This window comes from Planotetraspora mira (genome assembly GCF_016863275.1).
Classification (GTDB): Bacteria; Actinomycetota; Actinomycetes; order Streptosporangiales; family Streptosporangiaceae; genus Planotetraspora; species Planotetraspora mira.
Genome location: NZ_BOOO01000051.1, coordinates 1 through 55,051, shown reverse-complemented (window position 1 = coordinate 55,051; position 55,051 = coordinate 1). Strand labels below are relative to the sequence as shown.

General features: G+C 67.7%; 54 protein-coding genes, 1 tRNA gene and 3 pseudogenes (1 of these 58 cut by a window edge). 23 read left to right on the top strand and 35 right to left on the bottom strand.

The annotated features are described in order from the left end of the window. Positions 1-753, top strand: the 3' portion of a protein-coding gene (gene ligD / locus Pmi06nite_RS39140; protein ID WP_203958302.1) for a non-homologous end-joining DNA ligase. The gene continues 237 nt to the left of window position 1, outside the view; the window shows 753 of its 990 coding nt (coding positions 238-990); its start codon lies off the left edge, out of view; it ends in the stop codon at positions 751-753. Positions 754-1,297: 544 nt separating this feature from the next. On the opposite strand, the gene Pmi06nite_RS39135 is transcribed toward ligD, so the two are convergent. The 3 genes from Pmi06nite_RS39135 to Pmi06nite_RS39125 form a co-directional block, all read right to left on the bottom strand. Continuing rightward, entirely contained in the window at positions 1,298-2,401 is a 1,104-nt protein-coding gene (locus Pmi06nite_RS39135; protein ID WP_203958301.1) for a fatty acid desaturase family protein, read from the bottom strand. 3 nt (positions 2,402-2,404) lie between these two features. Further along, positions 2,405-3,502 carry a ferredoxin reductase gene (locus Pmi06nite_RS39130; protein ID WP_203958300.1) on the bottom strand — a complete coding sequence of 366 codons (1,098 nt, stop codon included), beginning with the start codon at positions 3,500-3,502 and terminating at the stop codon, positions 2,405-2,407. Between the two features lie 271 nt (positions 3,503-3,773). Then, a complete protein-coding gene (locus Pmi06nite_RS39125) occupies positions 3,774-4,112 on the bottom strand; it encodes an STAS domain-containing protein (RefSeq protein ID WP_203958299.1) in 339 nt (112 codons plus the stop codon). A 335-nt stretch (positions 4,113-4,447) separates the two neighbouring features. Between Pmi06nite_RS39125 and Pmi06nite_RS42825 the strand changes: the two genes are divergently transcribed. Together Pmi06nite_RS42825 and Pmi06nite_RS39115 are read left to right on the top strand one after the other, a co-directional pair. Continuing rightward, complete coding sequence (locus Pmi06nite_RS42825; protein ID WP_203958298.1) at positions 4,448-4,774, top strand: DDE-type integrase/transposase/recombinase; 327 nt, start codon at positions 4,448-4,450, stop codon at positions 4,772-4,774. Then, positions 4,771-5,058, top strand: a complete 288-nt coding sequence (locus tag Pmi06nite_RS39115; protein ID WP_203958297.1) for an integrase core domain-containing protein — start codon at positions 4,771-4,773, stop codon at positions 5,056-5,058. The genes Pmi06nite_RS42825 and Pmi06nite_RS39115 overlap by 4 nt, the downstream gene beginning before the upstream one ends. 50 nt (positions 5,059-5,108) lie before the next feature. Here the strand turns inward: Pmi06nite_RS39115 and Pmi06nite_RS39110 are convergent, their stop codons facing one another. Continuing rightward, a complete protein-coding gene (locus Pmi06nite_RS39110; RefSeq protein WP_203958296.1) occupies positions 5,109-5,564 on the bottom strand; it encodes an STAS domain-containing protein in 456 nt (151 codons plus the stop codon). 182 nt (positions 5,565-5,746) lie between these two features. On the opposite strand from Pmi06nite_RS39110, the gene Pmi06nite_RS39105 reads away from it, so the two are divergent. After that, positions 5,747-6,130, top strand: coding sequence for a helix-turn-helix transcriptional regulator (locus tag Pmi06nite_RS39105; RefSeq protein ID WP_203958295.1), 384 nt, complete (start codon positions 5,747-5,749; stop codon positions 6,128-6,130). Here the strand turns inward: Pmi06nite_RS39105 and Pmi06nite_RS39100 are convergent. Both Pmi06nite_RS39100 and Pmi06nite_RS39095 read right to left on the bottom strand, forming a co-directional pair. Continuing rightward, positions 6,084-6,524, bottom strand: a pseudogene (locus tag Pmi06nite_RS39100) (class I SAM-dependent methyltransferase); the annotation flags it as partial. The gene Pmi06nite_RS39105 and the pseudogene Pmi06nite_RS39100 overlap by 47 nt on opposite strands. Before the next feature lie 662 nt (positions 6,525-7,186). Then, positions 7,187-7,567, bottom strand: a complete 381-nt coding sequence (locus Pmi06nite_RS39095) for a winged helix-turn-helix transcriptional regulator (RefSeq protein WP_239114503.1) — start codon at positions 7,565-7,567, stop codon at positions 7,187-7,189. A 101-nt stretch (positions 7,568-7,668) separates the two neighbouring features. On the opposite strand from Pmi06nite_RS39095, the gene Pmi06nite_RS39090 reads away from it, so the two are divergent. Beyond that, positions 7,669-8,304, top strand: coding sequence for an NAD(P)-dependent oxidoreductase (locus tag Pmi06nite_RS39090; protein ID WP_203958292.1), 636 nt, complete (start codon positions 7,669-7,671; stop codon positions 8,302-8,304). Positions 8,305-8,323: 19 nt separating this feature from the next. On the opposite strand, the gene Pmi06nite_RS39085 is transcribed toward Pmi06nite_RS39090, so the two are convergent. From Pmi06nite_RS39085 to Pmi06nite_RS43165, 3 genes and pseudogenes are all read right to left on the bottom strand, one after another. Further along, the gene (locus Pmi06nite_RS39085; protein ID WP_203958291.1) at positions 8,324-8,689 is read right to left on the bottom strand and encodes a hypothetical protein; all 366 of its coding nucleotides are present in this window, start codon (positions 8,687-8,689) and stop codon (positions 8,324-8,326) included. A gap of 456 nt (positions 8,690-9,145) precedes the next feature. Beyond that, positions 9,146-10,588, bottom strand: coding sequence for a serine/threonine-protein kinase (locus Pmi06nite_RS39080; protein ID WP_203958290.1), 1,443 nt, complete (start codon positions 10,586-10,588; stop codon positions 9,146-9,148). A 24-nt stretch (positions 10,589-10,612) separates the two neighbouring features. Beyond that, positions 10,613-10,939, bottom strand: a pseudogene (locus Pmi06nite_RS43165) (restriction endonuclease); the annotation flags it as partial. Positions 10,940-11,093: 154 nt separating this feature from the next. Between Pmi06nite_RS43165 and Pmi06nite_RS39070 the strand changes: the two are divergent. After that, the gene (locus Pmi06nite_RS39070; protein WP_308442563.1) at positions 11,094-11,915 is read left to right on the top strand and encodes an SDR family NAD(P)-dependent oxidoreductase; all 822 of its coding nucleotides are present in this window, start codon (positions 11,094-11,096) and stop codon (positions 11,913-11,915) included. Here Pmi06nite_RS39070 and Pmi06nite_RS39065 read toward each other — a convergent pair. Both Pmi06nite_RS39065 and Pmi06nite_RS39060 read right to left on the bottom strand, forming a co-directional pair. Then, complete coding sequence (locus Pmi06nite_RS39065; protein WP_275409653.1) at positions 11,912-12,730, bottom strand: LysR family transcriptional regulator; 819 nt, start codon at positions 12,728-12,730, stop codon at positions 11,912-11,914. The two genes, Pmi06nite_RS39070 and Pmi06nite_RS39065, sit on opposite strands and share 4 nt — an antisense overlap. Positions 12,731-13,069: 339 nt before the next feature. After that, a complete protein-coding gene (locus tag Pmi06nite_RS39060) occupies positions 13,070-13,453 on the bottom strand; it encodes an ArsR/SmtB family transcription factor (RefSeq protein WP_203958287.1) in 384 nt (127 codons plus the stop codon). A 344-nt stretch (positions 13,454-13,797) separates the two neighbouring features. On the opposite strand from Pmi06nite_RS39060, the gene Pmi06nite_RS39055 reads away from it, so the two are divergent. Continuing rightward, on the top strand, positions 13,798-15,522 hold the full coding sequence (locus Pmi06nite_RS39055) for a heavy metal translocating P-type ATPase (RefSeq protein WP_275409652.1): 1,725 nt from the start codon (positions 13,798-13,800) through the stop codon (positions 15,520-15,522). A 339-nt stretch (positions 15,523-15,861) separates the two neighbouring features. Here Pmi06nite_RS39055 and Pmi06nite_RS39050 read toward each other — a convergent pair whose 3' ends face one another. Beyond that, the gene (locus Pmi06nite_RS39050) at positions 15,862-16,587 is read right to left on the bottom strand and encodes a TetR/AcrR family transcriptional regulator (protein ID WP_203958285.1); all 726 of its coding nucleotides are present in this window, start codon (positions 16,585-16,587) and stop codon (positions 15,862-15,864) included. Between the two features lie 110 nt (positions 16,588-16,697). Between Pmi06nite_RS39050 and Pmi06nite_RS39045 the strand changes: the two genes are divergently transcribed. Beyond that, on the top strand, positions 16,698-16,937 hold the full coding sequence (locus Pmi06nite_RS39045) for a hypothetical protein (protein ID WP_203958284.1): 240 nt from the start codon (positions 16,698-16,700) through the stop codon (positions 16,935-16,937). Positions 16,938-17,095: 158 nt separating this feature from the next. Here Pmi06nite_RS39045 and Pmi06nite_RS39040 read toward each other — a convergent pair. The 5 genes and pseudogenes from Pmi06nite_RS39040 to Pmi06nite_RS39020 all read right to left on the bottom strand — a co-directional run. Then, positions 17,096-17,224 (bottom strand): annotated as a pseudogene (locus Pmi06nite_RS39040) (IS481 family transposase); the annotation flags it as partial. Between the two features lie 181 nt (positions 17,225-17,405). Beyond that, positions 17,406-18,002 carry a response regulator gene (locus tag Pmi06nite_RS39035; RefSeq protein WP_203958318.1) on the bottom strand — a complete coding sequence of 199 codons (597 nt, stop codon included), beginning with the start codon at positions 18,000-18,002 and terminating at the stop codon, positions 17,406-17,408. Continuing rightward, positions 18,002-19,087: a sensor histidine kinase gene (locus tag Pmi06nite_RS39030; RefSeq protein WP_203958283.1), complete on the bottom strand. Its 1,086-nt coding sequence runs from the start codon at positions 19,085-19,087 to the stop codon at positions 18,002-18,004. The genes Pmi06nite_RS39035 and Pmi06nite_RS39030 overlap by 1 nt, the downstream gene beginning before the upstream one ends. Positions 19,088-19,091: 4 nt before the next feature. Beyond that, on the bottom strand, positions 19,092-19,781 hold the full coding sequence (locus Pmi06nite_RS39025) for an ABC transporter permease (RefSeq protein ID WP_203958282.1): 690 nt from the start codon (positions 19,779-19,781) through the stop codon (positions 19,092-19,094). Then, the gene (locus tag Pmi06nite_RS39020; RefSeq protein ID WP_203958281.1) at positions 19,778-20,491 is read right to left on the bottom strand and encodes an ABC transporter ATP-binding protein; all 714 of its coding nucleotides are present in this window, start codon (positions 20,489-20,491) and stop codon (positions 19,778-19,780) included. Before Pmi06nite_RS39020 ends, Pmi06nite_RS39025 begins: the two co-directional genes overlap by 4 nt. A gap of 130 nt (positions 20,492-20,621) precedes the next feature. Here Pmi06nite_RS39020 and Pmi06nite_RS42820 point away from each other — a divergent pair, with 130 nt between their 5' ends. Then, positions 20,622-20,750, top strand: a complete 129-nt coding sequence (locus Pmi06nite_RS42820) for a hypothetical protein (protein WP_275409651.1) — start codon at positions 20,622-20,624, stop codon at positions 20,748-20,750. A gap of 49 nt (positions 20,751-20,799) precedes the next feature. On the opposite strand, the gene Pmi06nite_RS39015 is transcribed toward Pmi06nite_RS42820, so the two are convergent. Next, positions 20,800-20,881 (bottom strand) — tRNA-Gly (locus Pmi06nite_RS39015). 220 nt (positions 20,882-21,101) lie between these two features. Further along, positions 21,102-21,716, bottom strand: a complete 615-nt coding sequence (locus tag Pmi06nite_RS39010) for a DUF6707 family protein (protein ID WP_203958280.1) — start codon at positions 21,714-21,716, stop codon at positions 21,102-21,104. A 223-nt stretch (positions 21,717-21,939) separates the two neighbouring features. On the opposite strand from Pmi06nite_RS39010, the gene Pmi06nite_RS39005 reads away from it, so the two are divergent. Continuing rightward, positions 21,940-22,518 (top strand): DUF3885 domain-containing protein, encoded by a 579-nt coding sequence (locus Pmi06nite_RS39005; protein ID WP_203958279.1) that lies wholly within the window; start codon positions 21,940-21,942, stop codon positions 22,516-22,518. On the opposite strand, the gene Pmi06nite_RS39000 is transcribed toward Pmi06nite_RS39005, so the two are convergent. Next, on the bottom strand, positions 22,477-23,262 hold the full coding sequence (locus Pmi06nite_RS39000; protein ID WP_203958278.1) for an SDR family NAD(P)-dependent oxidoreductase: 786 nt from the start codon (positions 23,260-23,262) through the stop codon (positions 22,477-22,479). The two genes, Pmi06nite_RS39005 and Pmi06nite_RS39000, sit on opposite strands and share 42 nt — an antisense overlap. 220 nt (positions 23,263-23,482) lie before the next feature. After that, positions 23,483-24,352 carry an LLM class flavin-dependent oxidoreductase gene (locus tag Pmi06nite_RS38995; protein WP_203958277.1) on the bottom strand — a complete coding sequence of 290 codons (870 nt, stop codon included), beginning with the start codon at positions 24,350-24,352 and terminating at the stop codon, positions 23,483-23,485. 631 nt (positions 24,353-24,983) lie between these two features. Between Pmi06nite_RS38995 and Pmi06nite_RS38990 the strand changes: the two genes are divergently transcribed. Beyond that, entirely contained in the window at positions 24,984-26,303 is a 1,320-nt protein-coding gene (locus Pmi06nite_RS38990) for a Dyp-type peroxidase (protein ID WP_203958276.1), read from the top strand. Positions 26,304-26,460: 157 nt separating this feature from the next. Then, positions 26,461-27,492 carry a YVTN family beta-propeller repeat protein gene (locus Pmi06nite_RS38985; protein ID WP_203958275.1) on the top strand — a complete coding sequence of 344 codons (1,032 nt, stop codon included), beginning with the start codon at positions 26,461-26,463 and terminating at the stop codon, positions 27,490-27,492. A 74-nt stretch (positions 27,493-27,566) separates the two neighbouring features. Here the strand turns inward: Pmi06nite_RS38985 and Pmi06nite_RS38980 are convergent, their stop codons facing one another. Together Pmi06nite_RS38980 and Pmi06nite_RS38975 are read right to left on the bottom strand one after the other, a co-directional pair. Beyond that, positions 27,567-28,994, bottom strand: a complete 1,428-nt coding sequence (locus Pmi06nite_RS38980; RefSeq protein WP_203958274.1) for a sensor histidine kinase — start codon at positions 28,992-28,994, stop codon at positions 27,567-27,569. After that, on the bottom strand, positions 28,991-29,719 hold the full coding sequence (locus tag Pmi06nite_RS38975; protein WP_203958273.1) for a response regulator transcription factor: 729 nt from the start codon (positions 29,717-29,719) through the stop codon (positions 28,991-28,993). The genes Pmi06nite_RS38980 and Pmi06nite_RS38975 overlap by 4 nt, the downstream gene beginning before the upstream one ends. Positions 29,720-29,869: 150 nt before the next feature. Between Pmi06nite_RS38975 and Pmi06nite_RS38970 the strand changes: the two genes are divergently transcribed. The 3 genes from Pmi06nite_RS38970 to Pmi06nite_RS38960 all read left to right on the top strand — a co-directional run bounded on the left by Pmi06nite_RS38970 (position 29,870) and on the right by Pmi06nite_RS38960 (position 32,301). Beyond that, positions 29,870-31,243 (top strand): ferredoxin reductase family protein, encoded by a 1,374-nt coding sequence (locus Pmi06nite_RS38970; RefSeq protein WP_203958272.1) that lies wholly within the window; start codon positions 29,870-29,872, stop codon positions 31,241-31,243. Positions 31,244-31,252: 9 nt separating this feature from the next. Next, complete coding sequence (locus tag Pmi06nite_RS38965) at positions 31,253-31,783, top strand: FMN-binding protein (protein ID WP_203958271.1); 531 nt, start codon at positions 31,253-31,255, stop codon at positions 31,781-31,783. Positions 31,784-31,893: 110 nt separating this feature from the next. After that, a complete protein-coding gene (locus Pmi06nite_RS38960) occupies positions 31,894-32,301 on the top strand; it encodes a pyridoxamine 5'-phosphate oxidase family protein (protein WP_203958270.1) in 408 nt (135 codons plus the stop codon). Here Pmi06nite_RS38960 and Pmi06nite_RS38955 read toward each other — a convergent pair. Both Pmi06nite_RS38955 and Pmi06nite_RS38950 read right to left on the bottom strand, forming a co-directional pair. Then, positions 32,298-33,992, bottom strand: coding sequence for a sensor histidine kinase (locus tag Pmi06nite_RS38955; RefSeq protein ID WP_203958269.1), 1,695 nt, complete (start codon positions 33,990-33,992; stop codon positions 32,298-32,300). The two genes, Pmi06nite_RS38960 and Pmi06nite_RS38955, sit on opposite strands and share 4 nt — an antisense overlap. Before the next feature lie 164 nt (positions 33,993-34,156). After that, on the bottom strand, positions 34,157-34,606 hold the full coding sequence (locus Pmi06nite_RS38950; RefSeq protein WP_203958268.1) for an Hsp20/alpha crystallin family protein: 450 nt from the start codon (positions 34,604-34,606) through the stop codon (positions 34,157-34,159). 327 nt (positions 34,607-34,933) lie between these two features. Here Pmi06nite_RS38950 and Pmi06nite_RS38945 point away from each other — a divergent pair, with 327 nt between their 5' ends. Further along, on the top strand, positions 34,934-35,500 hold the full coding sequence (locus tag Pmi06nite_RS38945) for a DoxX family protein (RefSeq protein WP_239114501.1): 567 nt from the start codon (positions 34,934-34,936) through the stop codon (positions 35,498-35,500). Positions 35,501-35,591: 91 nt separating this feature from the next. On the opposite strand, the gene Pmi06nite_RS38940 is transcribed toward Pmi06nite_RS38945, so the two are convergent. The 3 genes from Pmi06nite_RS38940 to Pmi06nite_RS38930 form a co-directional block, all read right to left on the bottom strand. Then, the gene (locus Pmi06nite_RS38940) at positions 35,592-36,266 is read right to left on the bottom strand and encodes a response regulator (protein ID WP_203958267.1); all 675 of its coding nucleotides are present in this window, start codon (positions 36,264-36,266) and stop codon (positions 35,592-35,594) included. Positions 36,267-36,541: 275 nt separating this feature from the next. Next, a complete protein-coding gene (locus tag Pmi06nite_RS38935; protein ID WP_203958266.1) occupies positions 36,542-36,988 on the bottom strand; it encodes a pyridoxamine 5'-phosphate oxidase family protein in 447 nt (148 codons plus the stop codon). A 52-nt stretch (positions 36,989-37,040) separates the two neighbouring features. Continuing rightward, positions 37,041-39,698: a bifunctional acetate--CoA ligase family protein/GNAT family N-acetyltransferase gene (locus Pmi06nite_RS38930; protein ID WP_203958265.1), complete on the bottom strand. Its 2,658-nt coding sequence runs from the start codon at positions 39,696-39,698 to the stop codon at positions 37,041-37,043. A gap of 255 nt (positions 39,699-39,953) precedes the next feature. Between Pmi06nite_RS38930 and Pmi06nite_RS38925 the strand changes: the two genes are divergently transcribed. The 7 genes from Pmi06nite_RS38925 (at position 39,954) to Pmi06nite_RS38895 (ending at position 46,436) form a co-directional block, all read left to right on the top strand. After that, positions 39,954-40,154: a hypothetical protein gene (locus tag Pmi06nite_RS38925; protein WP_203958264.1), complete on the top strand. Its 201-nt coding sequence runs from the start codon at positions 39,954-39,956 to the stop codon at positions 40,152-40,154. Continuing rightward, positions 40,154-40,495: an ArsR/SmtB family transcription factor gene (locus Pmi06nite_RS38920; RefSeq protein WP_203958263.1), complete on the top strand. Its 342-nt coding sequence runs from the start codon at positions 40,154-40,156 to the stop codon at positions 40,493-40,495. Before Pmi06nite_RS38925 ends, Pmi06nite_RS38920 begins: the two co-directional genes overlap by 1 nt. Positions 40,496-40,563: 68 nt before the next feature. Then, positions 40,564-42,201, top strand: coding sequence for a SulP family inorganic anion transporter (locus tag Pmi06nite_RS38915; RefSeq protein WP_239114510.1), 1,638 nt, complete (start codon positions 40,564-40,566; stop codon positions 42,199-42,201). Between the two features lie 171 nt (positions 42,202-42,372). After that, on the top strand, positions 42,373-42,576 hold the full coding sequence (locus Pmi06nite_RS38910) for a glycosyl hydrolase family 65 domain-containing protein (protein ID WP_203958261.1): 204 nt from the start codon (positions 42,373-42,375) through the stop codon (positions 42,574-42,576). Positions 42,577-42,706: 130 nt separating this feature from the next. Further along, positions 42,707-42,901, top strand: a complete 195-nt coding sequence (locus Pmi06nite_RS38905; RefSeq protein ID WP_203958260.1) for a DUF1918 domain-containing protein — start codon at positions 42,707-42,709, stop codon at positions 42,899-42,901. A gap of 85 nt (positions 42,902-42,986) precedes the next feature. After that, entirely contained in the window at positions 42,987-44,480 is a 1,494-nt protein-coding gene (locus Pmi06nite_RS38900) for a bifunctional aminoglycoside phosphotransferase/ATP-binding protein (protein ID WP_203958259.1), read from the top strand. A gap of 42 nt (positions 44,481-44,522) precedes the next feature. Next, positions 44,523-46,436, top strand: a complete 1,914-nt coding sequence (locus Pmi06nite_RS38895; RefSeq protein ID WP_239114500.1) for a multicopper oxidase domain-containing protein — start codon at positions 44,523-44,525, stop codon at positions 46,434-46,436. 27 nt (positions 46,437-46,463) lie between these two features. On the opposite strand, the gene Pmi06nite_RS38890 is transcribed toward Pmi06nite_RS38895, so the two are convergent. The 7 genes from Pmi06nite_RS38890 to Pmi06nite_RS38860 form a co-directional block, all read right to left on the bottom strand. Next, positions 46,464-47,459 carry an Acg family FMN-binding oxidoreductase gene (locus tag Pmi06nite_RS38890; RefSeq protein ID WP_203958258.1) on the bottom strand — a complete coding sequence of 332 codons (996 nt, stop codon included), beginning with the start codon at positions 47,457-47,459 and terminating at the stop codon, positions 46,464-46,466. A 46-nt stretch (positions 47,460-47,505) separates the two neighbouring features. Next, positions 47,506-48,168 carry a CBS domain-containing protein gene (locus Pmi06nite_RS38885; RefSeq protein ID WP_239114499.1) on the bottom strand — a complete coding sequence of 221 codons (663 nt, stop codon included), beginning with the start codon at positions 48,166-48,168 and terminating at the stop codon, positions 47,506-47,508. 166 nt (positions 48,169-48,334) lie between these two features. Then, positions 48,335-50,638: a heavy metal translocating P-type ATPase gene (locus tag Pmi06nite_RS38880; RefSeq protein WP_203958257.1), complete on the bottom strand. Its 2,304-nt coding sequence runs from the start codon at positions 50,636-50,638 to the stop codon at positions 48,335-48,337. Positions 50,639-50,705: 67 nt separating this feature from the next. Further along, the gene (locus Pmi06nite_RS38875) at positions 50,706-51,569 is read right to left on the bottom strand and encodes a universal stress protein (RefSeq protein WP_203958256.1); all 864 of its coding nucleotides are present in this window, start codon (positions 51,567-51,569) and stop codon (positions 50,706-50,708) included. A 317-nt stretch (positions 51,570-51,886) separates the two neighbouring features. After that, positions 51,887-52,057: a hypothetical protein gene (locus tag Pmi06nite_RS38870; RefSeq protein WP_203958255.1), complete on the bottom strand. Its 171-nt coding sequence runs from the start codon at positions 52,055-52,057 to the stop codon at positions 51,887-51,889. 21 nt (positions 52,058-52,078) lie between these two features. Beyond that, positions 52,079-52,885: a polyphosphate kinase 2 gene (gene ppk2 / locus Pmi06nite_RS38865; protein ID WP_203958254.1), complete on the bottom strand. Its 807-nt coding sequence runs from the start codon at positions 52,883-52,885 to the stop codon at positions 52,079-52,081. Between the two features lie 57 nt (positions 52,886-52,942). Beyond that, a complete protein-coding gene (locus Pmi06nite_RS38860) occupies positions 52,943-53,671 on the bottom strand; it encodes a universal stress protein (RefSeq protein ID WP_203958253.1) in 729 nt (242 codons plus the stop codon). Positions 53,672-55,051 lie beyond the last annotated feature (1,380 nt).

Below are 55,051 nucleotides of genomic sequence, written 5' to 3'. Positions count from 1 at the left end.
GTCGCGTTCGACGAGGCCGGCCACCCCTCGTTCGAGGCATTGCAGCCGCGGATGCACCAGCGAAACAGAGACAAGATCACCCAGTTGGTGAAGCTGGTGCCGGTCACCTATCTGGTGTTCGACATCCTGCACATCAACGCGGTGACGTCGATCAACATGCCGTACACGGAACGGCGGGATCTGTTGGAGAACGTGGTGACGCCGGGCGCCCGGTGGCAGGTGCCGGGCTGGTTCAGGGACGCCGGCCAGGCCGCGCTCGACATGTCGCGGCAGATGGGTCTGGAAGGCGTGGTTGCCAAGAGGCTGAACTCGCCGTACCGGCCAGGTAAGCGGTCGGCGGACTGGACGAAGGTGAAGAACTTCGCGACGCAGGAGGTCGTGATCGGCGGATGGCAGGTCGGCGAGGGGCGGCGCGAGGGGATGATCGGTTCGCTACTCCTGGGCATCCATGACGAGGCGGGGAAGTTGCTGTTCGCCGGGCATGTAGGTACGGGTTTCACACAGGCTGCTCTTCGTTACCTACATGAGCAGTTGGCTCCACTCGAGCGGCCTACCCCTCCCTTCGCCGGCGCCGTGCCACGCGAGCACGCTCGGCACGCGCACTGGGTAGAGCCACTACTCGTGGGTGAGGTCCAGTACGCGGAATGGACGGGCGACGGTCGACTGCGTCATCCGTCGTGGCGAGGGCTACGGTCGGACAAGGCGCCGGCTGAGGTAATGCGAGAGGTGCCACCGGACCGGCGGGTCGGCTGACCGGAAGGCGGGGGATCCCCACTGGCCCGGATGAGTACTTGCGGGCGAGCGAGCGGACCCCCGCATGGCCGGTCGGCACAGTGGAGAGGCCGGGCAACCTCGACGAGAAGGCGACGCGGCAGCGACGCGACCATCGCGGCAGATCAGGACCGGTGAACCTCGGCACGAGCCAAGGCCAGGCGGGCGGGTCGTCGAGCAGGATGAAGCCATCCACGGTTTCCGCCATGAGGGTGATCACGACGAAGCGTCGGCCGGGGCCGCCTTTAAAACGGGGAGTCCCGCCGTCAGGTCCTGGTCAGGCACTCTCCTTGTTTCGAGGCCGACGGCGTCACGTAGCCCAGCCCTCAGCAATGGACACCGTGGTCCTCCTCATTCGCTGAGATAAGGGGCCCGTCACCTCCCTGAAAGGCCGTCCGAAATCTGCCGCGCATCGCCATCGGGACCGTCCTGTGACCGGGCAGGACAGGCTCGGCATCCGTGTGTGAGATGACAGGCTGGCCATACATGCCGACCAGGTCGGAACGGCCTCGCCTTGCCCTTCTGGTCAGGCTGCCTGAGCGGTGGCTGGGGCGGGCGTGTCTACCTGCGCGGACTGCCCTACGGGAGTTGGCAGCGCCAACCGGAAAACGCGTTTCCAGACCGTGGCGGTCTGGCGGAGCAACGAACCGCTGTTGTACGGGAGCCCGAACCGCTCGCACAGGGCCCTCACGCGCGGTGCCACCTCCGCGTACCGGTTGCTCGGCAGGTCAGGGAAGAGGTGGTGCTCGATCTGGTGGCTGAGGTTCCCCGTCATGAGGTGGAAAAGCGGGCCGCCGTCGAGATTGCAGGAACCGAGCAGTTGGCGTAGGTACCACTCGCCGCGCGTCTCGCCCTCGATCTGATCTTCAGTGAAGACCTCGGCCTCGTCGGGGAAGTGACCGCAGAAGATGACCGTGTGACCCCACATGTTTCGGGTCATGTTGGCGGTGAGGTTGCCGAGCAGAACAGGGAGGAACATCGGCCCAGCGAGCAAGGGGAACGCCACGTAGTCCTTGACGATCTGACGTCCGCCCTTGCGGAGGATCTCGCGGAACTGTGTGAACGCCTGGCCCCAGCTCTTGTCTCCGCTGACCAGGCGCTCGATCTCTAGATCGTGTAGCGCTATTCCCCACTCGAACAGGGGGGCCAGCATCGCGTTGTAGAGAGGCTGACCCAGGTAGTAGGGATTCCAGGGCTGCTCGGGGCTGAGCCGCATCAAGGAGTACCCGATGTCCCGGTCCTTGCCGAGCACATTCGTCCAGGTGTGGTGCAGATGGTTATGGGTGTGCTTCCACTGGCCGGCCGGGGACACCAGGTCCCATTCCCAGGTGCTGGAATGGATCTCGGGGTCACACATCCAGTCCCACTGCCCGTGCAGGACGTTGTGGCCGATCTCCATGTTCTCCAGGATCTTGGCGGTGGCCAGCGCAGCGGTCCCGGCGAGCCAGACCGGCGGCAGTACGGAGGCGAAGAGCAACGCACGGCCACCCACTTCCAGGGTGCGCTGTACGGCGATGACCCGACGTATGTACCTCGCGTCGTCCTCGCCCCGGCTCGCGATCACCTCTTCGCGGATCTTGTCCAGCTCACGGCCGAACTCCTCGACATCCGCTGTACTGACCGTCTGCATGAATCACCTCAAGGCTTCGATCTCGACATGGCCGGCGGCGGCCGACACGCAGGTCTGGACGATGTCTCCCTGCTCCCCGTGCTCGCGCCCGGTTCGCAGGTCGCGGACGCGGCCTGACCGCAGCCGTGCCGTGCAGCCGTAGCAGATGCCCATGCGGCAGCCACTCGGCATGAGGACGCCTGCCCGCTCACCCACGATCAGCAGGGGTGTCATGCCGTCGGCGTCGGCCTCCTGCCCGCTCGGAAGGAACCGAACACGCCCGCTGGCCGCGTCGGCCGTCACAGCCACGACCGGGCGGAAGCGTTCGGTGTGCAGGCGGTCGGCGATGCCCGCCTCACGCCAGCGGGTCTCAGCCTCCTCCAGCATCTCGGCCGGACCGCACACCCAGGCCACGCGCCGGGTCCAGTCCGGGCACAGATCCGGCAGCCGGGACAGGCTCAATCGGCCGTCTGACCTTGTGTGCTGCTCGTGCAGGTGCAGATCGGGGAACTGTCGGGCCAGCGTGCGGAGTTCTTCCCCGAAGATGACCTCTTCGCGCGTGGGCGCGGAGTGCACGAGGACCACATCGGGAATCGCGCCGTGCCGTACCAGGCTGCGCAACATGGCCATGACGGGGGTGATGCCGCTTCCCGCGGTCACGAACAGCAGGCGGGGTGGGACCGGCCTCGGCAGTACGAAGTCGCCCTCTGGCCGGCCGAGACCGACGAAGGTCCCGGGCCTGGTCCGGTGGACGAGATGAGTGGAGACGACCCCGCCGGGGACCGCCTTGACCGTGATCGTGAACAGACCGTCGCCGCGTTCCGGTGCCGTAGACAATGAGTAGGTCCGCCAGTGCCGTACACCGTCGACGTCGACGCCCACCTTGACGAACTGGCCGGCTCGATGAGAGGTCCAGCCGCGGCCGGGACGGATGATCAGGCTCACCGCGTCCCTGGTTTCCCGCCGAACAGCCTCGACGCGGCCGCGCGGTCTTCTGAGCGACCACAAGGGATTGATCAGGCCGAGATAGTCGTCGGGCAGGAGGGGCGTCGTCAGCCAGCCGACCGTGCCCGCAAGGCGCGTGACGAAGTCGTCGATCCGAGTACCGGCCGGCGCAGTCATACAGGGCCCTCCCTCCCTGACCGGAATTACCCCTGCGCAGCCCTGAACACGGGCGGCCTTCTCTCAGGAGCGTGTAAACCGCCGGCAGGTCAGTGGGATGACGGTCTTCGGGGGGGTCGGGGAAGGGGGCGCGCCCTCCCCCGTGATCGGTTCAGGTCATCACAAGGTCGACGTCGCAGATCCGAGTCGCCATTGGCGCCACTCAACCGAGGCCCGTCGCCGTTCCGACGAAAGAGCCCGACCTCGGGGGGACAGGGGCTCGCTTCGGTGGCTAGCTCAGCGACCGGTGATCCACCTGAATCGGGTTGAGGCGGTGATCAAGACACAGGATCGACAGCAGTCGCTCGACGCAAGGCGCGCCATCCCTCAAGACCAGCGTGCCGCCTTCCTTATCGAGCCGCTCCTTCGCAGCGATCAACACCCGGAGCCCCGAACAGTCGATGAAAGGTACGCGGCTCATGTCGAGCTCCAGCAGACAGACCGCTGGCGGTGAAAGAGCCTGATCGAGTGCACGCTCCATCAGGTCGGCGGAAGCCAGGTCGAGCTCGCCGCACGGACGGACCACAACCTGTTGATGCTCAAGCTCTATGGTGACTTTCAGCCCATCCATCGCCACCTCCTGAGGTCAGCCCCAAGGCACTGTCCCCCGATGTCACCTTGCTAACAGACCGACCTCCATCCGCGCGCGACGCCAAGGTCAACAAAACGCAATATGTCCAGGAACAGGGTTTTCGGTTGTTGCACGGAGGGGACCGGGACCACCATCAGCGATGGGACGGCGACGTCGCTAGCGGGGAATGCACGACCTCCGAGTGCGGGGAAGCTGGTGGGGCGACCAGGACCGACCCGGGATCTTTGGGCTTGATCCGGTTTGACGGACATCTGAGATCGGGGGTTCATCCCCGGAAGGATGTCAAGGATGGAGAGTCACAACGTCAAGCGGGCGTGCGAGCTGCTGGAAGTCTTCCGTGCCGCCTTCTACGCACGCCGCAATCCAACGCCTGGACCGCGCACTGTCCGGGACGGGGAGCTGACAGGCGGCCCGATCCGACCGGCCGCGACTTCAAGCCTGACCCAGCGGGGATCGACAGCCGCTGGTGTGGCGACATCACGTATATCCGCACGGATGAGGGCTTGTTGTATCTGGCCACGGTCATCGACATCGCGTCCCGCCGGGTGGTCGGCTGGGCCACCGCCGACCATCTGCGCACCGAGCTGGTCGCCGACGCTTTGCAGCAGGCGTGGCGCAATCGCCCCCCGCGGAGCCGGTGATCTTCCACTCGGATCGCGGCTGCCAATACGCCAGCACTGCCTACGCCCAGTTGGCTGACCGGCTCGGTATCCGGCTGTCGGTCGGCCGCAGGGGCCAATGCTGGGACAACGCCCTGGCTGAGTCGTTCTTCGCCACCATCAAGGGAGAACTGCTGGACGAACGTCGATGGCCCAGCCGCGCGGCCGCCCGCAGTGCGATCTTCGAATTCATCGAGAGCTGGTACAACCTCAGCCGCATCCACAGCAACCTCGGCTACGTAAGCCCCGCCGTCTGGGCCGCCTGACCACCACACCGACGGTGTCCGCCAAAGCGGAGCAATCTCACGACCGCTACTCAACCAGTCTGGGGCAAGGAACTCACCGCGTTGGTCGCGCCGCCTTCTGGCCTTACGTACGTAGTCGCCTCTTGCCGAAGGTTCACAGTCTCTTGTGGCCTGTCCGTGTCTCCGGCCAGAAGCTCGATCAGGCGAAGCATGTGGCGTGGCATGTTGGTGAGTCGGGCGGAGCCGTCACGACAGAGTCCGGTTAGCACGCGCAGGCCTGCTAGGTCGATGAAGTCAAGCTTGGCGGTGTCGATGACGAGGGCGCCTTCGCCTCGTCTGACTTGTGTCAGTGCCTTGGCGAGCGCCTGGGCGTTGCTGGCGTCGAGCTCGCCGATCAACTGGATGAAAGTGGTGCGCAATGTCGGACTGCAGGCGGCGCGGAGGTGCTGATCGAGGTACAACACGGCCTCGGCTGAGCCGCCGACCGTATGACCGTCTGGTGTGACGCCTTTGCGGATCACGGTCACGGAACTACCCCCTGACCTTCCGAGGTCACGCGCTGGCCGACGTCGGCGCGCCTACTGGACGTTAACACCTGAAGAGCCTTATACGAAAGTCTCTTCATGTATTCTTCTTCAGGTAAAGATGATCAGGTATCGTTGGACGGTCCACATGCGCCGGACTGATGGCCGAAAGGTGGGAAGCGGTCATGAAGAGTCCCGATGCCCGTTCGTCCTCGTGGACCTTCCTGACTCATCACGCTCGGGTCTTGTTGGAGATTGCGCGCGATCCGGAAGCACGACTTCGAGACATCGCGAATGCCATCGGCATCACCGAGCGTGCGGTGCAAAACATCGTGAACGACCTGCGTGAAGCGGACTACCTGACGTGCTTCAAGGTGGGGCGCCGCAACCACTACGAGATCAACCCCGACCGGGGCTTCCGCTATCCGACCGAGGCGGACACGCCCATTGGCGTTCTACTGAGCATGTTCACTAAGCACGATCTTTCATCCATATCCACCGGCTCGGCCGCGGATAGCCGCATCACGGGCATTGACCGACGATCACCGCGGCCTGCACGGTCGCCGTGAACCGCCCGGACGGCTCGATGCCGGTCAGCGTCTTGCGCAAGGCCACCTCCCACGCGTCGACTTGCCCGTGATCCCGCAGATGGTCCAGGATCGGCTCCCACCAGGCGCGCGGCGTGTTGATCGCGCGGCTGACGAGGACAGCGACGAAACCGCCCGGCAGGACGATCTGGTCTAGGTCGGCCAGGACGTGGTCGCGGTCCATGTAGTGGAACGCGTCGCCGACGGTCACCCTACGCGTCGCTGGCAATGACGCCAACGTCGTGGAGTCGCCGACCTGCCAGCGGATGCCGTCAATGCCGCGCTCGATCCCGAGGCTGCGGCCCGCCTGCAGCATTTCCGTGGACGGGTCGACGGCCAGCACGGGCAGACCACGCTGCGCCAACTGCAGGGCGACCCGGCGAGCTCCGCCATGTCTCCGAGCCGGTTAAGGCGGGTGCGGGTCGGTGGCGTCGTGGGAGCAGACGAATGAGAGCGGCGGCGAGGTCAGGAACGGTCTCGAATGCCTCTGCCGGCGCTCCAAGGGGATTGGTGTCGCCGAGGCCGCACCCATCATCGACGCCCTCACCGCCCGCTACGCGCAAACCTTCAGCCGCGCCGACGACGCCGACTTGCGCCACTGGCTGCTGACACGTCTGGAGATCGCCGGCGACCCCCGCGCGGAACGCTACTGGAGCGGGCTTCGATCAGGCCGCGAGGGTTCTCGGGGCGTTCGCCAAGGCGGCCGTCCTCGAAGCGGGACAAGGTCGCGGACGAGGGCGAACGAGGTGGGGTGCGTTCACCGCCCGCCACCGTTGCTGGGCAGACTCGACGAGTTTGAAGACCATGGCCAAGGCGGCGGTGCGGGAGCCGGCGCCGCAGGTGACCTTGGTCCGCATACCGCGACATCATCAACCGATACGTCAAGCCGCGCATCGGCGGTCAGAAGCGGTCTTGCCCTGCCCGTGGGTCCCCGTGATTCCCCCTGGTTGCCCGTCCGTACTGGCACGCGAGTGGCACGACCTAACCTTCGCTCAGGTCCAGGCACGCCCAACGCTCAGGGGCGTCTGGGCTACTGAATTAGCTGGTGCGGCTGGCGCGCGCGATTGCCGCTTCGCGGGCGTCGATGAGCTCTTCCAGGTGTGTCTCTGCCCAGGCACGTGCCGCGTCCAGCAACTCAAGGAGGCTCCGGCCGAGCGAGGTCAGTTCGTACTGGACCTGCCGGGATGGTCCAGCATGGATCGTACGGACGATGAAGGCGTCGCGCTCCAGCGTCCGGAGTGACTTCGTGAGGACCTTGGGCGTGATGTTCCGCAGCGGGACCCGGAGTTCGGAGAACCGTCGGGGGCCGTCTTCAAGGCACTGGATGATCATCCCGGCCCATTTGTCCCCTACGCGAATCGGCATTAGCTCAGAGGGGCAGAGCGGGTCGAACATCTCCGGGTCCAGCGGCTTGGCCACAGGGCCACAGTAGTGCGGTATCCAAGCGGTAACCATGGGCCCGGCTACCTTACGGAGGCACATAGCAGACAAAGGATCTTGAGACGTGGGGCGGGATATACATGAGCCAGATCATTGTTTTCGGCGCAGGTGGGCGCGCTGGACGGGCAGCTGTTGGCGAGGCCCTCCACCGCGAGCACCACGTCACGGCAGTCGTTCGGGAACCAGCCAAGTACCAGGACCTTGAAGGTGCGGGAGTCCGCGTCCTGTCCGGCGACGTCACCGACGCCGACGCTATTGCCAGCCTCGCGGCCGGGCATGACGCAGCGATCATGGCAGCCTACGACCCTGACACGCAGCCTGATGTCTTCTTCCCAGCCGCTGCCCACGCTCTCCTCGATGGGCTGGCGCGAGCCGGCGTGGGCCGGTTGGTCGTCGTCGGCCTGGCGGCAACACTGGAGACCATCGATGGGACGCCTTTGATGGACACCCCGGGCTTTCCGGAGGAATACCGCCCCTTCTGTTTGGGTCATGCAGCCGGGGCAGCCGTGCTGCGTACCTCGGTTACCGCGTTGGACTGGCTGATCGTCAGTCCAGCCGGTGACTTCGATCAGGCCGGGGCCCGTTCTGGCCGGTACTCCACTGCTGGCGTCAACATGGCCAGCCGCATCTCCTACAGCGACTTGGCGATCGCCCTGCTCGACGAGATCGACACTCCTCGTCACCACCGCACGCACATCGGTGTCGAAGAGGCATGACTGAAGCGGGCATGTGGCTTCAGAGGTCACCGAGCGTGTAGGGCTTGAGGTCCCCTTGAGTGATCGCCGAGGGAGTATCGGCTCCAGGTTCCGCCGGTTTCGGTGACCAGCCCCGTCCTCCCGGTGAGCCAGTGAGGAACGAACCCTGGATCTTCGATCGCGCGAGCGCGTCCAGCATCGTGAGCGGGATCGGCGGATCAGCGAGCGGCTGGTCACCCCCGAGGTAGAGACGCGCGGTCGCACCAGTGGCCTCGATCTCCTCCGAGAACGCGGGCGAGGTGTGATACGTGACGGCGTGGCCACGACGAACAAGCTCGGCCGCGACCGGCAGCGTCGGATTGACGTGTCCGTGCATGGCGATGTTGAGAAACGCGATGGTGCTCATCGGCCACCCTCCGAAATGGAAACTGTGCGCGTCTTGCTCAGACCGGCCGGTGCCGCAGCGGGATTCTGCTGTCGAGCCATCCGGAGTGCAGCGCCCCGGCGACGGGGGTCAAGCCAGGCCTCGAGTCGACCTGTAGGCCGGCACCGGCGAAACGCTCGTGCCCCTCTGTTCTCTCTACTTCAGCACAAACGCCCATTTCGTCGCCGTGACGGACACCCGCAAAAGCAATTGCGGGAGCGGTACGGCCCCGGTTGCAGCTCGCCACCGTTTGCCAGTCCGACCAGCGCCCTGTCCCCTCGCCGGCCAAGGTGGAACGCAGCTTCTTGCGGGTGATTCGAATCGCTTCCCAGGTGTCGGGCACACGGGAAGACCGTTCGGGCGGGCCACACGAACGTGCGAGAGGCGACCCGTCCTCGTTCACGATCATCTCGCACGGCTCGATGTACGGGGCAGCCACTAGTTGTCATGCTCGTCGCTGAGGCCGGAGCGATCCAGGAAGGTACTCAACGGGCCGTCGGCGGCGAGCTTTCCCTGCCGCTGCGCCTCGAACAGATCACGGACCAGCCCCTGCATCTGTTTCTGTGCCTGGTTGCCCTTGCCCTTCCCCCTGCCTTTGTCTTCCGAGAAGTTGCCCGCCATCTTGGTGATCTGCTCGTGAACTTTCCGGGCCAGGCCGGGGTCGATACCGCCCTGCGCCTGTTGGGCCAGCAAGGCGTGATCAAACTCGGCGAGCCAGCCGTCGATTCCGCTCCGGGTCGGAAGTGTCGAAGGAGTGAGCATCGCGCTGGTCGCTGCGGACGGAGTCGTCGTGGGCTCCTCGGAGGGGGCTACGGACGACATCCCTGATGGTGCAGGCCCGGCGGACGGCTGTCCTGAGCTCGAAAGCAACGACACGCCGACCACGGCAGCGGTGATCGCCGTCAGCGCCGCGGCGACCGGTACGACCAGGCGCCGTCCTTCTGACGGTGCTCGGCGTGGCCCGCCGTCTGGCGTGTTGAGCAGCCGGGTATCCCCGGTGCGGGCGCCCCCCGGCGGCAGGACAGGTGGCACCGGTGAGCCTGTGAGCCGGGCGGTGCGTGCCGGTGGCTGGGTGAACGAGCTCAAGATCTGTAGGGCGGCTCCGGCACCGGCAGGCCTGGCGGCGGGATCCTTGGCCAGCAAGGCCAGGATCAGGCCTTCCAAATCTGCGGGGACGTCCTCCCGATAACGGCTGGGTGGTACAGGTGGCTCATGGAGGTGCTTGTACACCAGTTGCGGCGCCGATCCGACGAAGGGCGGGTGCCCACACAACAACTCGTAGCCGACGCAGCCGAGTGCGTACAGGTCGGAGGCCGGCTGGCCGCCATGGCCGACGATCTGCTCAGGTGACAGATAGGCCGCAGTGCCTACCACGGTGCCAACAGCGGTCAGCCGAGCCACCTCGGTCGCCAGGTGCGCCACCCCGAAGTCGACCACCTTGAGCACACCCTGCGCGGTCCGGTGCAAATTCGCCGGTTTGACGTCGCGGTGAACCACACCCGCACGATGGGCGGCGTCCAAGCCCGCCGCCGCCTGGGCCAGCAGATGGCACGCTTCGACGAAGCCGTACCGGCCCCGCTCGACCAGATCAGCGGCCAAGCTGCGACCGCTGAGCAACTCCATCACGAGGAACGGCTGCCCCTCATGCTCGCCCACGTCAAGAACGGTCACCACGTTGGGGTGCACGACGCGGGCGGCAGCCCGCATTTCGCGGGCGAACCGCTCGCGCGCCTCCATCATCTGGGCCACCTGCGGCGTCAACATCTTCACTGCCACCGGTCGGCCGGACCGCAGGTCCCGGCCCTGCCACACCTCACCCATCCCACCGCGGCCAATCAGCTCACCGAGTTGATACCGGCCAACCAGCAACGACGACGTCATATCCGGCACATCTCCACCGATAGATCAAATCCTTACAATTCCGAGCAAACCTACCCGCCATGCCGAGGAGTGGCCCTTCGCGCCGGTGATCACGCCGCGAGCAAATGCTCGGACCTGACGGTCACGGCGGGGGGTCGATTGCTCTGCGGCTCGCTCGGCGACTTCCTGAGCTGCTGCCTGCGCGGTGCGCCGGCTCACAGATGAGCCACTACTTCCATTCGTGAGGGACCTTTTCGGCGAAGTCCACGGCGCCCGGGAAAAACGGGTGGTGGCGATGAAGATCCCTCGTGACGCCTGCGCACCTTGGAGTGCGCCAGCGAACGCCTGGACGTCGGGGCGCTGCACCGTTCGATCGGCGCGCCGGTGGGCGCTGCGTTTCTGGGACGCGCTCCCACCCGTTCACCCCGGTCTTCGAACCTCAGTCCTGAACGAAGCAGCAGGTCATCGATACCTGGGACGCATCGCCTGATACCCGGGTCATCATTGGTCTCCCATGATCCCGGTGGTGAACTCGAAGTATTCGCAACGGGTCGAACAGCAGGAGTTCAGCATGGGACAGCTCGCCAACAGGGTCGCGGTCGTCACCGGCGGCAGCACGGGGATCGGGCTCGCCACGGCGCAACGGTTCGCCGAGGAAGGCGCACACATCTACATCACCGGCCGCAGGCAGGAGGAACTGGACGCCGCCGTCGCGAAGATCGGCCACGGCGCGGTCGGGGTGCGCGGCGACGTCACCGACCCCGGGGACGTGGACCGGCTGTACGCCAGGGTGTCCGAGCACGGCCACCGGATCGACGCCGTGGTGGCCAACGTCGGGTTCGGCGAGTTCGTCGGCCTGGCGGACGTCACCGACGAGCACATGGACAAGATCCTCGGCATCAACGTGAAGGGCACCGTGTACACGGTGCAGAAGGCGCTCCCGTTGCTCAACGACGGCGCGTCCATCGTGCTGGTCACGTCGATGGCCTCCACCAGCGGTCAGAAGGGGCTGAGCGTCTACTCCGCGTCCAAGGCCGCGGTCCGGTCCTTCGCCCGTTCCTGGGCCAACGAGCTGAGCGATCGCGGTATCCGGGTCAACGCGCTGGCCCCCGGCTCCACGGACACGCCCGCGATCGACGCCGCCCTCGCCGCGTCCGGTCTGGACACGGCGGCGCGGGAACAGTGGCGGGCGGATCACGTGGCGCCGATCCCGCTCCGCCGCTTTTCCCTGCCCGAGGAGCAGGCCGCGGCCGCGCTCTTCCTCGCCTCACCGGCCAGCAGCTACATCACGGGCGTCGAACTGGCCTCCGACGGGGGCGCGACCCAGCTCGGATTCGGACTCGTCTAGGAGGCGCGGTCCAGCGTGGCGCGGCCCGCCGCGACCGCCTTCGCGGTCCGGACGAACAGCGTCCGCGCCGGGTTCTGGCCGCCGTCCGGCCACGCCAGCACCAGCCGGGTCGCCGGGACGTCGGGGACCGGCACCGCCACGACGCAGTCGCCGATCCGGTTGGTGACACTCCCCCCGACGACCACGATCAACCGGCCGAAGGAGACCAGGTCGACGATCTGGTCGAGCGGGTACGGCGGGACGGAATCACGGTAGGCGTCCTCCCGGGTCAGCTCGGCGAGCGCCACCGCGGACCGCCCGGCCAGGCGGTGATCGGGCGGCAGTAGCACCACCGCGGACTCCTCCGCCACATCGACGCTCGTCATTCCCCCGAGGTCATCGCGCCCGCACATCAGCCCCACGTCCGCGGCGCCGCTGCGCAGCACGCCGAGCTGGTCGTGGGTGAAGACCACCTCGACCGGCACCGCGCCGGGCAGCCGCTCGTAGGCCCGCACCACCTCGGCGAGCAGTCCGGGACCGGTTCCGGGCCTGGTGGTGACGACCAGCCGCTGCTGCTGGGCGGCGCGCCGGGTCCGCCGTACGGCCGTGTCCATCGCGTCGAGCACCCGGCGGCACTCAGCCAGGAACACGCCGCCCGCGTCGGTCAGATCGACGCGGCGGCTGGTCCGCTCGAACAGCCGGACGCCGAGCCGGCGTTCGAGCCGGCCGATGGTCCGCGACAGCGGCGGCTGCGCGATGCCGAGCCGCTCGGCCGCCCGCCCGAAGTGCAGTTCCTCCGCGACCGCGACGAAGTACTCCACCTCGCGCGTCTCCATCCGGTCCACGCCCCTCAGGGTAACAACCGGGCACAACCATCCAATGACCTGCTCGGCGACCCCGCAAGCGTGTTAGCAAGATCCGAAGATTGTCCGGACAAAACGAAAGGCCGACTTCCCCGAGGGCTACACCGTCACCGACGACGGCAATCGAACGGCCGTCGACGCCGCGGAGGTGCGACTAAAACACTGGCTCGACACGCTTCCCGGCCTCCGCTACGACGACATCGCCATCCGGCCCCTCCAGCACTCGCTCGGCACCCGGGCGAAGAGCGCCCGTCTCCCTCAATGACGGGCGCTCTTCGTGTCCCGCTTTACCCAGGTCTCGAATGCTGCTCGTCAGGTGCCGGCGACGGGCTGAACCGCGTGGATGCTGGCGTCAGTGCTGGGATGGTCGGGAAGGTCCCGATCGGCGTGGTCGGCATGGAACAGAGCTTCGTCTAGCAGTCGGCGAACGTGGACGTCCGCAGCGGAGTAGTAGACGAAGGTGCCTTCACGACGCCCTTTGACCAGTCCCGCCAGTCGCAGCTTGGCGAGATGCTGGCTGACTGTGGTGGGGGTGGCTCCGACGAGTTCGGCGAGGCAGGCCACCGATGATTCACCTTGCAGCAGTGCCCACAAGATCTTCATCCGGGTGGGGTCGGACAGCAACCGCAGGGACTCGGCCGCCAGGTGCACCTGCTCCTCGTTCGGCATCTGAAAGTCCGAGATGGACGTGTGCATGTGCTCACGATACGCCATGCCCTTCTACTTGAATACCTGCGTGCTTACGCATATATGATGATGCGGTGATAACAGGGCAGGGTACTGACGTGCTCGAACACGTCGGCAAGCCGCGTCCGGCGTCGACACTGGTGCGCCGAACCCGCTTACTCCATCTGGCTGAGGTCCGGTGGGCGCTGGCCGCGACCGTGCTGTTCGCCGGAGGTGGCCTCGGGCAATTGGCCGGAGCTCCGGCGTGGCTGTGGTGGGGTCTGTACCTCGCCTGTTACGCGGCCGGAGGGTGGGAGCCAACTCTTGCCGGACTGCGTTCGCTGACGGAACGCCGGTTGGATGTCGACCTGCTGATGGTGGCCGCCGCCATCGGCGCCGCAGCCATCGGGCAGATCACGGACGGCGCCTTGCTGATCGTCATCTTCGCCACCTCTGGCGCGCTGGAGTCCTACGCGACTCAACGGACCGAAGACTCCGTGCGTGGCCTGCTCGACCTGGCTCCTGACACGGCCACGCTCATCGGTGCGGACGGAACCGAACGCGTCGTACCCACCGTGGATCTGACGGTTGGCGATGTGATCCTTATCCGGCCTGGGGAACGCGTCGGCGCGGACGGCCAGGTCGTGGACGGCGCGAGCGACGTCGACCAGGCCACCATCACCGGAGAACCACTCCCGGCCCCCAAGCAGGCCGGCGACGAGGTGTTCGCCGGCACCGTGAACGGCACCGGGGCTCTTCGCGTGCGGGTGGAGCGACCCGCCGGCGAAACCGTCGTCGCCCGCATCGTGGCGATGGTGCAGGAGGCCAGCACGACGAAAGCGCCGACACAACTGTTCATCGAAAAGGTCGAACAGCGGTACTCCGTCGGGATGGCGGCCGCCACCCTCTTGCTGTTCGCCATCCCGCTGGCCCTGGGCGCGGATTTCCAGCCGACCCTGCTGCGGGCGATGACCTTCATGATCGTCGCCTCGCCATGCGCGGTCGTCCTGGCCACCATGCCACCGCTGCTATCGGCGATCGCCAACGCCGGACGGCACGGCGTCCTGGTCAAGTCCGCGGTAGTGATGGAACAGCTCGGTGCCGGCACTCTGGTGGCCTTCGACAAGACCGGCACTCTGACCGAGGGCACACCGCGCGTGACCGAGGTACGGATCCTGCCGGACATCGTGAGCAGTGAGAGCGAATTACTGGCTTTGGCGGCTGCCGCGGAAAACCCGTCAGAGCATCCGCTGGCCCGTGCCGTGGTGGCCGCCGCCCATAAGGCCGGCCTTCCGTTGGAACATGCGGAAGACTTCTCCGCCGTACCGGGCCGTGGTGTACGTGCCCGTGTCGCCGGTCACCTGGTCGAGGTCGGCAGTCCCGCTCATCTGCTCAGCCTCACCGGGCAAAGCGATGTCGTCACTACAGACGTCGCCGCTCTGGAACTGGACGGGCAAACCGCCGTGCTGGTGCGTCTGGATGGCCAAGTCGCCGGCGTCCTGGGCCTGGCCGATCACCTCCGCGCGGGAGCCGCGCAAGCCATCGATCAGATCACGACGATCACCGGGGCGAGTCCGGTCCTGCTGACCGGCGACAACCCTCGCGCTGCGGGTCGGCTCGCGACCCAGGTCGGCATCACGGACGTCCGCGCCGGTCTGCTCCCTCATGAAAAGGTCGATGCGGTGCGGGCTCTGGAGGCGAGCGGGCACAAGGTCATGCTGGTCGGGGACGGCATCAACGACGCACCGGCCCTCGCCGCCGCCCACACCGGAATGGCGATGGGGCGGGCCGGGTCTGACCTGGCCTTGCAAACAGCGGACGCGGTGATCGTCCGCGACGAGTTGTCCACCGTTCCCGCTGTCATCGCCTTGTCCCGTCGCGCGCGTCGGCTCGTCATCGCGAATCTGATCATCGCCTCGGCGTTCATCTCCGTCTTGGTGGCCTGGGACCTGCTCGGAGATCTGCCACTGCCGCTCGGCGTCGCGGGGCACGAGGGGTCCACCATCATCGTCGGACTCAACGGTCTACGCCTCCTACGCGCTGCGGCCTGGCGGCATTCGGACACGAACAAGCGACACGGAAAGGGTGAGCCCTCCTGAACGCACCACGCGATTTCCCGGCCCACGTTCGATTAGAGGGCCGGGGCCTAATCCTGCGGGAGTGGACCGTCGCTGACGTGCCCACGATGGTCGAGCTATTCGACGAGCCACCACGCCTGGGCGGCGGGCGGCCCAGGACCCGCCCGGACCGGGTCCTGGCCGACAAGGCCTACACCTCCAAGACCAACCGCGCCTACCTGCGGCGACACGGAATCAAAGCCACCATTCCGAGCAAGGCTGAATCCTCATCGCCGCGATCAACGAATGGCTCTGATCGACTTTTATACAGGCCCTAGTGCGGCCCCGAGGCACTCCGGATCCGTACGGCCGGTGGACCGGTCATGGCTGCTCCGCAAGGATGCGGTTCAGGTGGTAGTCCACGGTGCGCCGCACGTCCGCCCGGGTGCGGCGCCGGTGCAGTAGGTCGAGTCCGAGTCCGGTCACGCCGCCGACGAGCAGGTCCGCCTCCCGGGCCGCGTCAGTCGAGGGCCGGGCGCCGGCCGCGGTGATCAGGGCGGCGACCAGGTCCTCCAGCGGGCTGCCCTCGTGCAGGAAGACCGCCGCCAGCGCAGGATCCGTGAGGCTCCGCGCGTAGTAGGCGGTCATCACCCGCAGGCTCGTGCGGCGCTCGTCGTCGAGTGGAAGCAGTTCCTCGAGGGTGGCACGCAGCAGCATCCGCGGGTCGGACGCGTCACGCAGCGCCGCGATCCGTTCCTGGGCCCGGCGTTCGTTCTCCCTGTGCAGCATCTGCAGGGCGGTTACCAGCAGGTGGTGCTTGTCGGTGAAGTGGTATTGCACCACCCGCGGGGACACGCCCGCCTCGGCGGCGATCTCCCGGACGGTGGCCATCTGGAGGCCGCGCTCGGCGGCGATCCGCCAGACCGCCTCGGCGATCTGGCGTCGGCGACCGGCCGGCTCCGGCGCGGCGGGTGCCGGGACCGGCGGGTTCCTGCGGGACCGGTACGCGCGGGCCTGGCAGGCGCGAGAGCAGTAGACCGGGCGGCGTCCGCGCCCGGACGGCCGCAGCGGGCCACGGCAGGCTCGGCATCTCGTTTCGTCACGCACATGCCCAGCCTAGTTGCATCATTACCGTGATGTATTGGCCCGTAAGGCCTTGCCGACAGGGATTGCTGATGGTGTCGTTGATACGTTCGTATCAACGACGGGAGTGGATTGTGAACGAAGCCTGGTACCGGCTGGCAATGCTTCTCACGCTCATCGCGGGCGTCTGGGAGGGCCCGATGGCGATCATCTTCCGCGCGTTCACCGACAAGGGCCCGAATGCGTTGGTGGCGGCCAACTACCTGCCCGCCCCGTGGTGCTACGTCGTCGCCGTCGCGGCGGCGGCTGTCGCGTTCGCGGTGATCGCCGTCCTGGACACTCGGCATAAAAGGGCGATGTCCGCCGCCGGATGATCCCGCGACGGCTCCGTGTCCGCGAAGGCGGCATCAACCGCCTCAAACGAACTCGCCGTCCGCTACCAAACCGGCTGGCCGCCGACACCCGGTTCCCGCTCAGCAGGGCCGAGCTCGCCACGTTCACATCGCCGCGATCACCGAGTTTGATGCAGGCCCTAGGTGTATTGACCCGCAGGGTTGTTGACGCGGGTGATCGGTGGCCGGCCTTCGAGTTCGGTGTGGCAGCGGTGGTAGTTGTAGTTGTGCAGGAAGTCTTGCAGGGCGTTGGTGCGTTCGGCGTCGGTCATGTCGCCTACTCGACCGCCACGTCTGCACCCGGGGCCCCGATCTCGCCACCGCGCTGAGGCGGCTCGGCTATCTCGACGTGCTGCTGTACGCCGACGGGATCGAGGACTGGATCCGGTCCGGCCTGCCCGTGGAGAACCCCGGGACCGAAACGTCGCGACCAGGCGTGACCAGGACGAGTCACAGGAGTCCGCGTTCCATGGCCACGACGACCGCCGCGGCCCTGCTGTCGACGCCGAGCTTGGCGAAGACGTGCTTGAGATGCGTCTTGACCGTCGTCTCGCTGATCAGCAGGGTCCTGGCGATCTCCTTGTTCGCCGCGCCGCGCGCCACCAGGCGGAGCACCTCCACCTCCCGCGGGCTCGGCTCCTGGGTAGGGGGCCTGCCGATGATGGCGGACGCGATCGACGGGGCCAGGACCGCTCCTCCGGCGGCGGCCGTGCGAACCGCCCGGTGCAACTCCTCCCGTGGTGCGTCCTTCAGCAGGTAACCCGCGACCCCGGCGGCCATGGCCCGCATCACGTCCGCGTCCGTGTCGTACGTGGTCAGAACGATCACCTTGATCTCCGGATGGTCGGCGTGCAGCCGCTCGATCGCGCCCACCCCGTCGAGTCCTGGCATGCGCAGGTCCATGAGCACCACGTCCGGGCGTGCCCGCCTGGCCATGGCCAGCGCCTCGAACCCGTCGGACGCCTCCGCCACGACCTCGATGTCGGTCACGTGGTCGAACATGCCGCGCAGCCCGTCACGGACCACCGGATGGTCGTCGACGATCATCAGCTTGAGGGGATGCGCAGGCACAGCGCCGTCCCTTCCCCCGGAGCGGACTCCACCGTCAGCGTGCCGCCCACCCCGCCGGCCCGCTCGCGCATGGCGGCCAGCCCGTACCCCTGGCTCCGCGCGGCCGGGTCGAACCCCACTCCGTCGTCGAACACGTCGAGCGTCACTTCGTCGTCCATGTAGGTCAGCGTGATCGCCACCCTGCCCGCTCGCGCGTGCTTGGCGACGTTGGACAGCCCTTCCTGCGCCGCCCGCAGCAACGTTGCCCCCACCTCGCCCGCCAGCGGCCGGCGCGTCCCCTCCACCGACACGGTCGCCGTCAGGCCCGACGTCCGCGACCACCGGGCGGCCACCTCCGTGAGCGCCGCGTCGAGTTGGGCGTCGGCCAGCGGCCCCGGCCGCAGCGCGTCCACGGAACGCCGTGCCTCCCGCAGGTTGTCACGCGCCAGCTCCTTGGCCAGCGAGATCCGCTTCTGTACGGCGGGCAGGTCGGACATCGCCTGCTCGGCCGCCTCCAGCTGGGTGATGATCCCACTCAGCCCCTGGGCGATGGTGTCGTGGATCTCCCTTGCCAGCCTCGCCCGTTCCTCCAGCACCCCGACCGTTCTGTTCTGCGCGCTCTGCCTGGACACGTAGTCCACGAACAGCCCGATCGCCACCACAAGGCCGGCCGCTCCGGTGAGCTCCCAAAGGGCGCCGGGTTCGTCCAGCCTGCCCCGTGCGGCGAAGGTGCACAGGACCGTCGCCACCGCCCCCGCGTAGGACCAGGGGCCGGCCAGCATGAGGTAAGACTGGGGCATCAGGCCGAAGATCACCACGTCGAAGGCGCGGTCGCCGACCACCAGCGCGACGTAGAGCCCGCAGATCACGACCAGGTGGAACGCCATCGGGTTGAGCCGCCCGATCAGCTCCGGCCGTCGTACGACGAAGAACCAATGCCAGAGGGCCATCAGCGCGACGATGCCCAGTGTCAGCGGCTCGAGGCCGCCTTCCTCGCCGATCGACAGGATCGACCCGAGGGCCAGGCAGGCGTAGAAGAGCCAATGGAAGGCACGCGACCAGCGCGCCTCCCAGATGCTCATGTCGTTACTCCCATCGGAACAGCGCAGCGGCGACGGCCGTGCCAGCCACGATTATCCCGGCGAGGATCATCATCGGGAAGACCGCGGCGGTGCCGGACCACCCGTCGCTCAGCGCCTGAACGCCCGGGGTCAGCGGCAGGAAGTCGCCGATCTGGCGCAGCGAGTCGGGCAGTGCCTTCCTGGGCACGGCCGCACCAGCCAGGAAGATCATCGGAAACATGACCAGCATCCCGATCAGGCTCGCGCCCCTGGTGTTGCGCACGACCGCCGCGATCACGAACCCCAGCGAGCAGACCATCACCGAGCACAACAGGAAGGCGGCGGCCAGCAGAAGCACGTTCCGCGGCGCCTCGACGTCGAACACCACGATCGAGGCGACCACCAGCACCACCGCCCCCGCCAGTGCCGCGACGACCTGCGCCACCAGCTGGCCGGCGAGCAGCAGAACGGGGGAGATCGGCGTGGCGGCCAGCCGCTTGAGCACCTTGCGTTCGCGGTAGGAGGCCACGACGCCGGGCAGCGCGCCCATCCCGCCGATGGCGGCGATCATCGCGATGTACCCGGGTACGGCGCCGCTCTCGCCACGCTTCAGCACCAGCAGCATGAGCGGAAACGCCATCATGAAGAACATCGAGGCGGGGTCACGAAGCAGCAGCCGCAGCTCAGTGGCTGTGAGAGAGGTGAACGCCTTCATCGGTCCGCACCCTCCAGCGCGAAGTAGGCCTCTTCCAGAGAGGCGGTACCGGTCCCAGCGATGATCTCGCTCGGGCTGCCCATGGCCCTGACCCGGCCGCGGGCGAGGACGGCGACCCGGTCGCAGAGCGCCTCGGTCTCGTCGAAGTAGTGGCTGACCAGCACGACGGTGGTGCCCGCCGTCTTGAGATCCTTGACCAGCCGCCAGGTCTCCCTACGCGCGATCGGGTCGAGGCCCGTGGTCAGCTCGTCGAGCACGACCACCTCGGGGTCGCCGACTAGGGCGAGCGCGAGCATCAGCCGCTGCTTCTGGCCGCCGGACAGGTCGCCGAACGCCTTCCGCGCCAGCGGCTTGAGCCCCCAGCGTTCCATCACCTGCCGCCAGTCGACCGCCCTTTTGTAGAAGGAGCCGAACATGCGCAGCGCCTCAGCCACCTTGATCCGCTCCGGCAGCGAGCTCTCCTGCAACTGCGCCCCGACTCGCTGCGCCAGCGCCCGCCGCCTGCGCGCCGGGTCCTCGCCGAGCACCCGGACCGTGCCCCCGTCGGGCCGCCTGAGCCCGATCAGGCACTCGACGGTCGTGGTCTTGCCTGCCCCGTTGTGGCCGACAAGCCCGAACGTCTCGCCGGTCCGTACCGTGAACGTGACACCGTCCACGGCGTGCGTGCCTCCGTACGTCTTGCGGAGTTCTCTCACCTCGATGGCTTCCATGCTCAAAGCGTCGTGCGACGGCGAGCCGTACGGCATCGCCCATCACGGCGCCCGGCATCCTCCATTCGAGGGATGCCGTCTGCGGTGGCGGTGTGGTCACCCCCGGTTCCGATCGGAGGAACCCATGGTCTTGAGTCGTATTGCGCGAGAGCTCGCCGCCGAGATCGCCCAGCACGACTGGTCGGACGCTCCTTACCAGGCGGACGGCGCCGCAATCGCAACCTGCGGCAACATCAGGCAGAAGACTGCCGGCAACTGACGCCGTGATCGCTTATTCGCGATCACGGCTCCGACCTGCCGAAACAGTGTCGGGACGACAGGATTTGAACCTGCGACCCCTTGACCCCCAGGAAGTGGGGGTAGGCGTTTTTGCAGCTCAACAGCGTTCAGGTAGCCATGCACGACGTTTGGTGACGTGCACGTTGTTCGGCTGCATGCACGTGTGGTCCCCGACCACGTGGCTTAGCTCCGACCGCCCCCAGCACCAGGGGTCATGGCGGTCTTCATCGAAAGGCGAGCGTACTGGGCCGAGGCAATGATCTCTACGTCGTCACCGGGCGCAGTCGGCTGAAGGCGGGTTTCCTTGCGAATCGCGTCCGCTGCTCGTAGGTCAGATCTTCTTCAGGCGCCGCAGGTGAGCCGTCTTGTCCGCGAACTCCTGCCGGATCCTTGCCATCGGCCAGGTGCCTGAGCCACTCCAGATCGCCAGAAATGCCAGCTCGCCCAACTGTGCGAGGGTGTAGTTGAGATCATGGTTGGCACGATTGCGCTCCTGCCACTCGACCTGCCATCCGCCCAGCCGGTTGGCCATGGCGGACCGCGTCCTATCCGACCAATCCTCACGGCGCCCGTACGCCCCGACGATATGCGCCCGGCAGGTGTCGGCAAGCTCGGCGTCGCTCTGCTCCGCGAGCCACGCAGTGAGCGCCAGGACACTCTCCACCGGGCCATACTGCGTGTAGTCGCCCTGAAATGGAAACACCAGCAGAGCCCGCCCGACCGCTTGCGCCTCATCATCGCGGTCGTAGACGTGCAACCAGGAAGCCAACTCGTCGAGCCGCTGCAATGACTCTCGGCGGGTCAGAGAGAGCTTCTTCAGCGTAGAAACTTTGGTCCGCTTCAGGAACGGGACAATCTCGTGGTCTGGCGCAAGCGCCAAGCTGAGCTGACGACGCATGTCCTCGGACAGAGCAAGCAGCTCAGCACGGGTGACGGAGGTTTGCATGGCGGCAGTTTAGGTGCGTGGTACGACGTCGGGTCGCGCGCGAACTCGGGTCGATCGAAATCATTCCCACGCCTCGCGCTTGCGGAGCACCCGTCGTGGCCGCCTGGCGGCTGCGCCCCAGACCGGGTCGTTTGCCCGTCTGCCAGGTCGTCGGCTAAAACAGCGTGGTGATCGTGTCTGGTGTCGTCGATCCGCAAGCACTGAGCCGGCTCTGGGAGCGGCAGTGGCCCGAGTGCCCGCCCATTGCCACTGGCTTCGCGGTCACTGTCCAGACCGCTGGATCAGGTTCCACAGCCTTCCGGAATCCAAGCGCTACCCGGACAACGAGGCGGAATACACCATCGTGCTCGACCGCCATTACACCGCGCTGGCTGAACTCGATCCGGACCCAGAACTCCTGGTCATCACGGCCGACTGGACGGACACTCCGGCACCCACACCCCCGAAGTGGCCCAGGCGGTCAGAAGTCGCACCGTTAGCACAGCACTGGCAGACCCTCATCGAAGACCCAGACGACGACCCCGACTTCCGCATCTACACGCAGCTCTATGCCGAGACACGACCATGGCGGCCCCGCATCATCGATGCCATATTGCGAGCGGTCGCAGACGACGAAATCTACAGCGTGATCCTTAGCCCTCCCGACCTCCGGTGGCTGTATCACCCGTATGACGGCGGCGCCGACGTCATCCTGCCCACGCGCGCCGAACGCCGGCCCGGCCGTGTCGCCATCGGTGCCCGTCCGCTCGACGCGTGTACCTCACCATGGCGGAGAGGGGATGGCACCTTCCTCTTGGATTGAGTTCCCGCCGTCGACCACGAAGACCTGGCCGGTGATGTAGCTCGCCTCCGGAGACGCGAGAAAGGCCACCAGACCGGCTACCTCTTCGGCGGTGCCCGACCGCCCCAACGGTGTGGCCGCGCCCAGCATCAGCTCCCGGTCGGTGGAGGAGCCTGTCGCGATCCACCCGGGAGCCACCGCGTTGACGGTCACGCCCCGCTTCGCCACCTCGATCGCCACGCTGCGGGTTAGACCGACGACTCCGGCCTTGGCCGCGTGGTAGGCGCTGTCGCCGCTGAAGGCGAGGACCGGTCCGGAGACCGAGGCCATATTGACGATCCGGCCGTAGCCGCCGGCCAACATGGGCTCCAGCGCCGCCCGGGTCATGAAGAACGCGGTGTCCAGGTTGCGGGCGATCGACCGTTGCCACTGGTCGTTGGAGATCCGGCCGATTTCTGCCGAGTCGTCGGGGTCGCTCACCGAGGTCATGCCCGCGTTGTTGATCAGCACGTCCAGCCGGCCGTACCGTTCGGTGGCCAGGCGGACCAGTTCTCCGGCGGCGCTGGGGTCGGTGAGGTCCGCGGCGAGGCCCGCCGCCTCGGCGCCATGCTCCCGCAATTCGGCAGCGCGTTCATGAATGCGCTCCGTGGTGGAGGTCAGCACTACGCGCATCCCGTCCGCGACGAGCCGCCGTGCGCAGGCGAAACCGATACCGTCGGCGCTGCCCGCGCCGGTGACGACGGCGACCGACCGCGTCTGTGCCATGGAAGGTTTCATCGGTCCACCAGGTCCTTGATCGCATCACGATGCCCCCGCTCGGCGCCGCCGTTTCGGCATCTGGGGTTCGCATCATCGCATTGGCACCGCCCGCTCAAAGGCGCTGCCCCTTCCGGGAGGTCAACCGCCATCGTCGCCATCGCATCACTCACACTGCGCGTCCTGAAGGGATGGTGAGGTGCCGGCTGCGACGGAGCCGAAGGGCCGGTTATGCCAGCGTCTCGGCGAAGCGGTCGATCTGCCCCATGTCCACGGACCAGCAGTAAAAGATGATCTCGTCGGCTCCGACGTCCGTCACCTGCTGGACGGCGTCGCGGACCTCGTCAGGGGTGGTGAGCATCCTCTGCACGACCATCTCGGTGTAATCCGGCGGCATGTCCATGTAGTGGGGTCCGCTGTAATAACGGTGAAGGTGACCGCGTGCCTCTTCGATGGTCGGCTCCGGGCCGAGAGCGGCGTTGAGCTGGGCGACCAGTTTGGGGCGGCCGCTACGGCCGGCCGACCGCCATGCCTGCTCGGTGGCACGGAAGAGCCGGTCCATTTCGGTCAGCGGCGATGCGCTCAGCAGGCCGTCCCCGAAACGAGCGATGCGCTCGATGGCGGCCGGCTTGAGCGCGCCGAAAAGAATCTCCGGGCCGCCTTCGCGTACGGGCGCCGGCCCGATCGGCCCGCTCTCCTCCCCGTACGGCTCCCCGGACCAGATACGGCGCATGTCCATCATGATCTCGTTGAGGCGTGCTCCACGGCCATGGGAATCGACTCCCGCAGCCAGGTAGTCGTCCCGTCGCCCTCCCAGCCCGATGCCGAGTGTGAGCCGGCCGCCCGACAGACGATCGAGGGTGGCGGCCTGTTTGGCCATGAGAGCGGGCTCGCGAAGCGGCGCAAGCAGCACTTCCGTCTGCACGCGGATCCGGCTGGTGACACCCGCGAGCGCGGCGAGCATCACGAGCGGTTCCGGATTGTCGTACACCAACCGGTCCAGCAGGGCGAGGGTGCTGAACGGACCGGCGTCCGCGCTCCGGGCCCAGTCGAGCAGCAGAGGCGGATCGCTGATGGGCAGGCCAAGGCCGACGTTCATGAGTGACACCCCCGTGGTCCGGGCCAACTCAACCACGCACTCCCCACCGGCCCCGACCACCGCCACGCCACGTTTACTCACATGGCGCTCTGCGAACCGGCTGCTCGGCGATCCGGGCCGACCAGCCTGGCGAAGACACTGACGGGGGAGGCGGCGCCGCGCCGCCGGCGCATGAACCTCCAGCAATCGACGGCCCTGACATCGCGATCTTGGTCAGCCTGCGGGAAAACATGGAGACCGCTCCTTTCGTTCGATGGAACGAACCTCGCGAGCCGCGCTGAGACTCCCCCAGAAATGAATGAAAAATCCCTTAAAACCTGGACGCGATCCCATCTCGTGGACACCCGATCGTTCGGGACGGTGTGTCCTGGGAGGAATCGCGTGCGGGTACGGGTGTGGACAGGCCCTTGAACAGCCCGAACGGCGCGTGAGATCGACCGCGCCCTGCAGCTAGCATGGATGTCGGGAGTTCCGCTGGAGTGGGTTCGAAGCGGGGGCTATCCGCGAGGACGGCAAACGTCGAAAGCGGGATCGAGGCGTGTTCCCTTTGGCTTGATAAGGGCGACAGGCTCGTTTCCCATCGAGTCAGAGCGCGAGCCGATGAACATGACCCGAAAAGTAACTTTGTCGGGTGCTCAGAGGTCAGGGCGAAACCATGACTGACCAAAGGCCCCCAGAAGACGGATGGAGCGACGGAGAGTGTCCGGCGGGCGCCTTTACGCGGCGGTCGTTCCTCCAGGGCACAGTCGCTGCCGGCCTCGCCGGCGCGGTGGGCAGGAGCCTGCTGGGCGGCGAGTCGGCCCACGTCGCCGCGCCGAGCGGCGAGGGCACGCGCACGAGTGCGATTCCGTTCCACGGCTACCATCAGGCGGGCATCGCCACTCCTCCACAGACGATCGGGTCCTTCGTCTCCTTCGACGTGACTGCCTCTGACCGCCGAGAACTCGCGGAGTTGTTCCGCACGCTGACCGGGCGGGCCCGATTCCTCACTGCGGGCGGTATGCCCCCGAAGGCGTCCCCTGGATCAGCGCCGCCGGACGACGGCATCCTGGGCCCCAAGGTCGCACCGGACGATCTGACCGTCACCGTCGCCCTCGGCGCGACCCTCTTCGACGGCCGCTACGGAATGGGCGCACGCAAACCGGTTCAGCTCATCACCATGCAGCCCTTCCGCCACGACGACCTGAACCTCGAGCTGTCCCAGGGCGACGTGCTGATACAGCTGTGCGCCGGGCACCGCGACACGACGGTGCACGCGCTGCTGGACATCCTGGCCCACACAGGAAGCGCGATGAGGCCGCGCTGGCGAATCGACTGCCAGCGCAATCCGCCGCGCCCCATCGGTACCCCGCGGGACTGGTTCGGTTTCAAGGACGGCATCGCCAACCCCGACACCACCAACGCCGCCCAGATGAATCAGGTGGTCTGGGTGCAGCCGCACACCGCTGAGCCCGCGTGGGCGGCAGGCGGTACCTACCAGGTGCTGCGCATCGTCCATTTCGACCTCGACGCGTGGCAGAAAGTGCCCCTCACGCAGCAGGAGCGGATCTTCGGCCGCCGCAAGGCCAGCGGCGCTCCCATGTACGCCATGGACGAAAACGCCTCGGACCTCCTTGATCCCATCTATACCAACGACCCGCAGGGACTGATCACCCCACTGAACTCGCACATCCGCCTTGCCAATCCGCAGACCCCGGAGACGGCGTCGACCAGCACCATCCTGCGTCGCAGCTACGACTACGACCGGACCCTCGACATACAGGGTGGCCTGGATCTGGGACACGCGTTCTGCTGCTTCCAGCGTGAGCTCAACACCTACATCACCATGCAGACCCGGCTGGAAGGCGAAGCACTGGTGCCTTACATCTCTCCGCGGGGCGGAGGCTACTTCTTCGCCCTTCCCGGCGTGCGCGACGACCGAGATTACTACGCCCGCGGACTCCTGACCTGACTGCCGGAACCGGTCTCCGGCAAGAGGCGGTCCGGTCCACAGACCCGAACCTCTCGCGATGTGCACAGGAGGAGAGATGCATATTCTCCGGCGAACCTATGGGCGGACCCGGGGCGACACTGCTGTCCGGCAGCCCACAGGGGCGCTCCGCCCGGTAGTGAGGGTCGGCATCGGGCTCCTGCTGGCGTCCGGTCTTCTCACCGCGTCGGCCAGTCCGGCCTCGGCGGCGGCTCCCTCCGTGATCGTCCTCCCGGGTGCCAGTGGCCACGTGTACGTCACCAACCAGCTCGACGACACGGTCTCCGTGATCGATGCCCGAACGAACAAGGTCGTCGCGACCGTGCCGGTCGGCTCGGCGCCCGAAGGCGTAACGGTCTCCCCGGACGGCAGGCATGTCTACATCGCCGACAACGGATCCGCCGAGGTCTCGGTGCTTGACACCCGAACCAACAAGATCGTCGGCACTGTGCCGGTCGGAAAGAGTCCCAGCGGTGTCGACCTGAGCCCAGACGGCAGGTTCCTCTACGTTGCCAACGGCGGTTCGAACAGCGTCTCGGTGCTCGACACCAGAACCAACCGCGTGGCCGCGTCCGTCCCGGTCGGCACCTCCCCTGTCAGCGTGGCCGTCAGTCCCGACGGGGCTGCGGCCTACGTGGCCAACGCCGGGTCGGGCAGCGTGTCCGTCATCGACACCCGTACACATCGGGCCGTCCGGGACCTGCCTGCAGGCCGCTCCCCGGTGGGTGTCGCCGTCACCCCGGACGGCGGGTCGGCCTACATTGCCGATGAGGTGGCAGCGAGCGTCTCGGTTGTCGAAGTCCGTACCGGCACGGTTAGGGCCACCGTGCCGGTCGGCGATGGCCCTTTCGATGTGGCGCTAGGGCCGGACGGCCGGTCGGCCTACGTCGCTGTTCTCGGCCCGGGCAACGTATCCGTGATCGACACTCGTAGTCACCGCATCTCGGCGACTGTTTCCGTGGGCTCCCCGGGCACCGACCCGTTCAACATGGCGGTCACGTCCAACGCGATCTACGTCACAGAGCAGGGAGCGGGCACCCTCACGGTCATCGACCCGAAGACCCTCAAGATCGTCGCAACCGTCACGGTCGGCAACAGCCCGTACGGCGTGGCAGCCAGCCCACAACGCCTCTCGACCATCAGCCCCAGCACCTCGCGTCCCCGCGCTTAGGCGCGGCCTGTCGAGCTCCAAGTCTCCCGCGGCACGCGCTGAGGCCGACGGAAGGTGGCCGACACAGGAATCGGCTAGCGAGGGAGCACCACGCGGAACACGGTGCGGCCGGGCCGGCTGTCCATGTCGACCGTGCCGTTATGGGCCCCCACGACCGCCCGGACGATCGCGAGGCCGAGGCCACTCCCCCCGGAGGCACGCGAGCGCGCCTTGTCCGCCCGGACGAACCGCTCGAAGATCTCCCCCTGCAGCTCATCGGGGATTCCCGGCCCATCGTCGGCGATGGTCAACTCCGCCGCGCTGGAGCCGGAAACCGTCGCGACATCGGCCGTGACGGTAACGGTGACGGTGGTGCCGGACGGGGTGTGGGCACGGGCGTTGCCTAGAAGGTTGGCGACCACCTGGTGGAGCCGGTCGGCGTCGCCGACCACGGTCACCGGTTCCTCGGGCAGTTCCAGCCGCCACCGGTGATCCGGGGCGGACACGTGCGCGTCACCCGTCGCGTCGATGACCACCCTGCTCAGGTCCACCTCGTCTCGGGCCAGCGGCCTGCCTTCATCAAGCCTGGCCAGCAGCAGCAGGTCGTCGACCAGTGCACCCATCCGGAGGGACTCCGCGTCGATCCGCTCCAGCGCGTGCTGGACGTGTGGCGGCATCGGGCCGGTGTTCCGGCGAGCCAGCTCGACGTGTGCCCTGACGGTGGCGAGCGGGGTGCGTAGCTCGTGGCTGGCGTCGGCCGCGAACGTGCGCATCCGCTGCTCGCTCGCGTGCCTGCGGGCCAGGGCGTCTCCGACATGGAAGAGCATGCGGTTGAATGCCGCGCCGACCTGCCCTATCTCGCTTCTCGCGTCGTCGTCCGGCACGGGGTCGGGAAGCTCCACCGCCCCACTGGCCAACGGCAGCTCGGTGACGCGCCGGGCCGTTCCCGCCACCCGTTGCAGGGGGCGCAGCGAGAGCCGTACCCAGATCGTGGCGGCGACGCCGGTGCCGAGCATGACGGCGGCGAAGACGACGGACTCGATGATCTGGAGGCGGTGCACTGTGGCGTTGTCTCCTGCCAAGGGCAGCCCGTTGATCAGCACGTCGCCGTCGGCGCCGGCGATGGCGATCACGCGGTAGTCGCCGAGAGCCGACAAATCCACGGTGTGGGCGCGACCGTCGAGCGGGACCCGGGCCAGGCAGGACGCGTCGGCTGCGGGGAAGCTGATACGGGAGTTCCCGGACGCCACGACCACGGCGGCGTCGGTCACCTGCCCGCCCATGAGGCGTACGCCGAGAGTGCCGGGTGACTGCCCTCGGCTGTCGCCGAGGTCGCCGTTCTCAATGTGGTGCTCCAGGCTGGCGGCGAACTTGCCGACCGTCATCGACAGCTGCTGGTCCACGCGATCGAGGAGGGACCTTTCCAACGCGAGAGAGGTGGCCACGCCGACCGCCGCGCAGGCGAGCGCGAGCAGCACGAGCACGCCGGCCACCAGGCGGCCCCGGAGGGTGCGGGGCCTCATGGCTTGAGGACGTATCCCACGCCCCGAACCGTGTGAATGAGCGACGACCGTCCCGCATCGATCTTCTTGCGCAGGTAGCTGATGTAGAGCTCCACGACATGGGCCTGGCCGCCGAAGTCGTAGGACCAGACCCGGTCGAGGATCTGGGCCTTGCTGAGCACCCGGCGCGGGTTGCGCATGAGAAAGCGCAGCAGCTCGAACTCGGTCGGCGTGAGTTCCACCAACTCGCCGCCGCGGGTCACCTCCCGCGCGTCTTCGTCCATCACCAGATCTCCGACGATCAGCCGGTTTCCCTCCGTCGCCCGGGCCCTGCCGGCACGGCGCAGCAGCCCGCGCAGACGGGCCAGAACCTCCTCCAGGCTGAACGGCTTGGTCACGTAGTCGTCGCCGCCCGCGGTGATCCCGGCGATGCGGTCCTCCACGGCGTCCCTGGCGGTCAGGAACAACACGCACACATGTGGCGCCTCGGCCCGCAGGCGACGCAGCACCTCGAGGCCGTCGATGTCGGGCAGCATGATGTCGAGCAGCACCGCATCGGGGTGGAACTCGCGGGCGGCGCTCACCGCCGCCGCGCCGTCCGCCGCGGTGCGCACCTCCCAGCCCTCGTAGCGCAGCACCGCGCTGAGCACTTCGACGAGGTCCGGCTCGTCGTCGACGACGAGGACGCGGACGGGCGTTCCATCTGGGCGAAGCAGGTCGGGAAGACCATCGGAGGTCGTACGCATGATGATGTCAGGGTCCTCCCTAATCTCGACGCGGACCCTCTGAGCTGCCTCTGAGAATGCTATGAACCGTTGGCAAATGACCCGGAACATAGGGAAACGAGAGGTTCAGTTGGCACGGTGAGTGCTCACAGCGACGAGAGGAGAGATCGCGTGAGCACCACCTTCACTGGGAGTGCGGCCACCGGTACGCACCGGGCCGTTCGCTCAGGAGGCGCCCGCGCCAACCCGGCGGTCGTCCTGACGATCGTCTATGCGGGGGCGCTCGCCGTACTCGGCCTGTGGTGGGCGAACACGCTCAGCGTCTCCGGTCTGGACGGCTGGCTGACCGGAGCTGGGCGCATCACCGGGCTTCTCGCCGGCTATGTGATCGCCGTGCTCCTGGCGTTGATGGCCCGGATCCCCGCACTTGAGCGGGGGGTTGGATCCGACAAACTCGCCCGCTGGCACTCCATGGGCGGACGCTACGTGGTAGGGCTCTCCGTCGCGCATACGCTGCTGATCATCTGGGGGTACGCGGTGGCCGACGGCACGGACGTCGTCGGCGAAACCGTCACGCTGAACCTGTCCTATCCGGACGTGCTCAAGGCGACGGTGGCCGTGCTCCTGCTCGTCGGGATCGGGGCCGTCTCCGCTCGGGCCATCAGGCCGAGGCTGCGCTACGAGACCTGGTTCCACCTGCACTTCTACACATATCTGGCGGCATGGCTGGCGTTCGGGCACGTGCTGGCCACGGGCAACGAGTTCATCGGGAACCGGCCGGCGCAGGCCGCCTGGTACACCCTCTACATCGGGGTCGCGGTGGTGCTCGCCTGGTACCGGTTCATCACGCCGGTACGGCACGCCTTCCGGCACCGGCTGAGGGTCACCCGCGTCGTCCGCGAGGCTCCAGGAGTCGTCTCCGTCCACATCACAGGGCGGCATCTCGACCAACTACGCGCGGAACCCGGCCAGTACTTCCGCTGGCGGTTCCTCACCAGGCAACTGTGGTGGTCCCCCAACCCGTACTCACTGTCAGCGACTCCCAGACGCGACGCACTGCGGATCACCGTGAAGGACCTGGGCGAGCAGAGCCGTGAGCTCGCGCGCCTTCGCCCCGGCACCAAGGTCGTCGCAGAAGGCCCCTATGGCGCGTTCACCGCGGCCCACCGCAAGAACCGCAAGGTGCTACTCATCGCAGGAGGGGTGGGCATCACCCCCATGCGCGCGCTGTTCGAGTCGATCCCCGCGAGTCCCGGTGACCTCACCCTGCTCTATCGCGCGCGAACCACCGCTGACCTGGTCTTCCGCGAGGAGCTTGAGGCGATCGCCGCGCGCCGGGGCGCGGGCCTGCATTACAGCGTCGGCCCCCGCGACGTGACCGGCGACCCCTTCGCCCCCCGGACGCTCACCGAGCTCATTCCCGGCCTGCGCGACCATGACGTCTACGTGTGCGGCCCCTCCGGCATGACCGGCAGCGTGATATCCGCATTACGCGCCGCCGGGGTACCGGGCCGCCGCATCCACCACGAATCGTTCGAGTTCTAAAGGAATCCCATGCGCAGAGCGATATTGGCCGTGCTCGCCACCGCCGTCGGCCTGGTCCTGTTGTTGTCCTTCAAGCCCCACGAGATCACGGCGTTGGCCGATCCTCCCGCTGCGGTCTCAGACAAGAGCAACCGCTCGAGCGGGGACATGAGTGGGGATGGCAGTCCCAAGAAGTCGAACAGTCCGAGCACTTCGGGTGCCAAGGAATCGGTACACCAGGGGAACTGGACGAGCGCGGGCGCCGGCGCGGGTGCGACAAGCGGAGACAAGGTCGTCACCGGCGGTATCGCCGATACCCGCTGGGGGCCCGTGCAGGTGGAGATAGTCCTCTCCGGGGGGAAACTGACCGGCGTCAACGTGCTGCAGGCGCCCGACGGCAACAACCGGGACTTCGAGATCAACACCCAGGCGCTGCCAATCCTGAATCAGGAGACGCTTTCCGCTCAATCCGGCCGGATAGACAGCGTCTCCGGCGCCACCTACACCAGCGAGGGCTACATCGCGTCGCTGCAGAGCGCCATCGACAAGGCAGGGCTCTGACGCTGCCTACGGTTTGCCACGATCGGCTGAGCCCTTCCGCCAGGCGACAGGGGTGACACGGGACCTTCGCCCCTTACCGACGCCGCGCGCGCTCAGGCAGGCTGGGTGGCGTGAGAACAGATTCGGCCGGGCTTCAGATCCTTTCCCCGGAGGAGTGCATCGCGTTGCTCGCTTCGGTGCCCATCGGACGCATCGTCTTCACCGACCGCGCCCTCCCCGCAGTTCAGCCCGTCAACTTCCATCTCGACGGCGAACGGGTCGTCATCCGTACATCGCGGGATTCGAAACTCGCGGTGGCCGCCGCGAACGCGGTGGTCGCCTTCGAGACCGATGAGTACGACGCCCGGGCAGGCACGGGATGGTCGGTGACGGCGGTGGGACGCGCGCGGACGGTGGACGATCCCGCGGAGACCGCCGCCCTGGCGCGCCTGCCACTGACGCCATGGGCTCAAGGCCGCCGGGACCACTACATCGTGGTGGATCTCAAGCAGCTTTCCGGACGCCGTATCCGGCGCTAGGACAGCGGCACCCGCCACAGGACCCGGGTTCCTCCGGCCGCCAATGGCGCCACCTCGAATGAGCCGCCCAGCGCGTGCGCTCGTTCTTCGAGGTTGCGCAGGCCGCTGCGCCGCCCTCCGGACGGGATCCCCACCCCGTCGTCCTGCACGATCAGGGTGAGCCACCCTTCCTCCGCCCGAACCGTCACGTCCGACCGGTGGGCGATGGCATGCCGGACCACATTGGACAGCGCCTCACGGAGCACCGCCAGCACCTGCTCGGCGAGCTCTGGAGACACCTCGTTGTCGAGCTGGCCCTCCATACTCAGCCCCGGCATGAAGCCCAGATGCCCGCGAGCGCCCTCGACCACCTCCACGATCTGTGCCCGCAGACTCGGAGCACCCGCATCGCGCGGCGCCTGGAGGGCGAAGATGGTCGAGCGGATCTGCCGGATGGTCCCGTCCAGCTCGTCGATCGCGCTCTGCAACCTCGATGACGCCTCCGGCCGCTCTACCAGCCGAACCGTGCTCATGAGCGTCATGGCGACGGCGAAGAGCCGCTGGATGACGACATCGTGCAGGTCCTTGGCGATGCGGTCGCGGTCCTCCAGCAGTCCCAGCCGCTCCGCGTCCTTGCGGGTGTCTGCGAGCTCCAGCGCGACGGCCGCCTGCCCGGCGAAGGCGTGCAGCGTTCGCACCTCAGACATGCTGAACGGGATGCGCCCTGAGCGTTTGCCCAGTGACAGCACACCTCGTACGGCTCCCGCCGCGCCGAGCGGAACGGCCGCCAGGGGACCTGCCGGAAAACGGTCAGGCGCGGCCTCCAGGAGGTCGCCTTCGGCCGGATCGTCGACCATGAGAGGTTCCCCGGTGACACAGGCCCGGCCGGCCAGCGTGCCTGCGATCTCACCTGCCGTGTACTGCCGGTCCATCTGGCCGTCCTCGTTGACCGTACGGACGGATTCCCGGTCGGCGCCTGGCAGCAGGATCGTGACGGCGTCGGCGTCGGCCATTTCCCGGGCCCGCCGTGCGACCAAGGTGAGCACCTCCTGCGGTTCGGCTCCCGACAGAAGTGCGGTGGTGATCTCCGAGGAGGCCTTCAGCCAGCTCTCTCGGCGGCGGGTCTCCTCATACAACCGGGCATTCTCGATGGCGACGCCGGCCGCGGTGGCGAGCGCGACGACGATCGCCTCATCCTCTTCGTCGAACTCCCCTCCCCCGCGTTTCTCGGTGAGGTAGAGGTTTCCGAAGATCTCGTCCCGGACCCTGACGGGCACGCCGAGGAAACTCCCCATCGGGGGATGGCCCGGCGGAAACCCGTAGGACTCGGGATGCTGGGAGATGTCGGCCAGCCGCAGCGTCTGCGGTTGCTTGATCAACAGTCCGAGCAGGCCCAGGCCGTGCGGCCAGTGGGCGATTCTCGCTATCTCCTGTTCGGTCAAGCCCACGGGGATGAACTGAACGAGCGTGTTCTCCTCGCCGATCACCCCCATCGCCCCGTAGCTGGCATCGACGAGGGTGATGGCGGTCTCGACGATCCGGTGCAGAACCGTCTCCAGATCAAGGTCACTACCCACCGACACGACGGCGTCCAGCAGCCCATGAACGCGGTCTCGAGACGCCAGTACCGCGTTCAGTCGCGCCTGCAACTCGGCCAACAGGTCGTCGAGCCGCATGTGCGGGATCAGCGAGCGTGGCTCGTTCTCCGTCATACCGCGAAGTTTCCCACCCAGCCCACGCGAAGGCACAGCACAGGGCGGTGCTTCGTGGTGTTCACGCCCGCATTCGGTCCGGCCGAGCGCCGACCCCTGCGTGAAGGGACCTTGCGACGCCGGCCCGGGGCCCTATGGCTCTACGCGGACTCGAGCGGAACGGTTCAGCCCTTGCCTGCCATTCCGCCCTTGTCCTCAGCCGTCCTGCCGACGAGGATGCGCCTGCCTTCCTGCTTCTTTTCGTTGAGCTTGACGCTGACCTCGAGGATTCCCTGGTCGTAGACAGCTTCGACGTCCTTCTCGTCTGCCCCGGGCGGCAGCACGACGGAGCGGGTGAAGAAGCCGTACCTGAACTCGGTGCGGTGCCTGTCCTTCTCTTCGTGGTGACGCTCGGCGCGGATGGTGAGAATCCCATCAGCCAGAGTGATCTCGACGTCCCTCTCGGGATCGACTCCGGGCAGCTCGGCACGCAACACATATCGTCCGACCGCGATGTAGTCCTCGAAGCGGATCGCCTGCCCCACCGCCGGTCGCAACCCGGCCAACGGAGCCTCCAGCAATTCCATGAGGTCGGGGAGGAATCCCCTTGGCTCTCTGCGCACTGGTGTGCCCATCTGTCCCACCTCCACCTTGCCGGCTTGCCCTTCCATCCCACTGCCGTCACACCGCCTGTGGTGTGGGCGGAGGTCCTCAGGCGCAGGGTCCTTCGGCACAATCTGCCCGCGGCTCGGCATCCGAGCGCCGTTCAGCCGTGTGGGAGCTGTGCTGTGTGCTCGACGGGTCTTCGCGAGTGCCGGGCACCGCGGCAGTGCCGAAGGTCCCAGGCGGCCCGGGACATCCGGCGGGATGGGCCGAGCCGTACGGCACTGCCGGGCAGAGCGGCGAAACGGTGTGCTTGGAGCAGACGGAAACAGTGAACCCCCGCACTGAAAGGGCCGATCATGGCACTCACCGAAGGACGCCACCAGCATGACGCCGCTCCCCACACCCCCGTGGTGAAGCACGACCGGGGACAGCAGACGACACGTCCCGCTGACTACGCCTGGGCGGTCGCGCGCATCACTGTCGGATGGGTCTTCCTCTGGGCATTCCTCGACAAGGTCTTCGGCTGGGGCTTCGCCACACCGTCCGACCGCGCCTGGATCAACGGGGGCAGCCCGACCACCGGGTTCCTCAAGGGAACCAGTGAGCACGCGTTCGGAGGCTTCTTCGCCGATCTGGCCGGGCAGACGTGGGTGGACTGGCTGTTCATGATCGGCCTGTTGGGCATCGGCACGGCCCTCGTCTTGGGCGCCGGCATGCGCATCACCGCCGCCACGGGTGGCCTGCTCCTCGTGCTCATGTGGGCGGCGTCGCTGCCGCTGGAGACGAACCCGTTCGTCGACGAGCACATCGTGTACGCCATCGTGCTGGTCGCCCTGGCCCTGGCGGACGCCGGCGACACGCTCGGCATCGGCGGATGGTGGCGGAACACTCGGGTGGTCCGGCGCTTCCCCATCCTCAAGTAGCCGCTTCGGTCCACCGGCACCCGCTCTTCCTCGCGAAGGGCGGGTGCCGACGTATGCGCCGTAGCAGCGGCGCCACGGGGTGAGGCCGGCTTCATTTGCCCTTTCCGCCGTCCGAGTGGCCCTTGCCGGAAGGCCGGTCGGCCTTGAGCCGTGCCGCGAGCGCGGCGACCTGAGTACGGCGCTGCATGTTGAGCTTGCTCAGCACGTTCGAGACGTAGTTCTTCACGGTCTTCTCAGCCAGGAAGAGCCGCTCGCCGATCTGCCGGTTGGTCATTCCCTCACCGATCAGCTCCAGGATGTGCCTCTCCTGATCTGTGAGGGCGGCCAGCGGGTCCTTATGACCGGCCTGGTCACGCAGCCGCTGGAGCATCGTGGCCGTGGTGGCCGGATCGAGCAGGGACTGGCCGCGCGCGACCGTGCGGACCGCACCGACCAGATCGGAACCGTGGATCTGCTTGAGCACGTATCCGGCGGCACCTGCCATCACCGCGTTGAACAGGGCTTCCTCGTCGGCGAACGAGGTCAGCATCAGGCAGGCCAGCTCAGGCACACGGGAGCGGACCTCCCGGCAGACGTCCACCCCACTGCCATCGGGGAGCCGGACGTCCAGCACCGCCACATCGGGCTTGAGCGCCGGGATACGCGCGATCGCGGATTCCGCGGTGCCGGCCTCGCCCACGACCTCGATGTCGTCCTCGGACTCCAGCAGCGCGGCGATGCCGCGCCGAACCACCTCGTGATCATCTACCAGGAACACCCGAATCATGCCTAGGACGTTAACCGTGCCGAGGCGGCCCGCGGTAGAGGACCAAGGTCCCCAGTGAGTAGACCAACGTGCTGGTCACCCATGGGGTGAAGCAGGTGTGACCCCGCTCGAGGGTCCCAGCGCCGGGAGGCTCTACGTCCGCATATGGGGAGCCGAGTGCCGTGGAAGGTCCAGTCGGCGCGTCGCGCTCCGGCATCCGCGTAGACGGATGGAAAGCGGTGACGACCTACAACCAACGAGCGTGTGAGCGGCCGGTTCGTCCGGCCCGAGGTCAGTCACGCGGAAGCTTGGGGATGCCGGATGCGGCGGCCGGTGAGCTGCACGGGCGCGATGCGGATGTACAGTCGCCGCTCGCCGCCGGCCCACGGCTCGGGCGCTGAGTCTCGTACGGCGGCGAGCTCGTCTTCCGCTGAGACACGGTGGGCCGGTCCCCGTACGAGGACGCTCCAGCCTTCCCGAGTCGCCGTGTCGATATGGTCCACCTCGAACGCGACCTTGAATTCCAGGTCTTCGATTCCCGAGTTCAGATCCTCGTCCATCGGTCCGTCGAACGCGGTGCGGAACAGGATCGCCTCCTGGTGCATGGTGTAGTTCACCGGCAGCACCACCGGCCCGGACGGGGTGGTGAAACCGATCCTTCCGACCCCGTCGGGAGAGATGAGCTTCAAGCACTCCTCGGCACTGAGCTCTTCCAGGACGGGAGGGGCGGTGCGCTCGTTCATGACGTCCTCTTTCTATGAGTGTCACGCTCTCGGATCGGTCGAAACGGCGCGTTCACCTGAGGCGACGACGGAACGGGGAAGGACGGGCGGGTGCCGGCGCCAACCGTAGGCGGACATCGACGGCGACTGCGCCGCCGGGTGTGACGATCACCGGGTTGAGGTCGAGTTCGGCGATCTCGGGGATCTCGTCCATGAGGCGGCCGATCCCGATGATGTGCGTTTCCAGCGCTTCCACCTTCACCTCTGGGCGGCCGCGGTAGCCGTGGAGCAGGGGTGCGCAGTGCAGTTCGCCGAGCATGCGCCCGGCCTCCGCGCGGCTGATGGGCGGAACTCGGAAGGCGCGGTCGACCAGAAGCTCGGCGGCCACTCCCCCCATGCCGACCATGATCAGAGGTCCGAACGTCTCGTGTGCCACGCCGCCGACGATCATTTCGACGCCTTCGGCGGCCATGTGCTGGACGAGTGCGCCGGTCATGGCGGGTCCGACCCGTTCCGCCATCTCGCGGTAGGCCTGCCGTACCTCCTCCACACTGCGGAGATTCACCCGGACGCCGCCGACGTCGCTCTTGTGCACCAGATCGGGCCCTGTCGCCTTGAGCGCCACCGGCAGCCCCAGCCACGCGAGCGCCTCGCAGGCCGATTCGGATCCGCCCACCGAGATGGCGTCGGCCACGCGGATGCCGTAGCAGTCGAGCAGACGCGCGGCGGTGGAATAGTCCAGCCAGCGGCCCTCGGGGTGGGCGGCGAGGTCGGTTTCGACGATCCGGCGTGCGGCCGAGGCGTGCACCGGGGGGACCTCGACGGGAGGGTCGAGCGGGCGTGCGCGCCATGTGGCGTGGTCCACCGCACGGCTGAGTGCGTGGACGGCCTGCTCGGGAAAGGCATAGGCCGGCACGTTCGAGCCGATGAGTCCATCACGCCCGAGGACGCAGGCGAGCACGGTCTTGTCCACGCCTTCCGACGCGGCGGCGACGGCGTCCCGCGTTCTCTCCAGCCCTGAACCGAACGGCGGTGTGTAGACCACCAGCACGGCGTCGATGCCGGGATCGGCCAGCACGATCCGTATGGCGTCCGCGAGTTCCCCGGCCTCGCCGTCAGCGGTGATGTCAACGGGGTTGCCGACGGCCGCGGCCGCCCGGAGCCGCGCGCGCAACGCCTGCCTGGTGGCTTCCGACAGCTCGGGAACGACGAGCCCCCGTCGTTCACACGCGTCGGCCGTCATCGCCTGCGGGCCACCGGAATTGCCGACGATCGCGACTCGTCGTCCGCGCGGGAGCGGTTGCGAAGCGAGCAGCCGTGCCGTGTCGAGCAGGTCCTGGACGCTGCCCTCACGTATCACGCCTGAGGCTCGCAGCAACGCGTCGACCGCCGCGTCCGGTGTCGCCGCCGCGGCGGTGTGGGATCGTACGGCCCGGCCACCGGCCGTCCCCCGACCGCTCTTGACGACGATGATCGGTTTCTTGGTGCTGACGCGGCGGGCGATGCGGCCGAACCTGCGTGGGTTGCCGAACGATTCCAGGTACAGGGCGATGACGCCGGTCGACGGATCGTCCTCCCAGTATTCGAGCAGGTCGTTGCCGCTGACGTCGGCCTTGTTGCCGACGGAGGCGAACGAGGAGATACCGAGGCTCATCTCGGCCGCTCGGTCGATCAACCCCACCGCCACGGCGCCCGACTGCGACATCAGGGCCACCGTTCCCGCCGGCGGCTGGCGGGGAAGGAAACTCGCGTTGAGCGACACGGCCGTGTTCACCACGCCCAGGCAGTTGGGCCCGACCAGGCGCATCCCCGCCTCACGGCAGATCTTCACCAGTTCGGCCTCCTGGTCGCCGTGTCCCGCCTCGGCGAAGCCCGAGCTGACCACGACCAGGCTTCGCACACCGTGCCGCGCACAGTCACGCGCGACATCGAGCACCGCGGCGGCGGGGGTGGCCACCACGGCCAGTTCTACGTGCCCGGGAGCGGCGGCCGGCTCGGGATAGGCGGCCAGGCCCTCCACTTCGGTGGCCTTGGGGTTGATCGGATAAATCGGCCCACGGAAGCCGCCGGCGACCAGGTTTCGCAGCACGCGGTGCCCGACGCCTCCCGGATCGCGACTCGCTCCGATCACCGCGACCGAGCGGGCCTCGAACAGACCGGCCAAAGAGTTGCTCTCCGCCTCATGCGCACGCGCATCGATCTTCGTCAACAGCTGAGCGGTCGTCTCCGTGGAGATCCGGAACTCGACCCAGCCGTCCACATAACGGCGTCGCGCCTCCAGCCCCGCGTCTTCCAGCAACTGGATGACCTGCCTGTTCTCGGCGAGGACGTCGGCCGCGAGTTCCTTGATCCCGTTCTCGGCCGCGTTCAGCGCCAGATGTTCCAGCAGGACCGTGCCCAGCCCGTGCCCATGCGTCGCATCGTCCAGCAAGACGCCCAGGTCCGCCTGGACAGCGGCATCGTCACCGATCCATTCCGCGACGCCGACCACCCGGCCGCGTACGGTCGCCACAAGCCCCTGGCCTCGATACGCGGGTCCCGTCATCCGTTCCACGTAAGCGTGGGCTGTGGCGGTGCCTCCGGTGGCGAATCGTAGGTAGAGGGAGCGTTCGGAGGAGTTGTCGACCAGTCGGTGAAGGTCGTCTCGATCAGAGGTGCGCAAGGGGCGGATGTGCGCGATGCCACCGTCTCGGAGCAGGACGTCGCATTCCTCGGGCAGAGATCGTGTCATGTGTCCAAGGCTCCGCCGATGTCCCCGATGCCCACAGGGCCGAAGTCCCCTTCAGCGAAGGACCCTCGCCCCTGCGTAAATCCCTTTTTGCGCGTGCGTCACCTCATCGCACCCCTTCGCCGCAGGCCTGTAGACGGATCAGCGAGCCGGCGGTCCTGATCGAGCCTGCGACGCCCGGGGTTTCTGAATTGCGAATCTGCGCAATTCAGTTCATCATGATGTGAGATTTCTCGTTGCCGAGATCAAGGATGTGACGTGAGCGGGCCATTCGCCGCTGCGATCAGAGAACGGGCACGTTCAGCACGTGAGGCGCTCGAGCGGGCGCGCCGTGATCACGATGTCGACGAGCTGCTCGTGGCCGAAGGAGAGTGGGACGACGTGGTCCGGCTTGCTCGCGCGCATGGTGTTCAGATCGGTACCGAGGATGCCGACTCGGGCGAGGGGACGGCGCTGTGATGTCGGTGCCGCTGTACGAGGCGAAGGCCGAATTGTTCCGGCTCCTGGGACACCCGGTACGGATCCGCGTGCTGGAGTTGTTGCAGGACGGGTCGAGGCCGGTACGTGAGTTGCTGGCCGCCATCGAGGTCGAGCCGACGGGTCTGTCGCAGCACCTGGCTGTGCTGCGACGCTCAGGGATGGTGACCGCGCACCGCGACGGCTCCACCGTGGTCTATGCCCTGTCCGGTGGCGACGTCGCCGACCTGCTACGAGCGGCCCGCAAACTCCTGACGCAGAAACTCACAGGGCAGAACGAGCTGCTGAGCGAGCTGCTCGACACGGAGACCGGAGTCCGGTGACCAATGCGCTCACCTCGGGCCTGGCCCGAGTCCGTTCCGTGTTGCCTGAGCGCGGCGAGCTTGCGGCGATGGGCCGTCGTCCCCGCCGCGACCTGTTGGCCGGGCTCACGGTGGCGATCGTCGCGTTGCCGCTGGCGCTGGGATTCGGCATCTCCTCCGGCATGGGGGCCGAAGCGGGCCTGGCCACCGCAGTGGTGGCCGGGGCGCTTGCAGCCGTGTTCGGCGGTTCCGGCCTGCAGGTGTCCGGCCCCACCGGCGCGATGACGGTGGTCCTGGTGCCGATCATGCACCAGCACGGCGCCTCCGGCGTGCTGACGGTCGGTGTGCTGGCAGGGCTGCTGCTCATCGCGCTCGCGCTGGGACGCGCGGGCAAGTACATGGCCCTGGTCCCGGCTCCCGTGGTGGAGGGCTTCACCATCGGCATCGCCTGCGTGATCGGTCTGCAGCAGATCCCCGCAGCCCTCGGCGTTCCGACCCCCGCGGGCGACAAGGTCACCATGGTGGCCTTGCACGCGGCCGGCGACTTCCTCGCGCAGCCTCACTGGTGGGCCGTGGCCATCGCCGCCACCGTGGCCGTACTGATGCTGGTGGGAGCGCGCCGGCGACCCACGTTTCCCTTCTCGCTGGTCGCCGTCGCCCTCGCCACCGTCACCGCCGAGCTGGCCGGTCTGCCGGTGACGCGGATCGGAGACCTCCCCGCCGGACTGCCCGCTCCCTCCTTGTCCTTCCTGCAGCTGAGCGCGTTGCCTTCGCTGCTGACCCCCGCGATCGCGGTTGCCGCCCTGGCCGCACTGGAGTCGCTGTTGTCGGCCACCGTCGCCGACGGCATGAGCGTCAACCACAAGCACGACCCTGACCGGGAGCTCTTCGGCCAGGGTCTGGCCAACCTGGCGGCTCCGTTGTTCGGTGGTGTCCCGGCCACCGGAGCCATCGCTCGCACTGCCGTCAACGTCCGCTCCGGTGCCCACTCCCGGCTGGCGGCTCTGGCCCACGCCGGCATCCTGGCCGTGATCGTATTCACCGCATCCGGCCTGGTCGCCCGCATCCCGCTCGCCGCGCTGGCCGGCGTTCTGCTGGCCACCTCCATCCGGATGGTGGAGGCCGGCTCTGTCAAAGCCATGATGCGTTCCACCCGCGGCGACGCGGTGGTCCTGGTCCTGACCGCGATCGCCACCTTGGTGCTCGACCTGGTCCAGGCCGTCATCCTCGGCCTGATCGTGGCCGGTGCGCTGGCCCTGCGCACCATCGCACGCAATGTCCGCCTCGATGCGATGCCGATCCGCCCCGACCTGCCGGGCGACCACACCGACCAGGAACACGCCCTACTCGCCGAGCACATCGTGGCCTACCGCCTGGACGGCCCGCTGTTCTTCGCGGCGGCCCACCGCTTCCTGCTGGAGCTGTCCGAGGTTGCCACCGTTTCCGTAGTCATCTTGCGCATGTCCCGCGTGACCACCATCGACGCCAGCGGCGCCCTGGTCCTCGGCGACGCCATCCAACGGCTGGAACGCCGCGGCATCATCGTCTACATCTCCGGAATTCGCGACGGCCATCACCAGCCGTTGCATGCCCTTGGCGTCATCGCTCGCCTCGACAATGCGGGCCGGGTCTTCGCCACCACTCCGGAGGCCATCTCCGCCGCCCGCGACCAGCTCCGCCGCGTCGGAGTCCTTCCCGCCTCCCCGCACCATGCCGTGCCCGGCTGAACCGAACCGCTGCAGGGAAGTCCTCTCGATCTTGGGACCCATCTGCGCGAACGCAGCGGCCCGGTGAGTCCGTCCAGCGTGTATGGCATCACTACGCGATCACTGGCGACATGGAGTTCCTCGCCGGGACCGGTGCGCGCCTTCTGGCCGAGATCGCCCGCTTCTGGGTGCTTGCCGAGTCTCACAGCACTGTCACTGTCCATCCCCTATCGGGGTGCAGAGCTCGCCATCGACGCCGATCCCACCCAGGTACGGATCACCCGAGCCGACGACGGGCCCCCGACGCTGGAGGTCACCGTGCACGGCCGACACGCCAAGCTTCGACGCGGGGAAAGGCGCACGTTCTCCTTGCCGGGACAGAGCGTGGGCGCCTGACCGACAAGCGGGCCGCCGATCGCCCGAGCGAGAGCCTCCCAGGCGGAGGCGCTCAAGTGGACCTGGGACCTCTGAGGCCAGGGCTTAGGTCCCTAGGCCCGCAGGGTTCACGGTGGCAGCGTAGACGAATATGAAGGCAGCAGTCGGCGACCGCCTCATCGAAAATCCTCGTCTGGACGGGCCGCGACGCATTGGTCTGATCACGGCTCTTTACCACGCCAACGGGTCGCCGCCCTACGTCGTGCGGTGGCTCGACCAGGTGCGGGAGACTCTCGTCTTTCCAGGGCCCGACGCGCATATCGAACACCAGCCGCATCCCTGGTAGGGCTGACCCCGGCGGGAGTCGCACAGGAACGTGCTCAAGGTCTGCCGCTCGCGGAGCCGAAGATGCGAAGCGCGAAGGAATCTCGATGGAACCGTGGGCGCAGATCAAGGAGACGCATGCGGGCGTGGTGATCTTCCTCGGAGACCACGCGTACAAGGTCAAGAAGCCGGTGGACCTCGGTTTCCTGGACTTCACCACACTGGAGGCCCGGCGGACGATCTGCCAGGAGGAGGTGCGGCTCAACCGGCGACTGGCGCCCGATGTCTACGAGGGAGTCGCCGACGTGTTGAGCCCGAACGGCGAGGTCTGCGAGCACCTGGTCGTGATGCGCCGTATGCCCGACGAGCGCCGCCTTGCCGCGTTGATCCGCTCAGGCAGTCCAGTGGAGGACCACCTCCATCAGATAGCCCGGATGGTGGCGAGCATGCACGCGCGATCCCCTCACTCCCCGGAGATCGACGAGGAAGGGGGCTGGAACGCGCTGAGATCTCGCTGGATGGCAAGCTTCGCCCAGGTCCGCGGGCTGCGGGATGTCCCTGTCGGTAGCGACGTCATCTCCGAGATCGAGCTCCTGACCGTGCGCTTCATCGACGGCCGGCATGCTCTTTTCGAGGCGCGGGTCAGTGCGTGCCGAATCGTGGACGGCCACGGCGACCTGCTCGCCGACGACGTCTTCTGCCTCGACGACGGGCCCCGAATCCTGGACTGCCTGGAGTTCGACGAACGCCTCCGCTTCGTCGACGGCCTGGACGACGCGGCCTTCCTGGCCATGGATCTGGAACGACTGGGCGCTGACCGGCTGTCCGAGCTCTTCCTGGGCTGGTACGCCGAGTTCTCCGGCGATCCCGCCCCGCCCTCGCTCTGGCACCACTACGTCGCTTACCGGGCTTTCGTCCGTGCCAAGGTCGCTTGTCTGCGGCACGCGCAGGGAGACGCCGATGCGGCCTGGAGGTCCCGCGAGCTCGCTGAGCTCACCCTTCGCCACCTCCGGGCCGGCGCCATCACTCTCGTCCTCGTCGGTGGACCACCCGCGACCGGCAAATCGACCCTGGCGTCCGCCATCGCCGATCGTCTTGGCACCACGGTGCTCAGCAGTGACCGCGTCCGTAAGGAAATCGCCGGCATCGCGCCTGAACAATCCGCCGCCGCGCCATTCGGGGAAGGCATCTACCGGGCGGACTGGACCGAGCGCACCTATGAGGAGCTGTTGTCCAGAGCGGCGAGACTGCTCCGGCACGGAGAGCCGGTCATTCTCGACGCGTCCTGGACCGATGCCGCTCACCGGGCCGCCGCCGAACGGCTCGCGGAACGCACGTGCAGCGACTTCGTCGCGCTGTGCTGCACCGCCCCGCCGCACGTCGTCGCCGAGCGGCTCTCCCACCGTGTCGGCGGCGTCTCGGATGCCGACCAGGCGATCGCCGCAGCCATGACGGCGAGAGCGGCGCCCTGGCTCGAGGCGTCCGAGATCGACACCAGCGCGCCCTCGGATCAGGCACTGGAGCAGGCACTCAGGGCGATCCATCCCCGCTGCGGCGGCGTTCCACGGCGGTTCCACCGATCCCGGATGCAACCAGGCTGATCAAGGAAGTCGACAGGAACCATCGGTCCCGGAGGCATACGGATGGTGACACGACGGCAGTTCCTCAAGACGGGGGCGGGCGCGGCCGCGATGCTCGCATTCCGGACCGCCGGGAGCGCCGCGGCCACGGAACGGGCACTGGACCCGGCGGCGATCCCGAAATATGTGGCACCGCTGGCCATCCCTCCCGTGATGCCGAACCTGCCATCGCCGGAAGGACCGGTCGACCACTACATGATCGGCGTTCGGCAGTTCCAGCAGCAGATCCTGCCGCCGGGTCTTCCGACCACAACCGTCTGGGGTTACGGGTCCGTACTGCATCCGCGGACGTTCAACACCCCTGCCTGCACCGTCGAGGCGACGGTGGACCGGCCCGTCCGCATCACCTGGATCAACGAGTTGGTCGACGGCGACGGCCGCTACCGTCCCCACCTTCTGCCCGTCGATCCGACGTTGCACTGGGCCAACCCTCCGGGAGGGCCGTCCAAGCGAGACACCCGGCCGAGGTTCGCATCGACACCCGGGCGCTATCGGGGACCTGTCCCGATCGTCACCCATCTCCACGGCGGCCACAGCTGGGACGACAGCGACGGGCATCCGGAGGCATGGTTCCTGCCCGCGGCGAGGAACATCTCCGCCGGGTACGCCCGTGAGGGCTCACTCTATTCCGAGTTCGCGCACACGTTCGGAATACGGGAAGGTGTCCGATGGGCGGCCGGTTCCGCCGTCTACCAGTACGCCAACGACCAGAGAGCCGCCACACAGTGGTTCCACGACCACACATTGGGCATCACCCGGCTCAACGTCTACGCCGGCCTCGCCGGCTTCTACCTCCTCCGCGGCGGCCCCTCCGACCTGCCGTCCGGCGTTCTCCCCGGCCCCGCCCCCAGGGCGGGCGACGCCCCGACCACGCGGTATCACGAGATTCCGATCCTGATCCAGGACAAATCGTTCTCAGCCGGCGGCTCGCTCCTCTACCCGGACAGCCGGAGGCTCTCCGACGGCTTCTCCGGGCCCTATGTGCCCCGCAGTGACGTCTCGCCCATCTGGGTGCCGGAATTCTTCGGCACCACGATGACGGTCAACGGCCGGACCTGGCCGGACCTGCACGTCGAGCCGCGCCGTTACCGGTTCCGGTTCCTGAACGGCTGCAACTCCCGGTTCCTCGACCTCAAGATCGCCAGTGGCCCGCCGGCGAAGAGCGCGCGGACGGCGGCGCTGCCGTTCTGGCAGATCGGATCGGACGGCGGTTTCCTGCCGTCACCGGTCCAGTTGGGCGGCCTGCTCCTGGCTCCCGCCGAGCGGGCCGACGTCATCGTCGACTTCACCGGCATCCCGGCCGGGACACAGCTGTTCCTGATCAACGAAGGACCTGACGGGCCCTATCGAGGTGCCCGATCAGCCCCGCCGGCGAACCCCGCCACCACCGGGCAGGTGATGAGATTCACGGTGGGGCCGCTCGTGGACCAGGACACCAGCGTGCCGCCCTCCGAACTCCGCCTGCCCACTCTCAACCGGCTCGGCGCGGCCAGGCTCACCCGCAGGCTCGCCCTGCTGGAGCACAGCTCAGCGGTCGTCGCGGGCGTGGGGCCCATCGCGGCGCTGCTCGGCAGTTCGGAGTCACGCGGTTCGGCGAAGATGTGGGCCGACCCCATAACCGAGAATCCGGCGACTGGTTCGACCGAGATGTGGGAGTTCCACAACTTCACACCCGACGCCCATCCCATGCATGTCCACGAGGTTCAGTTCGAGGTCGTCGACCGCCGGCCGTCCAATGGGCTCACCCAGTTACCGGAACCCGGGGAGAGAGGGTTCAAGGACACGGTGATCGCTCCGCCGAACGCCATCACCCGCATCAAGGCCACTTTCGACCGGCCCGGGCTGTTCGTGTGGCACTGCCACGTTCTCGAGCACGAGGACAACGAGATGATGCGCCCCTACCGCATCGGCGCCTGAGCCCGGCCAGCGGAGGTCCGGCCCGCGTCAGTGCTCTTCCAACACCTCCGAGGACGGGCGACGGACGCTGCCGGCATCGTCCAGGGTGAAGCCCAATCTCATGACCATCTGCGGGAAGGCGCCCTCGCAGATGTGCCGCCGGATGAACTCCCGCAGATCATGCATCTCCAGCGCCTGAGTGTGGAAGGCCGCACTCACCCCGTACGCGGAGGCGTGAAGCAGGGTGCGCTGTAACGCCTGGCCGGCGGCCAGCCAGTCCTCGCGGGAGTCACCCGTCGTGGTGAGCACGGCGACGAGACCCGTGGCGACGGACACCGGCAGGTCGTCCTCCTTCCCCCATACCTGCCCCCGGGTGTAGTCGCGCTGTGCGAAGTGCTGTGGTTGCGTGCGCCTCGGCGCCGCGGGGTAACTGCGAGCCGGAACACCGTCGCGCCGGGAACTGCCCGGAGGGCTGCTCCACCGCATCATCTCCAAGCCGAACGCCCGGTTCTGAGATTCGACCTCCTGGGCCGCGCTCGTGAGCGTGGCGAGCACGCGCATCGCCGACTCCGACCGCACCACCATGAGGGCGGCCCCCTCCTCGCCCGCCTGGGCGGCCAGCGCCTCGATCAGAGCATCGGAGACAGGCAGAGCGGTGAATCCCGCACGATGGGTCCTGCGCCGCGGGATCTCCGCGTGGAGCATGCGGGCATCCTCATGAATCTCGCCACACGCTCGCGGACGGACGGTGGCCAACAGTGATGGGCGGTCGGGGTCGGGCAGCGCTCGCACGTCCGGCTCGTAGCCGAGTGCGCTCAACGTGACCCGCACGTTGAAGAGCGCGGCGCCACAACTGATCAGCATCTGCCAGCCGATCGGGTCGGCGACGCGCAGCTTCCTGTCAGAGTCCGCACGAAGGCAGATCTCATCCCCTGACACGCCGAACGACCAGGGCTGTGTGTTGTGCACCGAGGGCGCCCAGACCGCGGCCTCGATCGCCGCACGCATCGCGCCGGCGACGGCTTGCGATGTTCGTGTGTTCATGTCTCGCCTCCAGGTGAGATGTCAGGCCGCGTCACGCCCGAAGGCGTCACAGGAGGGGCGGGGGCACGAGGAGGTCGTCGAACAGGAAGGCCAGGTCGGCCTTGACCTCGACGACACCGTCGACGGCGCGGACGGCGTCGAGCAGGGGCCGCAACTGCGAGTGCTTGGGGATCCATCCCTTGAGGCTGACCACGCCCGCCTCGACCGTGACCCGCAGCTCCGACAGGTCGATGCGGAGCCGGCCCATGATGCCCTCGATCTCACTGGTGATGTCGGCCGCCGGTCGGTTGAACACCTTCAGCAGATCGCCCTGGTGGACGGTCCCGGCGATACGGCCGGTCGTGGCGTCGATCACGGGAAGCTGCTTGATCCTTTTCTGGTGCATCAGCCTGGCCGCGTCGCTCACCGGCGTCTCACCAGTCACGGTGATCGCCGGCGTGGTCATGATCTCGCGCGCCGTCATGCCCTCCGCCTTGCGGTGCTCGGCGCGCTTCCGAGGACCCTCGATCACCCGTTTGCCGATTGCGGTCGTCGCCTTCAGCAGCATGTCGTCCTCCGACACCACTCCGACCGGGCGGCGATCGGAGTCGATCACGGTGACGGCCCCCACATTGAATCGCTGCATGATGTCGACGAGGTCGGCGAACGACGCGTCCATCCGGGCCGCGATCGCGACCTTTCCCATCACGTCCCGCACCCTGATCGCCATGGCGCCCCTCCTGTCGGCCTCTCTAAGAGCGTCGCCTGACCGGGCCTCGTCTGGTCAGCGGTGAAGGTCCTGGCCGCTGGTGACTTTCGGCCACACTTTCCGGGCCATCCATCGGTGCTCGAAGCTTCAGGCCGCGGGCGCGCGCATCACAGGCTCGTCGTCCTCGTCATGACGCTCTGAGCTCCGGCTCTCCGGACGTGGCCGGAGCGGAGGCCAGTGAGAAGTAGGCCTCTTCCTCCTGCGCGAAGTGCAAAGTCAGTACGGCATGCAGGCCGTACAGGCAGGCCCGCAGGTCGTCGAGCTGGTCCGGGCTCGGTCCCGCGGTGCCCGCCAGCTCCAGATGGCGGCCCAGCCGCACCACCAGCCGGTCGATCTCACCGTGTGCCCTGCTCATGGTCACGGTCGCCTCCGGGTCTCCCAGCAACCGTGCCATCGCCGGATAGAGCCGGATCTCCTCCGCATGCTCATGCGGCAGCAGGTCCTCGCTGAGGAACTCGTAGACCCGCCGAAGATCGGCGCGCGCTTCCCCAGGTGTTTCGAGGCTCAGCCGGTCGCCGACCTCACGGATGAGTTCGAGCTGCGGCCGCAGCTCTGAGTGCTCCACCTCGAAGCGGCGCAGTAGTGCTTCTGTAGGGCTGTCCACGGGCAGGCGGGTCCCCCTGGCCGGGCGCAGCGCACGCAGCGCATTGAGGATGACGGCGACGTCGATGCCCTCTTGGAGCACCGCACCGGCCACAGGCGGCAAACCACCGGCTGCCGCCACCACCATCGCGAGCAGAGACAGCGTGATGCCGACGCCCGCACTCTGCACAGCGATACGCCTGGTCCGTCTGGCGACGTCCATGGCGTCGGCAAGGCGGTCCAGCCGATCGGAGGTGAGCACCACATCGGCCGCCTGGGCGGACGCGGCCGCGCCGTGAGCTCCCAAGGCCACGCCGACGTCCGCGACGGCCAAGGCAGGTGCGTCGTTGACCCCGTCGCCCACCATCATCGTCGTCGAGCGCCGTGTCTCGCCGCGTACCGCGTCCACCTTTCCCGCGGGGGTCTGCTCGGCGAGGACCCGATCGATGCCCAGCACTGCGGCCACGCTCTCGGCGACCTCGGCCCGGTCGCCGGTGAGCATCACCACCCGGTCTATGCCGGCCAAGCGCAGACGCCGCAGGGTTCGGGCGGCATCAGCACGTATGGCGTCCCGCAAGAGGATCACCCCGGCCTTCTGTCCGTCCACGGTGACCCAGACGGTCATGGCGCCGTCGAGCCCCGCCCTGGCGCGCTGGGCCCTCTCCCACCCGGAGGACCGTGGGCCCGGTGACTTGCCCACCTGCACGCGGAAGCCGTCGATTAGCGCCTCCGTACCGGTTCCCGGCTCCTCGCGCAGCCCTTCGGGCGTGGGGAGGGTCAGCTCGCGGTCGCGGGCGGCGCGGACAATCGCAGCGGCCAGCACATGAGACGACATCTGATCTACGCCCGCTGCGAGCCGCAGGACCTTCTCCACATCCCAGCCGGGAGCCGCCACGATGTCCACCACCTGCGGACGGCCGATCGTGAGGGTCCCGGTCTTGTCCAGCACGAGGGTTCGCGCCTTGCCCAGCGTCTCCAGCGCTCCTCCGCCCTTGACGACGACACCATGCCGCGCCGTACGGGACAGGCCGGAGGCGATCGCCGCCGGCGCGGCCAGCAGAAGCGGGCACGGGGTCGCCACGACCAGTACGGCGACTGCCCGCACGGCTTCACCGGAGATCAGCCACGCGAACGCGGCCAGGAGCAGCGTGAGCGGCAGAAACCAGGCCGCGAACCGATCCGCCAGCCGGACGACCGGAGCGGTGTCCGCCTCCGTCTCCCGCGCCAACCTCACCACACCCGCGTACGCGCTCGTGCCGGCGGTCGACGTGGCTCGCATGTCGAACACCGACCCAACGTTCACCACGCCACTGAGCACGCCGTCGCTCGTCGGATGCTCCACTGGCAGGGATTCGCCGGTCAACGCGGACTCGTCCAGCAGGGCGACGCCTTTTTCCACTACGCCGTCGACAGGCACCATCTCGCCACTGGGTACCAGCAGGCGGTCGCCCGGCCGCACTTCCTCCACTCCCACCAGGCAGGCGGCACCGTCCTCGTAACGTCGTGCCAAACGGGGAGCCCTCTCGTACAGAGCGGTCAGGTCCCGCCGGGCACGGCGCAGCGCCTGCTCCTCCAGGACCCGGCCGCTCGCCAGCATGAGCCCGATCACCGCTCCGGCGAGGAACTCTCGCACGGCTAAGGCTCCGGCCAAGGCGAGCACCGCGATCACGTCCACGCCCATCCGACCGGCCCGCAGCGCGCGGGCCACCCACCACACAGCGGGAACCAATGCGATGACAGTTCCCGCCGCCCATACGACGTCCCCCGGCCGGCCTTCTCCCAGCAGATGGAGAATCGTCCCGACGATCAGGGCGCAGGCTGTGCCTGCGAAGAACAGATATCTCTTCACGTGCGCGGACTCCTGCGGCTAACTCACCCTCGGGTTCGAAGACCTATGATCCGCGATGACTCGGAGCTCACTCCGCCTTCGGCGTGCGGACGACCGCCAGAGGGCAACGTGCGTGGTGGAGCATCGCCTGGCTGACCGAGCCGAGTATCAGCCCTTTGAACGCACCGGTTCCCCGCGATCCGACGACGAGCAGGTCCGCACCGTCTGAGGCTCGTCTGAGTGCCTCGGCCGGATGGGCCTGGACGACCTCTTCGCTCACCTTGACCTCCGGGTGACGCTCCCGCAGGCCCGCCACGGCCTCCGCCAGCATGCGGATCTCGATCTGCTCGTCCTCGGAGGTGTCCAGCACAGGAACGAAGCCACCTCCTCCACCCCACAACTGCAGCGGCCAGGCATGGACGGCACGAACCCCCACACCGTGAAGTGCCGCTTCGGCGAAGGCGAACTCCAGGACCTTGGCGCCTTCGAGTGAACCGTCGACCCCCACCACCACTTCGCCACGCGGCGGCGAGGAGCGCTCTCGGACGACCACGACGTCACAGGGCGCGTGCCCCGCCACGCCGTAGGCGACCGATCCGAGCAACAGCCCGCGGAACCCGCCGATCCCGTGGTTCCCGACCACGAGAAGGTCGGCGTCCTCGGCCGCCTGGATCAGTGCAGGGCGCGGGTCCCCCGCGAGAAGCGCACAGTCCACCGAAACCCCGGGAGCTTCCTTGTTCGCGCGCTCGACCCCTGCCGTCACCACCTGGGTGCCGCTGTCCCGCATCCACTTGCCCACCAGCGCGGCGTCACCGCGGGCGCCTCCTTTGAAGATCCACTCAGGAAGGGCGTGAACGACTTTCAACGGCACCCCACGCACTGCCGCCTCCATGGCCGCCCAGCCCACGGCCTCGAGGCCGGCCTCCGATCCGTCGACACCAGCAATGATCATCGCTGCCTCCTCTGTCGCACACCTCCATGACATCCACCCACCGTGTGTGGCTGAAGCGGCGAAAGTCCCCCGGAGGCGAGGACCTCCGTCCCTGCCCGTCGAATCCGCGATCAAGGCATCGGTGTCGTGGGTGGGTGGGTGGGTCTTTGACGACGGAGGCGGAGCAGGAGGCGTGATGCAGGAGCCGTGGCTCACCAAGCCGAGAAGCCGGGCACGGACAACGTCGACTCCTCGGGAGCCCACAACCAACAGTCGCGCCTCGCGGCGATGCGACAGCGGGGCAGAAAGCGGCGGTTCCCCAGCAACACGAGTCTGGATCACGAGTTGGGGCGGCCCTTAGCGCGCCACGGTGCGACGAGTTCCGCGAGCACGTGCACGCCTTCCGCCGCCGTCCGGTAGGCATTCGCGCATGTCGACGTAGGGAAGTCGATGGAGCTTCCGTAGGCCATCACCCGGCGCTGGTCGACGCTGATCCGACCTCCCGTCACGGCGGATCCACCGGCCCTCGTTCACGACCCCTGATGCTCCTCCAGGGTGGCCGCCACGTCCGGCACGGGGATCTCCAGCCTGCGGGTCGGCCGCCGGTAGCCGGAGGTCGGGGGCCGCGAGGGGATCTCCATGGACGGGAGCTGCACCTCCCCGTAGGGGATGGTCGACAGCAGGTGGGAGATCATGTTGATCCTGGCCCGCCGCTTGTCCTCGCTCTCCACGTCATACCACGGCGCCTCGGGGATGTTGGTGTGGATCAGCATCTCATCCTTAGCCCGCGAGTAATCCTCCCACCGGGTGATCGACTCCAGGTCCATCTCCGAGAGCTTCCAGCGGCGCATCGGATCGGCCAGTCGGGCCCGGAACCGCCGCTCCTGCTCGGCGTCGCTCACCGAGAACCAGTATTTGCGCAACAGGATCCCATCTTCCACGAGCAGCCGCTCGAAGATCGGGCACTGGTGGAGGAATCTGGTGTACTCCTCCTGCGTGCAAAAGCCCATCACCCGCTCAACCCCGGCGCGGTTGTACCAGCTCCGGTCGAACAGCACGATCTCCCCCGCGGCGGGCAGGTGCTCCACGTAGCGCTGAAAGTACCACTGGGTGCGCTCCCGCTCCGCGGGCGCGGGCAGCGCGGCGATCCTGGTGACCCGCGGGTTGAGGTACTCGGCGACACGGTTGATCGTGCTGCCCTTGCCGGCCGCGTCCCTACCCTCGAAGATCACGACGAGCCGCTCGCCTTCGCCGCGTACCCACTCCTGAAGCTTCACCAGCTCCGTCTGAAGGCGGTAAAGCTCTCTCTCGTACAGCTTGCGCGGTAGCCGCACCATCGAGTTCGCCTCCGTATCCTTCGCCTGGTCGGTTCGTGGCCGACTTCCGGTAGGCGCTTACAGCTTGCCGACTTCATCAGCCCGGCTGGTGGTCCGTGACCACACCACGACGTCGCAATGCGCCTGTTGCAGTACGGCACGGCTCACCGACCCGAGCACGACCGCGCCGATGGCGCCGTGACCGCGGGACCCGACGACCAGCAGATCCGCCTTCTGGGAGGCCTCGACCAGGGCGGTGACCAGGTGGGCGCAGACGATGTCCACCGCCACCTTCACCTCGGGGTACTTCACCTGCCAGGCCGCGAGCTTGCCGAGCGCGTAATCCTGCTGGGCCCGCCGCACCTCATCGATGTCGTAGACGATTCCGGGAGTGTAGACATGCACCGGAAGTTGCAAGGCGTAGACCGCGCGCATCCTGCAGCCGCGTAGCCGCGCTTCTTCGAAGGCATAGGTCAGAGCGGCCTCCGATTCGGCCGAGCCGTCGAAGCCAACGGCGATCTCCGCGTGCACCACCATCGGGCCGGGCCGTACCACTACGACAGCAGCGGCGACATGGCCGGCCACGTGCGTGCTGACCGACCCCAGCAGCATCCCCGTGAAACGCCCGGAGCGTGCGGGCCTGGTGGCGTTCCTGGGGAGGAGGACCAGGCGGGAGCGGCAGGGCGGGCGCCGCTCGCCCTGGTGGAGGCCGAACACGTGATCTCGTGCAGTCAGCCGATAACTCCCCGGTTCCTGCTCGTCTTCTCTGCCCTGCGGGAGGTCCGTCGCCGAAAAGATCTCATCCATCCGGATCACGCCATTATCGCTTCTTATTAACGCTACGAAGCAAGGGCAGGCACCACAGAGGGCTGAAGGTCCCAGGTAGTGAGACTAAGGACCCCCGTACGCGTCCGTTCTCGGTGGGTGATGCGACAATCCGAGGCATCGCCTCGGCAAGAACCTCACGGGTCCTCGGAATCCGCCAGCGGCAGGACCGGCTGGAGCCGGAAGAGCCCAGACGACACCTGCGTGGTCCCCGAGGAAGGCGTGAGACGACCGGCCACGGCCCTCAGCACGTCGGTAGCGGACTCGGGGGCGCCACGAGGATAAGAAGGGCGCCGTCGTAAGACAGGACCTTTCGTCAGTTAGATGCCGGCCGTTCCGATGCCCCCGGGTGATGGCATGGACAAACGTCAATTCGCCGCGATTTTGCGCCTTCCACTTGGACGAGCAGGACACCGCCGAGTCCTCGACGGTGCGGAAGGACCGGTTGGCCGGGGCGGTTGCCGGGCTGGGTCGAGATCTAAGGCGTGGCGTACATCGCGCGGTCGACGCTGGCCAAGGTGGTCGAGGCGCGCCCGGGCCGCGGCGTCGGCGGTCGCCGGCCGCGAAAGTTCAAGGGCGGCCGTGAATCGCTAGGCGACCAATTCGGTCGGTGTCACTACGCGCGCCGGCGTCCATGCAAATCGGGCTCAGCCGGGGGAAACGGATTCAGGGGTTCGGTTGGAGCCACGGTCGTCGGCGTGCTGGCACAAGCTCCAGTGAGGCGGAGCAGTTGCCGGATCCACGCTTCCAGCCCGGCTGGATCCGGCGCGGCGAAGTGCTGTGCCGGCATTTCGGCTCCTTGGAGATCTCTTTGGATGAGTCGGCGGGTAGCGCGGGGATACACGACCAGCACATAAAGTCGTCACATAGCTACCTAGAGTAATGGAGTTGTCGTGATTGGGGCCATGCTTATCGCGCTGCTATCCAGGCTGATCACTATCGGGCTATTGGCCGCTTACCGGAATCGCGTGCAGCCGGAATACCCGCAGCATGGCTTCCTGATGAGGCGCTGACGGCGTTGGCCGACAGGGAAGATGGGATCACTGTCGTCGTACACGCCGCTCGAAGCGTGCCTGGGCCACGGTGTCGGGGGTGGTCGGCCGCGGAAGGACACGCGACCCGGCGAGAAGCGCCCGAGCCCCCCGACTATGGGCGCTCCTCGTGTCCCAGGCTCATTAAGCGGGAACAAGCCGGCGCGATCTCAGACGCCCGCCCCATGCGATGACCACGCCGTTCACTTCGACGAGAAGGCGCGACACCGACGCTACCATCGCGGCAGGTCAGGGCCAGTGAGCCTCGCCGCGAGCTTAGAGGCGCGGCTCGTCGAGCAGCATGGTCTCCTCGACGACGCGGCGCCGTTCA

What these genes read in the sequence shown, in the direction of transcription:
- Pmi06nite_RS39135 (WP_203958301.1), bottom strand. Translation starts at nt 2,401, where the DNA reads ATGCAGACGGTCAGTACAGCGGATGTCGAGGAGTTCGGCCGTGAGCTG.
- Pmi06nite_RS39130 (WP_203958300.1), bottom strand. Translation starts at nt 3,502, where the DNA reads ATGACTGCGCCGGCCGGTACTCGGATCGACGACTTCGTCACGCGCCTT.
- Pmi06nite_RS39125 (WP_203958299.1), bottom strand. Translation starts at nt 4,112, where the DNA reads ATGGATGGGCTGAAAGTCACCATAGAGCTTGAGCATCAACAGGTTGTG.
- Pmi06nite_RS39105 (WP_203958295.1), top strand. Translation starts at nt 5,747, where the DNA reads ATGAAGAGTCCCGATGCCCGTTCGTCCTCGTGGACCTTCCTGACTCAT.
- Pmi06nite_RS39090 (WP_203958292.1), top strand. Translation starts at nt 7,669, where the DNA reads ATGAGCCAGATCATTGTTTTCGGCGCAGGTGGGCGCGCTGGACGGGCA.
- Pmi06nite_RS39085 (WP_203958291.1), bottom strand. Translation starts at nt 8,689, where the DNA reads ATGAGCACCATCGCGTTTCTCAACATCGCCATGCACGGACACGTCAAT.
- Pmi06nite_RS39080 (WP_203958290.1), bottom strand. Translation starts at nt 10,588, where the DNA reads ATGACGTCGTCGTTGCTGGTTGGCCGGTATCAACTCGGTGAGCTGATT.
- Pmi06nite_RS39065 (WP_275409653.1), bottom strand. Translation starts at nt 12,730, where the DNA reads ATGGAGACGCGCGAGGTGGAGTACTTCGTCGCGGTCGCGGAGGAACTG.
- Pmi06nite_RS39060 (WP_203958287.1), bottom strand. Translation starts at nt 13,453, where the DNA reads ATGCACACGTCCATCTCGGACTTTCAGATGCCGAACGAGGAGCAGGTG.
- Pmi06nite_RS39055 (WP_275409652.1), top strand. Translation starts at nt 13,798, where the DNA reads ATGGTGGCCGCCGCCATCGGCGCCGCAGCCATCGGGCAGATCACGGAC.
- Pmi06nite_RS39035 (WP_203958318.1), bottom strand. Translation starts at nt 18,002, where the DNA reads ATGATCGTCGACGACCATCCGGTGGTCCGTGACGGGCTGCGCGGCATG.
- Pmi06nite_RS39030 (WP_203958283.1), bottom strand. Translation starts at nt 19,087, where the DNA reads ATGAGCATCTGGGAGGCGCGCTGGTCGCGTGCCTTCCATTGGCTCTTC.
- Pmi06nite_RS39025 (WP_203958282.1), bottom strand. Translation starts at nt 19,781, where the DNA reads ATGAAGGCGTTCACCTCTCTCACAGCCACTGAGCTGCGGCTGCTGCTT.
- Pmi06nite_RS39020 (WP_203958281.1), bottom strand. Translation starts at nt 20,491, where the DNA reads ATGGAAGCCATCGAGGTGAGAGAACTCCGCAAGACGTACGGAGGCACG.
- Pmi06nite_RS39010 (WP_203958280.1), bottom strand. Translation starts at nt 21,716, where the DNA reads ATGCAAACCTCCGTCACCCGTGCTGAGCTGCTTGCTCTGTCCGAGGAC.
- Pmi06nite_RS39000 (WP_203958278.1), bottom strand. Translation starts at nt 23,262, where the DNA reads ATGGCACAGACGCGGTCGGTCGCCGTCGTCACCGGCGCGGGCAGCGCC.
- Pmi06nite_RS38995 (WP_203958277.1), bottom strand. Translation starts at nt 24,352, where the DNA reads ATGAACGTCGGCCTTGGCCTGCCCATCAGCGATCCGCCTCTGCTGCTC.
- Pmi06nite_RS38980 (WP_203958274.1), bottom strand. Translation starts at nt 28,994, where the DNA reads ATGAGGCCCCGCACCCTCCGGGGCCGCCTGGTGGCCGGCGTGCTCGTG.
- Pmi06nite_RS38975 (WP_203958273.1), bottom strand. Translation starts at nt 29,719, where the DNA reads ATGCGTACGACCTCCGATGGTCTTCCCGACCTGCTTCGCCCAGATGGA.
- Pmi06nite_RS38965 (WP_203958271.1), top strand. Translation starts at nt 31,253, where the DNA reads ATGCGCAGAGCGATATTGGCCGTGCTCGCCACCGCCGTCGGCCTGGTC.
- Pmi06nite_RS38955 (WP_203958269.1), bottom strand. Translation starts at nt 33,992, where the DNA reads ATGACGGAGAACGAGCCACGCTCGCTGATCCCGCACATGCGGCTCGAC.
- Pmi06nite_RS38950 (WP_203958268.1), bottom strand. Translation starts at nt 34,606, where the DNA reads ATGGGCACACCAGTGCGCAGAGAGCCAAGGGGATTCCTCCCCGACCTC.
- Pmi06nite_RS38945 (WP_239114501.1), top strand. Translation starts at nt 34,934, where the DNA reads ATGGCACTCACCGAAGGACGCCACCAGCATGACGCCGCTCCCCACACC.
- Pmi06nite_RS38940 (WP_203958267.1), bottom strand. Translation starts at nt 36,266, where the DNA reads ATGATTCGGGTGTTCCTGGTAGATGATCACGAGGTGGTTCGGCGCGGC.
- Pmi06nite_RS38935 (WP_203958266.1), bottom strand. Translation starts at nt 36,988, where the DNA reads ATGAACGAGCGCACCGCCCCTCCCGTCCTGGAAGAGCTCAGTGCCGAG.
- Pmi06nite_RS38930 (WP_203958265.1), bottom strand. Translation starts at nt 39,698, where the DNA reads ATGACACGATCTCTGCCCGAGGAATGCGACGTCCTGCTCCGAGACGGT.
- Pmi06nite_RS38920 (WP_203958263.1), top strand. Translation starts at nt 40,154, where the DNA reads ATGTCGGTGCCGCTGTACGAGGCGAAGGCCGAATTGTTCCGGCTCCTG.
- Pmi06nite_RS38915 (WP_239114510.1), top strand. Translation starts at nt 40,564, where the DNA reads ATGGGCCGTCGTCCCCGCCGCGACCTGTTGGCCGGGCTCACGGTGGCG.
- Pmi06nite_RS38905 (WP_203958260.1), top strand. Translation starts at nt 42,707, where the DNA reads ATGAAGGCAGCAGTCGGCGACCGCCTCATCGAAAATCCTCGTCTGGAC.
- Pmi06nite_RS38900 (WP_203958259.1), top strand. Translation starts at nt 42,987, where the DNA reads ATGGAACCGTGGGCGCAGATCAAGGAGACGCATGCGGGCGTGGTGATC.
- Pmi06nite_RS38895 (WP_239114500.1), top strand. Translation starts at nt 44,523, where the DNA reads ATGGTGACACGACGGCAGTTCCTCAAGACGGGGGCGGGCGCGGCCGCG.
- Pmi06nite_RS38890 (WP_203958258.1), bottom strand. Translation starts at nt 47,459, where the DNA reads ATGAACACACGAACATCGCAAGCCGTCGCCGGCGCGATGCGTGCGGCG.
- Pmi06nite_RS38885 (WP_239114499.1), bottom strand. Translation starts at nt 48,168, where the DNA reads ATGGCGATCAGGGTGCGGGACGTGATGGGAAAGGTCGCGATCGCGGCC.
- Pmi06nite_RS38875 (WP_203958256.1), bottom strand. Translation starts at nt 51,569, where the DNA reads ATGATCATTGCTGGTGTCGACGGATCGGAGGCCGGCCTCGAGGCCGTG.
- ppk2 (WP_203958254.1), bottom strand. Translation starts at nt 52,885, where the DNA reads ATGGTGCGGCTACCGCGCAAGCTGTACGAGAGAGAGCTTTACCGCCTT.
- Pmi06nite_RS38860 (WP_203958253.1), bottom strand. Translation starts at nt 53,671, where the DNA reads ATGGATGAGATCTTTTCGGCGACGGACCTCCCGCAGGGCAGAGAAGAC.